At 53.4% G+C, this 56,881-nt stretch carries 53 protein-coding genes (1 of these 53 cut by a window edge); 35 read left to right on the forward strand and 18 right to left on the reverse strand.

What is annotated here, in order from left to right; translation table 11 throughout:
• Positions 1 to 753 precede the first annotated feature (753 nt).
• Entirely contained in the window at positions 754 to 1,425 is a 672-nt protein-coding gene (locus TRICHSKD4_RS27830) for a GntR family transcriptional regulator (RefSeq protein ID WP_009465656.1), read from the forward strand.
• A gap of 42 nt (positions 1,426 to 1,467) precedes the next feature.
• Here the strand turns inward: TRICHSKD4_RS27830 and TRICHSKD4_RS01710 are convergent, their stop codons facing one another.
• On the reverse strand, positions 1,468 to 2,505 hold the full coding sequence (locus TRICHSKD4_RS01710; protein ID WP_009465657.1) for a substrate-binding domain-containing protein: 1,038 nt from the start codon (positions 2,503 to 2,505) through the stop codon (positions 1,468 to 1,470).
• 240 nt (positions 2,506 to 2,745) lie between these two features.
• On the opposite strand from TRICHSKD4_RS01710, the gene TRICHSKD4_RS01715 reads away from it, so the two are divergent.
• From TRICHSKD4_RS01715 to TRICHSKD4_RS01790, 16 genes are all read left to right on the forward strand, one after another.
• Positions 2,746 to 4,116 (forward strand): ABC transporter substrate-binding protein, encoded by a 1,371-nt coding sequence (locus TRICHSKD4_RS01715; protein WP_009465658.1) that lies wholly within the window; start codon positions 2,746 to 2,748, stop codon positions 4,114 to 4,116.
• Positions 4,117 to 4,258: 142 nt separating this feature from the next.
• Positions 4,259 to 5,500 carry a carbohydrate ABC transporter permease gene (locus TRICHSKD4_RS01720; RefSeq protein WP_009465659.1) on the forward strand — a complete coding sequence of 414 codons (1,242 nt, stop codon included), beginning with the start codon at positions 4,259 to 4,261 and terminating at the stop codon, positions 5,498 to 5,500.
• Complete coding sequence (locus TRICHSKD4_RS01725; RefSeq protein ID WP_009465660.1) at positions 5,500 to 6,648, forward strand: carbohydrate ABC transporter permease; 1,149 nt, start codon at positions 5,500 to 5,502, stop codon at positions 6,646 to 6,648. The genes TRICHSKD4_RS01720 and TRICHSKD4_RS01725 overlap by 1 nt, the downstream gene beginning before the upstream one ends.
• A 33-nt stretch (positions 6,649 to 6,681) precedes the next feature.
• Positions 6,682 to 7,773: an ABC transporter ATP-binding protein gene (locus TRICHSKD4_RS01730; protein ID WP_009465661.1), complete on the forward strand. Its 1,092-nt coding sequence runs from the start codon at positions 6,682 to 6,684 to the stop codon at positions 7,771 to 7,773.
• A gap of 322 nt (positions 7,774 to 8,095) precedes the next feature.
• Positions 8,096 to 8,884, forward strand: coding sequence for a DeoR/GlpR family DNA-binding transcription regulator (locus TRICHSKD4_RS01735; RefSeq protein ID WP_009465662.1), 789 nt, complete (start codon positions 8,096 to 8,098; stop codon positions 8,882 to 8,884).
• On the forward strand, positions 8,881 to 9,954 hold the full coding sequence (locus tag TRICHSKD4_RS01740) for an ABC transporter ATP-binding protein (RefSeq protein WP_009465663.1): 1,074 nt from the start codon (positions 8,881 to 8,883) through the stop codon (positions 9,952 to 9,954). The genes TRICHSKD4_RS01735 and TRICHSKD4_RS01740 overlap by 4 nt, the downstream gene beginning before the upstream one ends.
• Before the next feature lie 68 nt (positions 9,955 to 10,022).
• Positions 10,023 to 11,306 carry an ABC transporter substrate-binding protein gene (locus TRICHSKD4_RS01745; protein WP_009465664.1) on the forward strand — a complete coding sequence of 428 codons (1,284 nt, stop codon included), beginning with the start codon at positions 10,023 to 10,025 and terminating at the stop codon, positions 11,304 to 11,306.
• Positions 11,307 to 11,368: 62 nt separating this feature from the next.
• Entirely contained in the window at positions 11,369 to 12,256 is an 888-nt protein-coding gene (locus tag TRICHSKD4_RS01750; protein WP_009465665.1) for a carbohydrate ABC transporter permease, read from the forward strand.
• A complete protein-coding gene (locus TRICHSKD4_RS01755) occupies positions 12,253 to 13,074 on the forward strand; it encodes a carbohydrate ABC transporter permease (RefSeq protein WP_009465666.1) in 822 nt (273 codons plus the stop codon). The genes TRICHSKD4_RS01750 and TRICHSKD4_RS01755 overlap by 4 nt, the downstream gene beginning before the upstream one ends.
• A 352-nt stretch (positions 13,075 to 13,426) precedes the next feature.
• A complete protein-coding gene (locus tag TRICHSKD4_RS01760) occupies positions 13,427 to 15,163 on the forward strand; it encodes an extracellular solute-binding protein (protein ID WP_009465667.1) in 1,737 nt (578 codons plus the stop codon).
• Between the two features lie 113 nt (positions 15,164 to 15,276).
• Complete coding sequence (locus TRICHSKD4_RS01765) at positions 15,277 to 16,344, forward strand: ABC transporter ATP-binding protein (protein ID WP_009465668.1); 1,068 nt, start codon at positions 15,277 to 15,279, stop codon at positions 16,342 to 16,344.
• Between the two features lie 11 nt (positions 16,345 to 16,355).
• Positions 16,356 to 17,435: an ABC transporter ATP-binding protein gene (locus tag TRICHSKD4_RS01770; protein WP_009465669.1), complete on the forward strand. Its 1,080-nt coding sequence runs from the start codon at positions 16,356 to 16,358 to the stop codon at positions 17,433 to 17,435.
• Positions 17,432 to 18,295, forward strand: a complete 864-nt coding sequence (locus tag TRICHSKD4_RS01775; RefSeq protein ID WP_009465670.1) for a carbohydrate ABC transporter permease — start codon at positions 17,432 to 17,434, stop codon at positions 18,293 to 18,295. Before TRICHSKD4_RS01770 ends, TRICHSKD4_RS01775 begins: the two co-directional genes overlap by 4 nt.
• Complete coding sequence (locus TRICHSKD4_RS01780) at positions 18,292 to 19,095, forward strand: carbohydrate ABC transporter permease (RefSeq protein WP_009465671.1); 804 nt, start codon at positions 18,292 to 18,294, stop codon at positions 19,093 to 19,095. Before TRICHSKD4_RS01775 ends, TRICHSKD4_RS01780 begins: the two co-directional genes overlap by 4 nt.
• Positions 19,096 to 19,105: 10 nt before the next feature.
• Positions 19,106 to 19,429, forward strand: a complete 324-nt coding sequence (locus TRICHSKD4_RS01785; protein ID WP_009465672.1) for a DUF2160 domain-containing protein — start codon at positions 19,106 to 19,108, stop codon at positions 19,427 to 19,429.
• Positions 19,430 to 19,606: 177 nt separating this feature from the next.
• Complete coding sequence (locus TRICHSKD4_RS01790; RefSeq protein WP_009465673.1) at positions 19,607 to 20,503, forward strand: sugar kinase; 897 nt, start codon at positions 19,607 to 19,609, stop codon at positions 20,501 to 20,503.
• A gap of 65 nt (positions 20,504 to 20,568) precedes the next feature.
• Here TRICHSKD4_RS01790 and TRICHSKD4_RS01795 read toward each other — a convergent pair whose 3' ends face one another.
• Positions 20,569 to 20,952 carry a helix-turn-helix domain-containing protein gene (locus tag TRICHSKD4_RS01795; protein WP_040615970.1) on the reverse strand — a complete coding sequence of 128 codons (384 nt, stop codon included), beginning with the start codon at positions 20,950 to 20,952 and terminating at the stop codon, positions 20,569 to 20,571.
• Between the two features lie 147 nt (positions 20,953 to 21,099).
• Between TRICHSKD4_RS01795 and TRICHSKD4_RS01800 the strand changes: the two genes are divergently transcribed.
• From TRICHSKD4_RS01800 to TRICHSKD4_RS01810, 3 genes are read left to right on the forward strand one after another with little or no spacing between them, the layout of a single operon-like run.
• Positions 21,100 to 21,684 carry an NAD(P)H-dependent oxidoreductase gene (locus TRICHSKD4_RS01800; RefSeq protein WP_009465675.1) on the forward strand — a complete coding sequence of 195 codons (585 nt, stop codon included), beginning with the start codon at positions 21,100 to 21,102 and terminating at the stop codon, positions 21,682 to 21,684.
• A gap of 11 nt (positions 21,685 to 21,695) precedes the next feature.
• Positions 21,696 to 22,421 (forward strand): glutathione S-transferase family protein, encoded by a 726-nt coding sequence (locus TRICHSKD4_RS01805; RefSeq protein ID WP_009465676.1) that lies wholly within the window; start codon positions 21,696 to 21,698, stop codon positions 22,419 to 22,421.
• A 23-nt stretch (positions 22,422 to 22,444) separates the two neighbouring features.
• Positions 22,445 to 23,206 carry a DsbA family oxidoreductase gene (locus TRICHSKD4_RS01810; protein ID WP_009465677.1) on the forward strand — a complete coding sequence of 254 codons (762 nt, stop codon included), beginning with the start codon at positions 22,445 to 22,447 and terminating at the stop codon, positions 23,204 to 23,206.
• Between the two features lie 3 nt (positions 23,207 to 23,209).
• Here TRICHSKD4_RS01810 and TRICHSKD4_RS01815 read toward each other — a convergent pair whose 3' ends face one another.
• The 8 genes from TRICHSKD4_RS01815 to TRICHSKD4_RS01850 all read right to left on the reverse strand — a co-directional run bounded on the left by TRICHSKD4_RS01815 (position 23,210) and on the right by TRICHSKD4_RS01850 (position 32,766).
• A complete protein-coding gene (locus tag TRICHSKD4_RS01815) occupies positions 23,210 to 25,123 on the reverse strand; it encodes a beta-galactosidase (RefSeq protein WP_009465678.1) in 1,914 nt (637 codons plus the stop codon).
• A gap of 123 nt (positions 25,124 to 25,246) precedes the next feature.
• A complete protein-coding gene (locus TRICHSKD4_RS01820; protein WP_009465679.1) occupies positions 25,247 to 25,858 on the reverse strand; it encodes a 2-dehydro-3-deoxy-6-phosphogalactonate aldolase in 612 nt (203 codons plus the stop codon).
• Complete coding sequence (locus tag TRICHSKD4_RS01825) at positions 25,855 to 26,766, reverse strand: 2-dehydro-3-deoxygalactonokinase (protein ID WP_009465680.1); 912 nt, start codon at positions 26,764 to 26,766, stop codon at positions 25,855 to 25,857. Before TRICHSKD4_RS01825 ends, TRICHSKD4_RS01820 begins: the two co-directional genes overlap by 4 nt.
• Positions 26,763 to 27,527 carry an SDR family NAD(P)-dependent oxidoreductase gene (locus TRICHSKD4_RS01830; protein ID WP_009465681.1) on the reverse strand — a complete coding sequence of 255 codons (765 nt, stop codon included), beginning with the start codon at positions 27,525 to 27,527 and terminating at the stop codon, positions 26,763 to 26,765. Before TRICHSKD4_RS01830 ends, TRICHSKD4_RS01825 begins: the two co-directional genes overlap by 4 nt.
• Positions 27,524 to 29,611 (reverse strand): alpha-galactosidase, encoded by a 2,088-nt coding sequence (locus TRICHSKD4_RS01835; RefSeq protein ID WP_009465682.1) that lies wholly within the window; start codon positions 29,609 to 29,611, stop codon positions 27,524 to 27,526. The genes TRICHSKD4_RS01830 and TRICHSKD4_RS01835 overlap by 4 nt, the downstream gene beginning before the upstream one ends.
• Positions 29,608 to 30,456 (reverse strand): carbohydrate ABC transporter permease, encoded by an 849-nt coding sequence (locus tag TRICHSKD4_RS01840; RefSeq protein WP_009465683.1) that lies wholly within the window; start codon positions 30,454 to 30,456, stop codon positions 29,608 to 29,610. The genes TRICHSKD4_RS01835 and TRICHSKD4_RS01840 overlap by 4 nt, the downstream gene beginning before the upstream one ends.
• A gap of 3 nt (positions 30,457 to 30,459) precedes the next feature.
• Entirely contained in the window at positions 30,460 to 31,380 is a 921-nt protein-coding gene (locus tag TRICHSKD4_RS01845; protein WP_009465684.1) for a carbohydrate ABC transporter permease, read from the reverse strand.
• A gap of 126 nt (positions 31,381 to 31,506) precedes the next feature.
• A complete protein-coding gene (locus TRICHSKD4_RS01850) occupies positions 31,507 to 32,766 on the reverse strand; it encodes an ABC transporter substrate-binding protein (protein ID WP_009465685.1) in 1,260 nt (419 codons plus the stop codon).
• A 118-nt stretch (positions 32,767 to 32,884) separates the two neighbouring features.
• Here TRICHSKD4_RS01850 and TRICHSKD4_RS01855 point away from each other — a divergent pair, with 118 nt between their 5' ends.
• The 3 genes from TRICHSKD4_RS01855 (at position 32,885) to hemA (ending at position 36,363) form a co-directional block, all read left to right on the forward strand.
• Positions 32,885 to 33,664 (forward strand): IclR family transcriptional regulator, encoded by a 780-nt coding sequence (locus TRICHSKD4_RS01855; protein ID WP_009465686.1) that lies wholly within the window; start codon positions 32,885 to 32,887, stop codon positions 33,662 to 33,664.
• Between the two features lie 16 nt (positions 33,665 to 33,680).
• Positions 33,681 to 34,742 (forward strand): ABC transporter ATP-binding protein, encoded by a 1,062-nt coding sequence (locus TRICHSKD4_RS01860; RefSeq protein WP_040616004.1) that lies wholly within the window; start codon positions 33,681 to 33,683, stop codon positions 34,740 to 34,742.
• Between the two features lie 403 nt (positions 34,743 to 35,145).
• The gene (gene hemA / locus TRICHSKD4_RS01865) at positions 35,146 to 36,363 is read left to right on the forward strand and encodes a 5-aminolevulinate synthase (protein ID WP_040616006.1); all 1,218 of its coding nucleotides are present in this window, start codon (positions 35,146 to 35,148) and stop codon (positions 36,361 to 36,363) included.
• Between the two features lie 80 nt (positions 36,364 to 36,443).
• On the opposite strand, the gene TRICHSKD4_RS01870 is transcribed toward hemA, so the two are convergent.
• Entirely contained in the window at positions 36,444 to 37,544 is a 1,101-nt protein-coding gene (locus TRICHSKD4_RS01870) for a DUF563 domain-containing protein (protein WP_009465689.1), read from the reverse strand.
• A gap of 22 nt (positions 37,545 to 37,566) precedes the next feature.
• Here TRICHSKD4_RS01870 and idi point away from each other — a divergent pair, with 22 nt between their 5' ends.
• From idi to TRICHSKD4_RS01920, 11 genes are all read left to right on the forward strand, one after another.
• Entirely contained in the window at positions 37,567 to 38,103 is a 537-nt protein-coding gene (gene idi, locus TRICHSKD4_RS01875; protein WP_009465690.1) for an isopentenyl-diphosphate delta-isomerase, read from the forward strand.
• A gap of 268 nt (positions 38,104 to 38,371) precedes the next feature.
• Positions 38,372 to 39,721 carry an IS5 family transposase gene (locus TRICHSKD4_RS01880; RefSeq protein ID WP_009465529.1) on the forward strand — a complete coding sequence of 450 codons (1,350 nt, stop codon included), beginning with the start codon at positions 38,372 to 38,374 and terminating at the stop codon, positions 39,719 to 39,721.
• Positions 39,722 to 39,804: 83 nt separating this feature from the next.
• Positions 39,805 to 41,064 carry a sodium:proton antiporter gene (locus TRICHSKD4_RS01885; RefSeq protein WP_009465692.1) on the forward strand — a complete coding sequence of 420 codons (1,260 nt, stop codon included), beginning with the start codon at positions 39,805 to 39,807 and terminating at the stop codon, positions 41,062 to 41,064.
• A 51-nt stretch (positions 41,065 to 41,115) separates the two neighbouring features.
• Positions 41,116 to 42,726, forward strand: coding sequence for a glutamate synthase-related protein (locus TRICHSKD4_RS01890; protein ID WP_009465693.1), 1,611 nt, complete (start codon positions 41,116 to 41,118; stop codon positions 42,724 to 42,726).
• Between the two features lie 20 nt (positions 42,727 to 42,746).
• Positions 42,747 to 44,723 carry a thiamine pyrophosphate-dependent enzyme gene (locus tag TRICHSKD4_RS01895; protein WP_009465694.1) on the forward strand — a complete coding sequence of 659 codons (1,977 nt, stop codon included), beginning with the start codon at positions 42,747 to 42,749 and terminating at the stop codon, positions 44,721 to 44,723.
• Between the two features lie 61 nt (positions 44,724 to 44,784).
• Positions 44,785 to 45,018, forward strand: a complete 234-nt coding sequence (locus TRICHSKD4_RS01900) for a hypothetical protein (RefSeq protein WP_009465695.1) — start codon at positions 44,785 to 44,787, stop codon at positions 45,016 to 45,018.
• Positions 45,015 to 45,176, forward strand: a complete 162-nt coding sequence (locus TRICHSKD4_RS30520) for a hypothetical protein (protein ID WP_009465696.1) — start codon at positions 45,015 to 45,017, stop codon at positions 45,174 to 45,176. The genes TRICHSKD4_RS01900 and TRICHSKD4_RS30520 overlap by 4 nt, the downstream gene beginning before the upstream one ends.
• Entirely contained in the window at positions 45,173 to 46,246 is a 1,074-nt protein-coding gene (locus TRICHSKD4_RS01905) for a Rieske 2Fe-2S domain-containing protein (RefSeq protein ID WP_009465697.1), read from the forward strand. Before TRICHSKD4_RS30520 ends, TRICHSKD4_RS01905 begins: the two co-directional genes overlap by 4 nt.
• Entirely contained in the window at positions 46,243 to 47,007 is a 765-nt protein-coding gene (locus TRICHSKD4_RS01910) for a hypothetical protein (protein ID WP_009465698.1), read from the forward strand. The genes TRICHSKD4_RS01905 and TRICHSKD4_RS01910 overlap by 4 nt, the downstream gene beginning before the upstream one ends.
• On the forward strand, positions 47,004 to 47,246 hold the full coding sequence (locus TRICHSKD4_RS01915) for a hypothetical protein (RefSeq protein WP_009465699.1): 243 nt from the start codon (positions 47,004 to 47,006) through the stop codon (positions 47,244 to 47,246). Before TRICHSKD4_RS01910 ends, TRICHSKD4_RS01915 begins: the two co-directional genes overlap by 4 nt.
• Before the next feature lie 86 nt (positions 47,247 to 47,332).
• Positions 47,333 to 48,595 (forward strand): glycerate kinase, encoded by a 1,263-nt coding sequence (locus TRICHSKD4_RS01920; protein ID WP_009465700.1) that lies wholly within the window; start codon positions 47,333 to 47,335, stop codon positions 48,593 to 48,595.
• 10 nt (positions 48,596 to 48,605) lie between these two features.
• On the opposite strand, the gene TRICHSKD4_RS01925 is transcribed toward TRICHSKD4_RS01920, so the two are convergent.
• From TRICHSKD4_RS01925 to TRICHSKD4_RS01955, 7 genes are all read right to left on the reverse strand, one after another.
• Positions 48,606 to 49,922, reverse strand: a complete 1,317-nt coding sequence (locus TRICHSKD4_RS01925; protein WP_009465701.1) for a TRAP transporter large permease — start codon at positions 49,920 to 49,922, stop codon at positions 48,606 to 48,608.
• A gap of 24 nt (positions 49,923 to 49,946) precedes the next feature.
• Complete coding sequence (locus TRICHSKD4_RS01930; RefSeq protein WP_009465702.1) at positions 49,947 to 50,450, reverse strand: TRAP transporter small permease; 504 nt, start codon at positions 50,448 to 50,450, stop codon at positions 49,947 to 49,949.
• A 14-nt stretch (positions 50,451 to 50,464) separates the two neighbouring features.
• Complete coding sequence (locus TRICHSKD4_RS01935) at positions 50,465 to 51,499, reverse strand: TRAP transporter substrate-binding protein (protein ID WP_009465703.1); 1,035 nt, start codon at positions 51,497 to 51,499, stop codon at positions 50,465 to 50,467.
• 185 nt (positions 51,500 to 51,684) lie between these two features.
• Positions 51,685 to 53,220, reverse strand: coding sequence for a class I adenylate-forming enzyme family protein (locus tag TRICHSKD4_RS01940; RefSeq protein ID WP_009465704.1), 1,536 nt, complete (start codon positions 53,218 to 53,220; stop codon positions 51,685 to 51,687).
• A complete protein-coding gene (locus tag TRICHSKD4_RS01945; RefSeq protein WP_009465705.1) occupies positions 53,217 to 54,491 on the reverse strand; it encodes an acyl-CoA dehydrogenase family protein in 1,275 nt (424 codons plus the stop codon). Before TRICHSKD4_RS01945 ends, TRICHSKD4_RS01940 begins: the two co-directional genes overlap by 4 nt.
• Positions 54,478 to 55,281, reverse strand: a complete 804-nt coding sequence (locus TRICHSKD4_RS01950) for an alpha/beta fold hydrolase (protein ID WP_009465706.1) — start codon at positions 55,279 to 55,281, stop codon at positions 54,478 to 54,480. The genes TRICHSKD4_RS01945 and TRICHSKD4_RS01950 overlap by 14 nt, the downstream gene beginning before the upstream one ends.
• Positions 55,278 to 56,324, reverse strand: coding sequence for a M29 family peptidase (locus TRICHSKD4_RS01955; RefSeq protein WP_009465707.1), 1,047 nt, complete (start codon positions 56,322 to 56,324; stop codon positions 55,278 to 55,280). The genes TRICHSKD4_RS01950 and TRICHSKD4_RS01955 overlap by 4 nt, the downstream gene beginning before the upstream one ends.
• 152 nt (positions 56,325 to 56,476) lie before the next feature.
• Between TRICHSKD4_RS01955 and TRICHSKD4_RS01960 the strand changes: the two genes are divergently transcribed.
• On the forward strand, positions 56,477 to 56,881 hold the 5' portion of the coding sequence (locus TRICHSKD4_RS01960; protein WP_009465708.1) for a MarR family winged helix-turn-helix transcriptional regulator. Its footprint extends 72 nt past the window's final position; 405 of the gene's 477 nt are visible here — the first part of the coding sequence; its start codon is at positions 56,477 to 56,479; its stop codon lies beyond the right edge, outside the window.

Here is a 56,881-nt window from a genome sequence, read left to right on the forward strand (position 1 = left end):
GCTTCGATCTAAGTGGGTTTGGTGCATGCGGGGTCAGCTACTTTACTGCAACTTTTGAGAGATGAAAAAAAATATACTATTATTTGGTGCTTACATGGGTATAATTACTGTATCAAGTATATAATACGCCTTTCTTGTAATGCATACTTTAGTAAAAATAGTTTTATTTATGAATGGCTTAAAAAGTATTTTTTGTATCTAAAAAATTGTTTAATCTTTATTTTCTCATTACACGTTCTGCTTTTGGCTTTTCTATAATGGTCCTATGAGTTTCTTTCCCCGGCGAAGTTTTTGTGGTTTTTATGAATCGCGAACAGGTAATCAAATAGATTGCTGAAATTACGCACCTTTTTCCGATCATTTCGGAGGGGGAGGAGATGGGGAGCGAAAAGATGATGTTTGGATGAACACCGCTGATTGAGAATTCTTAAACCATGTGTAGTAAAATGCTATCCTAAGCGGTTGTTCTGCTATCATTGGTTTTCTTAGCTGATGTATACACGTGGTTGAGGGGTTTCGTGGCCGGTACTGTTTGCAGTGCGAAAACAGTGCGCCGTAGCCTCGGTCGTCATTCCAATGTTTGAGTGTTCAAACCAGACAGAATGGCTCAAAATAAGCGTTTGTGTTTACAATTCGCCGCCTTCATCAGGTTGTCGTGGGTTTGCAGGAGGAAGGCAAGCCGTTGGTGAATGGGAGCAATTGGAATGGCATGCACGCGTGTGAGAATACAACCTGGGAAGAGTTGGCATTAAAATGCCTCAAAAAATAAAACTTAAGCGTGTAAATTACGCATATGATCGCTTGAAGGCTGATATTCTTGCCAGCGTTATGGCGCCGGGGTACCAAGCGCCTGAGCCAGAGATCGCGGACCTTTTAGGGATGAGCCGAACACCCGTGCGTGAAGCGCTCATCCGGCTCCAGACGGAAGGAATGCTAGACCTCGTGCCTCGACGGGGGGCCCTGGTCAAAGGCTTGTCATCCGCTGATGTGCGGGAGATTCACGAAGTTTTGGCAGGGCTTGAGAGTGAGCTTTGCATAAACTTGGCCATGCGTGGTTTTTCTCTTGCGGAAATTGATGCCTGTAATGAGCTTATGGCAGAAATGTCACAGGCTGAAGAAGCTGCTGACTTTACGCGGTGGCTGGAGAAAGATCTGGAGCTTCGCACGAAGCTGTTTGAGCTCCATGGTAACGGACGTCTAGAGCGTACCTCACGCTTGATGCTTGATCAGCTATATCGAGGTCGTCTGGCCTTGCTGAACGAAGTCGGGAAAGTTGATGTTTCACACGAAGAACTCAAAACCGTGTTGGCGGCGGTTTACGCTGGTGACGGTTTACGGGCAGGCCAATTGGCAGCTTCCTACCGAAAGCAAGCTTGTGATGTTTTGATTGAAAGGCTCGAAGAAGCCGATCTTCTGTATGTTTAGAATTGCCTGAGTGGTTATCGAGTTGTCATCTCGGCAGACAATCTAGCCACGGTTCTGTAGGGCGGGGCCGGTTGATTGCCCCAAGATCAGGTCAGCTTCCATCATATGTGTGACATGGCGATCATTGCTTTCTTGGTCAATGATGTCCGTAATCAAAATTTCCGCTGCCCGTTGCCCGGCTTCTCCAACGGAAGAGCGAATGCAGGTAAAATGAGGAGATTCGCCGCTATTGGGCAGGAATGAGATGACGTCGTCATGGGTGATGATGGAGACGTCATTGCCAACTTGCAATCCATTCGACTTTACAGCCGTTTCTGCCCCAATGGCCAAGGTGATGGATGACGTTAAAAACGCTGTTGGTGGATTGGAGCTTCTTAGAAGGTTCAAAGCGAACTCGGTTCCGAGTGGTTCTGTCATCTCGCTGCTGTGCATCAGCGTGGGATCTATCTCACAGCCTGCCTTTGTTAACGCGTTGATATAGCCCTCTTTTCGTCGGATTGCGAACTCCATCTCTTCATTGCCGTTCAGAAAGCCTATGCGCCTGTGCCCAAGGTCAAGCAGGAACTGCGTTGCGCGTTCAAAGGCTCTGCGATTGTTGATGTCGACCCAGGATGTTTCGGCTTCTGCGCCAGTTATGCGGCCGTGCATCAAAAAGGGGATATTTAACTTCTTGAGCAGTTTGTGCCGCGTTTCCTGTCGGCGAGGAGCATGAACGATGATGCCGTCAACTTTCTTTCGGTTTGCGATTTCCCGATAGATTGCCTCTTCATCATCATTGGCGACAACGCTAATCATCATGTCGTAGCCATATTGGGCGTAGGTCAGTCCTGCGCCTGCGATGAACTCCATGAAAATCGGATTGAGCATCTCATTGGGTGATCGTGGCAGGACATGGCCGATAGACATCGTTTTGCCGGTCGCCAGGCGTTGGGCTTGTTGATTGGGGGCGTAGCCAAGATCCCGGGCCATATCGACCACACGTTGTCTGGTTTTTGCGCTGACTTCCGGATATCCGTTAAGGGCGCGACTCACCGTCGTTTGCGATAGGTTCAGCCGGTTTGAAAGTTCCTTCAAATTCATCCTGCTGCCCTCATTTTTCAAAACGCTTTGAGAATTGCTGGGCAGTCAGTGAGCCGCCAATACCTCAGAATAACTCTCGATATTTCAGTTTGGCAAGTTTCCCGGTTAAGAGTCTCTTGACGTAGCGATCCAAAGCGGTTTGAATAAAGTATCGAAGGGGAGTTCACTCCCTTGGCATGTGCTGCTTGATCGGCTGGCCAAGGGTGTGCGACAGTCTCTTTACAATCTGGGAGGATTGACATGAAACATCTTCATATGACTGGTGTCGCGGGCCTTGCTCTGGCCGTGGCATTTGGAACTGCGGTGTCCGCATCTGCGGCAGATTTGATTTTTAAGCCAGGCGAAGGCGCATTCAGCTGGGATAGCTACCAGGAATGGGCGGCGAAGGCTCCGGACCTGAAAGGGCAGACTGTCACGATCGCTGGCCCTTGGCTTCAGCCGGAAGACGGGTATTTCCGCAGCGCTCTTGCCTACTTCACCGAAGCGACAGGTGCAGAGGTCATCTACACAGGATCTGATTCTTTTGAACAGCAGATCGTCATTGATGCCGAAGCTGGTGCTGCTCCAAACATTGCCGTGTTCCCTCAGCCCGGCTTGGCTTCCGATATGGCTGCGCGTGGCTTGTTGACGCCGTTGCCTTCTGATCTGGGTCCGTGGGTGGCAAACAACTATGGAGCCGGTCAAAGCTGGGTGGATCTTGGAACCTATGCTGACAAGGATGGTCAAGATCAGCTCTACGGCTTCTTCTACAACGTCAATGTCAAAAGCCTCGTCTGGTACTCGCCGGAAAACTTCGAGGATGCTGGCTACGAAGTTCCAGCGTCCATGGGAGAGCTGAAAGCGTTGACCGAGCAGATTGTTGCTGACGGTGAAACGCCTTGGTGTATTGGTCTTGGATCAGGCGCGGCCACGGGCTGGCCGGCGACTGACTGGGTTGAAGATCTCATGCTGCGTACACAGCCAGCTGATGTCTATGACCAGTGGGTCTCCAACGAAATGCCTTTTGACGACCCGCGTGTGATTGGCGCAATTGAAGAGTTTGGCTGGTTTGCTCGTGATGATGCCAAAGTGGCAGGTGGTGCGAGCGCCGTTGCATCCACAGACTTCCGCGATAGCCCGAAAGGTCTCTTTTCTTCGCCGCCTCAGTGCTACATGCACCGTCAAGCTTCCTTTGTACCGGCCTTCTTCCCTGAAGATGTCGAGTTTGGTGCAGATGTAGATTTCTTCTACTTCCCGTCCTACGCTGAGAAGGACCTTGGTAATCCGGTTCTGGGTGGTGGCACATTGATGGCGATCACCAAGGCGTCGGATGCAACCAATGAACTCATGGAGTTCTTCACACTGCCGATCGCCCACGAAGTGATGATGGCGCAAACGGGTTTCCTGACGCCGCACAAGGGTGTCAATCTCGAAGCTTACATGAACGACACTCTGCGCGGGCAGGGTGAGATTCTGGTGAACGCCACCACATTCCGCTTCGACGGCTCAGACCTTATGCCAGGTGGCGTTGGTGCAGGCACATTCTGGACCGGTATGGTGGACTACACTGGTGGCAAGGACGCTACCGCGGTTGCTGGTGAAATCCAGAAGAGCTGGGACGCTCTAAAGTAAGAGCCCAGATAGTGGTCGGCGTTGGCGCCAACCACCTTTTCCTGAAGTGAACGATTTTATCTTGAATCCCTGTTCCCGCCATTTGTTCGAGAGCTGACGGCAGCGCTGTTCGGCAATTACATCAAGAAGGGGAGGACGGGTCATGTTAGCGGACAATCCGGCACTCATGGGGCTATTGACCATCGTCATCGGCGTTGGTGCATGCCTTGGTTACTTCTATTTTTCAAATGTCATCCTCGACACGTTCATCTTTCCCGCCAAAGGAAAGAACGCGGGCAAAAACATCAATCGGGCTAATATGGTTCGCCCATGGTTGTTCTTGTTCCCAGCCCTGTTCGGATTGACCCTGTATCTGGTTTACCCGGTGTTTGAGACACTGCGGCTCTCCTTGACGGACCGGTCTCAGGACGGAGCATTCGTGGGGCTGGCAAACTACAGTCAAATGATGAGCGAGGCGAAATTCTGGGAAGCAGTTCGCAACAATCTGCTCTGGCTGATTGTTGTTCCTGCGGCTTCTACGGCCTTTGGTCTCTTGGTTGCCCAGCTTACGGATCGCATCAAGTGGGGCAATATTGCCAAGTCCTTGATCTTCATGCCAATGGCTATTTCCTTTGTTGGCGCATCAGTGATTTTCAAATTGATCTACGACACACGTCCGGTAGATCAGGCACAGATTGGGGTTTTAAACGCAGTCTGGCTGCAATTCGACGGTGGAGGTGGTTCGTTCATTTTCCTCAAGTTGCTGCCGACAGTGTTGCTCTTGGCCTTTATGGCTGCGGTTGCCTATGTGATCTGGAGTTCCATTCAGGCCGTTACATCCAGTCGGGCAGACCGCTCTTTTTGGACCTTGTTCTTACGGCTTGTGGTCGTGATTGGCGGGCTTTGGCTTCTGTGGGTTTCTGTCGGTGGATTGACGGGTATCTGGGGTGTTGAATTGCCCTATGGCAAGCCCCAAACTTGGCTCACTTTGACCGGTTGGAACAACTTCTTCCTGATGGTTGTCTTGATCTGGATTCAAACCGGTTTTGCCATGGTGATCCTGTCTGCGGCCTTGCGAGGTATTCCTGAGGAAACGGTCGAGGCCGCGATTATCGATGGGGCCAACCCGTTTCAGGTCTTCTTCAAGATCAAGGTGCCGCAAATCATGGGGACCATTGTTGTGGTCTGGACCACGATCACTCTCACCGTTTTGAAGGTCTTCGACATCGTGTTTGCGATGACCAATGGTCAGTGGGAGACGCAAGTACTTGCCAACTACATGTATGACAAACTGTTTCGGGCAAATGACTGGGGTGTGGGATCGGCTAGTGCGATTATCATCATGCTCATGGTTACGCCGATCCTTGTTTGGAACGTCTACAATGCCCGCAAGGAGATGCGCTGATGGATCGGATTGCAGGACAAAAGTCTGGCCTGACCTGGGCCGTTCACATCTCCGTTGTTGCTCTGGTAGCGCTCTGGCTATTCCCCACAGTGGGGTTGTTCGTGTCATCGTTCAGAACGGCGGACCAGATTTCCTCGTCAGGTTGGTGGGGTGCTCTTTTTGCTTCGGAACAAAATGAAGTTTATCGGGCCCTTGATCCGGATGACCATAGAGTTGCCGATGGTGACATGTATGTCGTCAAAGGAAACATCTTTGACGGAACGCCGCGCGCCATTCGCGCGTGGGGTGTGTCGTCTCGGGATATCTCTGCTTTCCAGCCTGGAGACACAGCCGAGATGAAGGGCGGTGAAACCCTGACACTCGAAGCTGATGGCAGCTATGTCTGGCGGGGGAATGACAAGCAGATCTCCGGTCGTGGTCAGCGCATATTCGTAACCTCGGAAGTACCTCCAGACTTCACGCTTTCCAATTATGAAACGATCCTCTTTTCTGGAAGCGGTCAGGACAACATGGCGCGGGCTTTCTTCAACACGCTTACCGTAACCATTCCCGCCACCATCATCCCAATCGTTATCGCTGCTTTCGCGGCCTATGCATTGGCCTGGATGGAATTTCCCGGACGGGCGCTGTTGATTGCCTTTGTCGTGGCGCTCTTGGTGGTTCCCCTGCAATTGGCACTCATTCCGTTGCTGCGGCTGCATTTGGGGATCGGTATTGGCAAAGGGTATCTGGGGGTTTGGTTGGCTCATACAGCCTTTGGAATGCCGCTCGCCGTCTATCTCCTACGCAATTACATGGTGGGTCTGCCGCGCGACATTATCGAAAATGCCAAAGTGGATGGCGCAACGGACTTTCAGATCTTTACGAAGATCATCCTGCCGTTGAGTTTCCCGGCTCTGGCCTCCTTTGCGATCTTCCAGTTCCTTTGGACCTGGAATGACCTTCTTGTCGCGAAAGTGTTTCTGATCGATGCGACCGGGTCAACAACCGTCATGACAAACCAGATTGTCGAGTTGCTCGGCACACGGGGTGGAAATTGGGAGATTTTGGCAACAGCTGCCTTTGTCTCGATCGCCTTGCCGCTGGTCGTCTTTTTCACCCTTCAACGTTATCTGGTGCGTGGTCTGTTGGCCGGGTCCGTCAAATAACATGACCTTGTTTTCTTGTAAGGAGCAGCCGGTATGACCTCTTTGTCTTTGAAGGATGTCAGCAAGTCCTACGGCTCAGTGGAAGTTCTTCGCAACATTGATCTGGAAATCCAGGAAGGTGAGCTGATTGTTTTTGTCGGCCCATCCGGGTGTGGCAAGTCCACCTTGTTGCGGATGATTGCTGGTCTGGAAACCATCACCGGCGGAACGCTGGATATTGACGGTCAGGTCGTGAATGACGTCTCTTCGGCGCAGCGCGGCATTGCCATGGTGTTTCAGTCCTACGCGCTTTATCCGCATATGACTGTCTATGATAATATGGCCTTTGCTCTGAAGTTGGCGGGCAAGTCGGCAGCCGAAATCGACAAGGCCGTGCGTTCGGCAGCTGAAACATTGCAGCTTGCGCACTTGCTGGATCGTCTGCCAAAGGCTCTGTCCGGCGGTCAGCGTCAGCGGGTTGCCATTGGCCGCTCTATTGTGCGCGATCCGAAGGTGTTCCTTTTCGACGAGCCGCTTTCCAATCTGGATGCAGCGCTCCGTGTAGCAACTCGGATCGAGATTGCCCAGCTCAAGGAAAGCATGCCCCAAAGCACCATGATCTACGTCACGCATGATCAGGTGGAAGCCATGACATTGGCGAGCCGGATTGTGGTTTTGCACGGCGGAAACATTGAGCAGGTCGGTGCCCCGCTTGAGCTTTATGAGCGTCCCGCCAATACATTCGTTGCTCAGTTCATAGGCTCACCTGCCATGAATATGGTGGATGCGACTGTAACTGAAACGGGCGAGCAAACGTCTGTGCGGATGCCGGATGGGGGACACGCGACGGTTCCAATTGCATCCAAGGACAGCGATCTCAACAAGCCGGTCAAATTGGGGGTTCGCCCGGAAGATCTTAGCATCACTGACAGCGATGACTATCTCGTGTCGGCGAAGCTTTCGATTGTCGAGGCCCTTGGAGAAACAACCGTTCTCTATTTCGATCCGCGCGAAGGGGATGACGCGTTTATTGCCAAGCTGCCTGGGATTCACAAGGCAGAAAAAGGTCGGGAACTGCGCCTTGTTGCGCCTGCCGATAAGCTGCATTTGTTTGACGAGAACGGCGTTTCGTTCCTGTATCGGTAATTTGGCCTGGATAACATGGATGGACGGGGGGCTGTTGCAGCTCGCCCTTTTAGTTGAGCGCCGCGGCGTTTTCTTTGTGTTCATGTGTGCGGAACACCAGACTTCAGTGGTCAGTATATTTGTACTACCTGATCTGTTGAATTGGTGATTCCGCTAGCACGTATTGTCATACCATGTTCATATGAGCGTTCAAAAACGTTCATATGAACATACTAGAAAACTCTGTATGAGTTGGCTGCAAGGCAATTCGTCGACCGGCGCCGTGAAAACAAACGTTAGGCGACGGGATTAGTGCAGCCGACCCCATAAGGTTGGATGCGCAATGCTTGGTCAGATCGACATTTCAAAACGGCAAGCAGAGATTGCTGATCTTGTTCAGAAAAACGGATTTGCTTCCGTTGATGAACTGGCGGAACGATTTGACGTAACGACACAGACTATTCGCCGCGATGTCAATGGTCTTTGTGAGTTCGGTATATTGCGCCGCACCCATGGTGGTGTCGAGCCGCCTGCGACGACGACCAATATTCATTACAGCACCCGCCAGATTCTCAGTTTGAATGAAAAACGGACCATCGCTGACCTCGTCGCGCATGATGTCCAAAATGGCCAATCACTGGCGTTCTCTATAGGTACGACGCCAGAGATTGTGATGCAGGCGCTTTCCAACCATGAAAGCCTTTCCATTTTTACCAACAATCTGAACGTCGCTTTCACGGCGTCGGGCAATCCAAGTTTTCAAGTCACAATTGCAGGTGGCCGTTTACGACACGGAGACCGTGATGTTTTGGGCGGTGTGGCTCAGGAGTTTTTTGCCCGTTACAAGTTCGACATCGGCATCTTCGGCGTTGCCGGTGTGGATGAGGATGGCACTTTGCTCGATTTCCACGAGGATGAAGTAGCTGCTCGCCAGGCAATCCTTGCCAATTGCCGTCAGTCCTTCCTTGTTCTTGATCATACGAAATTTGGTCGTCCTGCCCATGTTCGCGGGGGGCATATCACAGATGTTTCCGCGGTGTATTCTGAAAAAACGTTACCGGCAGACATTGCGGATCTGATTGTTCCGTCTCGGACGCGGATGGTGACGCCGAATGGCGAGGTGAAGATATGACCGATCAACTATCGGTGCCGCTCGCTGGAAAAGCCATCCAACTCACCGCTGTGTCCAAAATATGGGGTGATACAAGGGCGGTCGATCAAATTTCTGTCGAGGTGCCAGAAGGCTCTTTTACAGCTCTACTTGGTCCGTCAGGATGCGGTAAATCGACTACCTTGCGCATGATTGCAGGCCTTGAAACGGTCAATGGGGGCTCGATTGAAATCGATGGTCGAAATGTGACGACCAAACCCTCGGCGCAACGAGACCTGTCGATGGTTTTTCAGTCCTACGCCCTATTTCCGCATTTGAGTGTTGCCGAAAACATACTCTTTGGTTTGAAGGTTCGACGGGTTGCAAGGGTCGAGCGTCTGGAAAGACTGAAGCGTGTTACCGGCCTTCTCGGTTTGGCAGAATTGCTTGACCGAAAACCGTCTCAACTGTCAGGCGGGCAGCAACAGCGTGTGGCGCTTGGACGGGCTATCATCGGCGAAAAGCCTGTTTGCTTGATGGACGAGCCGCTTTCCAATCTTGATGCAAAATTGCGCCACGAAATGCGCCTTGAAATCCGAGCGCTTCAGCAAAAGCTCGGTTTTACAATGGTTTATGTAACGCATGATCAGGTCGAGGCCATCACAATGGCCGATCAGGTCGTTTTGATGAACGGTGGCAAAATTGAGCAGGCTGCAGCACCGCGGGAACTTTATGAGCGACCTGCGTCTCCATTTGCTGCTCGGTTTATTGGAACACCGCCGATGAACCTGTTCTCGGCACATGCTTTTGGAGCATTGGGGCAGGCGGAGACGTTGCAATTGGGCTTGCGGCCAGAAAATGCCTTTCTGGACGACAAGGGCTCAATCCTCCTTGATGTCAGGGCCGTGGAATATCTGGGAGCTGATGTTCTCGTTGACGGCGTGTTGGGAGACGCTGCTTTTCAGGTTCGTCTGCCTTCAACCAACAGCACTCGCCCGGGCGAAACCATCCGCCTTGGGTTCAATCTCGAAAATTTACACGTTTTTGACCGGACGTCCGGCAAACGCCGAGATGATCTGACACACGAAATTGGAGTGCATTTGCATTCCTGATCACCTGTGCTGGCCAGCTCAGACCACCCGCCAACCGGCGGAGACTTTAACAAGGGAAGTCTATCGTTATGTTGAAATCCACATTGTTGAAGGCTGTTGCTGCCACAGCCCTCTCGTTTAGCACATGGGCATCTGCCCATGCTGTAGATCTCCAGTTCTATTTCCCGGTTGCTGTTGGTGGCAAGGCGGCCGACACAATCCAGGAACTCACCGCTGACTATGTTGCGGCCAATCCAGAGGTGAACATTGATGCTGTTTATGCTGGCTCCTATCAGGACACTGTAGCAAAGGCGATCACTGCTTCTCGTGGCGGTAACCCACCACAGCTATCCGTGATCCTTTCCGTCGACATGTACACACTCATCGACGAAGATCTGATTATCCCGTTTGATGACTATCTGACATCAGATGAAGACAAGGCTTGGGTTGAAGGTTTCTACCCGGCATTCATGGAAAACAGCCAAACCGGAGGCAAGACCTACGGTATCCCGTTCCAGCGCTCCACGCCTGTGCTTTACTGGAACAAGGAAGCTTTCAAAGAGGCAGGACTTGATCCCGATGTAGCCCCAGCCAATTGGGACGAGATGGTCGAGTTCGGTAAAATGCTTACCAAAAAGGATGCGGATGGCAAGGTTAGCCAGTGGGGTGTGCGCATTCCTTCTTCGGGTTTCCCGTATTGGCTGTTTCAGGGGCTTACCACTCAGAACGATGTAATTCTCGCTAACTCCGAGGGTAACAAAACAAACTTCGATGACCCTAAGGTCGTTGAAGCGCTTCAGTTCCTTGTCGACCTTAGCCAGAAACACGAAGTAATGGCTCCTGGCATCATCGAGTGGGGAGCGACACCAAAAGCCTTCTTCGAAGGTCAGACTGCGATGATGTGGACATCCACTGGCAATCTCACAAACGTGCGGAACAACGCACCGTTTGAATTTGGTGTTGCCATGCTGCCTGCAAACAAACGACGTGGTGCGCCAACAGGTGGCGGTAATTTCTACCTGTTCAAAGGGGCATCTGAGGAACAGACCCAAGCTGCTGTTGATTTCGTTCAGTGGATTACGGCTCCAGAACAGGCCGCAAAGTGGAGCATTGCGACTGGCTATGTTGCTCCACGCCCAGCCACTTGGGACACGGAAACAATGAAAGCCTATACGGCTGATTTTGCTCCAGCTCTTGTTGCTCGCGACCAGCTTGAGTTCGCAGTTGCCGAACTGTCCACCTACCAGAACCAGCGTGTGACAGGTGTCTTCAATGACGCGCTGGCAGCTGCAATCACTGGCCAGAAAACGCCTGAAGAAGCGCTCAAGGAAGCACAGGCGCAAGCTGACGCCGTCCTTGAAGAATATCGCTAAGACTGTTTACGGGCGGCGTTTGGTCGCCGCCCGCTTCTTTCTAAAAACACACGGATCGTGCCATGCGTTCACTGAAGATAAAACGGGACTGGGTCCACGGCTGGTTGTTGCTGCTGCCGGCCATGGTATTTCTGTTTGCCTTCACGCATATCCCAGCGATCATGACGTTTATCAATAGTTTTTACTCCACCCCACGGGGACGCCGGTCAGCCAAATTTATCGGGCTCGACAACTATGAGCGCATGATGAGCGATCCGGTGTTCTGGAAGGTGCTTTGGAATAACCTCTGGTTTGCAATTGGCACTATCCCCGTATCCATTGCGCTGGCCATTGTCATGGCTCTTTGGGTCAACGAAAGGCTTGCAGGCCGTGGGTTTGTACGGATGGCGTATTTCACTCCAACGGTGTTGCCACTGATTGCGGTCGCAAACATTTGGTTGTTTTTCTATACACCTGGCTTTGGATTGTTTGACCAGATTACGGGGTCTTTGTTTGGATGGTCTGCCTCAAATTATCTTGGTGATCCGGCAACTGCTTTGAATGCAATCATCATTGTGACGGTCTGGAAAGAGGCGGGCTTTTTCATGATTTTCTATCTGGCAGCTCTTCAGGCAATCCCCGTGTCACTTAAGGAAGCTGCTCAGATAGAAGGGGCAGGGCGCTGGACGATTTTCTGGCGCATTACGTTTCCGCTCCTTATGCCAACAACCTTGTTCGTTTGCATAAACGCTGTGATCAATTCGTTTCGCCTCGTCGATCATATTTTTATTCTCACCGATGGTGGCCCGGACAATGCGTCGGCCTTGCTGCTGTTTTATATTTTCGAGGTCGCTTTCCGGTTTTGGGAGACCGCGTATGGCGCAACTTTGACTGTGGCTCTCTTAGCTTTGCTTTCGCTTTTGGCGATCGGGCAGTTTTTCCTCTTTGACCGCAAGGTGCATTACAAATGACGCGGGCCTCCGACCTCTTCGATCGCGGATTGAACACTGCCGCCGCGTGGGTGCTGGCTCTGCTGTGGATTCTGCCGCTCGCCTATGCCATTTGGACGGCCATTCATCCAGCTGCTTACGAGGCGCGCTTTGTACTGACAGCGCCTCTTACGCTTGAGAATTTTGCAAAGGCTTGGGAAGCAGCACCGTTTGCCCGTTATTTTCTCAATACGTTCATCTTGGTCACGTTCATTCTCGCCTGTCAGTTTTTTCTCTGTACACTCGCGGCATATGCCTTTGCGCGCTTTGAGTTTCCAGGGCGTGGCTTTCTGTTCGCGCTCGTTCTCCTTCAGCTTCTCGTGATGCCGGATATCCTGATTGTCGAGAACTACAAGACCATGCGTTTGTTGGATCTTGTTGATACGATTCCTGCCATTGCCCTGCCGTATGTGGCTTCTGGTTTCGGGATTTTCTTATTGCGCCAAACCTTCATGACCATTCCGCGAGAGCTGGACGAGGCGGCGCGGATTGAGGGGGCTTCCTTTCTGGGTGTCTTGTGGCGGGTGTATATCCCGCTCGCGAAACCGACCTATCTGGCCTATGGTCTGGTTTCCGTGAGCCACCACTGGAACAATTTTCTCTGGCCTCTCATTGTCACCAATTCGGTTGAAACACGGCCAGTGACAGTCGGGTTGAGCATATTTTCGGCTATTGATAGTGGAGTGGAATGGTCGGTAATTAATGCGGCTACTCTCATGACGTCAGGGCCACTGCTCATTGCGTTTCTTTTATTCCAGCGCCAATTTGTCCAGAGCTTCATGAGAGCCGGAATTAAGTAACACCGGTGGTCAATCGGATTTCTTTCCGTTAGTCTTCCATCCCATAAGTTACATGAGCATATTAGCCTTTCGTTTAGGCGCGGTTCCGTGCGTCTGGAGACGTGGAATCGCGTCTAGACCGTTGACCAATTGGTAAAATAACCCGGGTATTGGTGCCGAATTTTATAAGAGCGAGAATTCCGTAGGGTAATTTATCTATCTGTTTTGATTAATTAATTTATATGGTTTTCGTCGTTGATATTTTCGGAATTTGAAATAATGATGATTGAACATTGTAATTTCTGTTGACCTTCATTTTGTTTCGTCTGATATGCGTTTCGCTTGCGTACCTGCGATATATCGGGAGGATATAATGAAGCACAGGTTTCTAGGCGCCGTCGCTGCAGCGGCGCTTTTGGCAACGTCCAGCGGCGCTTTCGCCGATATGGATGCCGCCAAAAAGTGGATCGATCAGGAATTCCAGCCATCAACCCTGTCCAAGGATGAACAGCTTCAAGAGATGGAGTGGTTCATCAAGGCGGCCGAACCGTTCAACGGCATGGAGATCAACGTCCTGTCGGAAACGATCCCGACCCACGAGTATGAATCCAAGACCCTGACCAAGGCTTTTGAGGAAATTACCGGGATAAAGGTGAACCATCAGCTTCTTGGTGAAGGGGAGGTTGTGCAGGCTGTTCAGACGCAGATGCAAACTAACCGGAACCTTTATGATGCGTATGTTAACGATTCCGATCTGATCGGTACGCACTCACGCCTGCAATTGGCCGTGAACCTCTCCGACTTCATGGGTGGTGCAGGTAAAGACGTCACAAACCCGGCGCTTGATCTGGAAGATTTCATTGGTCGGTCTTTCACTACTGGCCCGGATGGCGATCTGTATCAGTTGCCAGATCAGCAATTCGCCAACCTATACTGGTTCCGTAAGGATTGGTTCGACCGCCCGGATCTGCAAGAGCAGTTCAAGGCGAAATACGGCTATGACCTCGGTGTTCCGGTCAACTGGTCTGCATATGAAGACATTGCCGAGTTCTTCACAAATGATGTGAAGGAAATCGACGGCGTTCGTGTCTATGGCCACATGGACTACGGCAAGCGCGCACCTGACCTTGGTTGGCGTATGACCGATGCGTGGCTCTCCATGGCGGGTGCTGGTTCCAAGGGTCTACCGAATGGCCGCCCGATTGACGAGTGGGGCATTCGCATGGACGAGGGTTCTTGTAATCCGGTCGGTGCATCCGTCACGCGCGGTGGTGCCACCAACGGTCCAGCCGCTGTTTACGCGATCCGTAAATGGGACGAATGGCTGCGCCAATATGCGCCTCCAGGTGCTGCAGACTATGACTTCTATCAGTCGCTTCCAGCCCTGAGCCAGGGCAACGTTGCTCAGCAGATTTTCTGGTACACGGCGTTTACCGCTTCCATGGTCGCGTCTCAGGCTGACGGCAACAACACGGTTGATGCTGAAGGAAAGCCGTTGTGGCGGATGGCGCCGTCACCAAAGGGGCCATACTGGGAAGAAGGGCAAAAGCTCGGCTATCAGGATGCAGGCTCTTGGACCATTTTGAGGTCCACGCCTGAAGATCGGGCGAAGGCTGCTTGGCTCTATGCTCAGTTCGTTGTCTCCAAGACTGTTGACGTGAAGAAGAGCCACGTGGGTTTGACCTTCATTCGGGACAGCACCGTGCGTCACCAGAGCTTCACGGATCGCGCTGGCGATCTTGGCGGACTTGTGGAGTTCTACCGCTCTCCGGACCGCGTGATGTGGACTCCGACGGGCGTCAACGTGCCGGATTATCCGAAACTTGCTCAGTTGTGGTGGCAGCAAATCGGTGACGTCAACTCGGGTGCGTTTACTCCGCAAGAAGCGATGGACCGTCTGGCCTCCGAAATGGATCAGGTGATGTCGCGCATGGAGCGGGCGGACAAGGCAAACAACACCTATGGTGGCTGTGGTCCGCGGTTGAACGAGCCGAAGGATGCTGCTGAATGGCTCGGCAAAGGTGGTGCCAAGGCGAAACTCGACAACGAGAAGCCTCAGGGCGTGACGGTCAAATACGAAGACCTGGTTGCTCGTTGGTCCGCTAACTAACTTCCTGAAAACTCCCAGACCCTCGGGGTGCAACATGCACTCCGGGGGACCCTTTGAAGACCCTGGTCAACTGCTTTACCGGCTGGCCGGACCGTCTAACTAGTGGCTGTCAGATGACACTTGAATTGATCAATGTATCCAAACGGGTAGGCGTGGAGCAGCACATCTATCCAACGGATTTGAAGCTGGAGCCCGGCGGGATCAATATCCTACTCGGAACGACACTTTCCGGCAAAACCACCCTTATGCAGATGATGGCTGGGCTTGACCCGCTCACAACAGGCTCTTTGCAGTTCAACGGGCAGGATGTGACAAAGACGCCGGTGCAAAAGCGCAATGTGTCGATGGTCTATCAGCAGTTCATCAACTATCCGAATTTCAACGTCTTCGAGAACATCGCCTCCCCGCTGAGGGTTGCAGGCGTTGCAGAAGACGAAATCAAACGCCGAGTTGGCGAAATGGCTGAGCTGATGAAGCTTTCGCCCATGCTCAACCGGCGTCCAACTGAGCTTTCCGGTGGCCAACAACAGCGCACGGCGATGGCGCGCGCGCTCGTCAAGGATGCGGATCTCGTTTTGTTGGACGAACCTCTGGCGAACCTTGATTTTAAACTTCGTGAGGAGTTGCGCGATGAGCTGCCGCGCCTTTTCGCCGATCGAAACTGTGTGGTTGTTTATGCAACCACGGAACCCGTTGAGGCACTCCTGTTTGGTGGTCATACAGCAACGCTTCACGAGGGGTGTGTGACGCAGTTTGGCCCGACCGGTGAGGTTTATCGAAATCCCAAAGACCTAATCAGCGCTGAGGTCTTTTCAGAGCCGCCGATCAATCATGCCAATGTGATCAAGGCCGGCCAAACCATAACGCTGGAAAATGGCGTGAGCTGGACTGCTGAAGGCATCGCCACAGGGCTTGCGGATGGTGCGTATATCTTGGGGCTACGGCCGCACCACGTGATGCCTCAGCAATCTGGAAAACAGCCTGTTGAGGTGTCCGGTGAAGTACTGGTCACAGAGCTCAGCGGGTCGGAAAGCGTCATCCATTTCACCGTTGGAGACCGTACCTGGGTCTCCCAATCTCACGGTATTCATCCGGTTGAAGTCGGGGCGCATGAAACGCTCCATGCAGATGTGTCGGAGGCATTTTACTTCGATGGGTCCGGCAACCGGATCACAGGTTAGGGAGGCGCAAAGTGGCTAAGATTACACTTCAGGGCCTGCGGCACAGCTACATGCCCAATCCGGCTGAGCCGTCAGACTATGCCCTCCAACAACTTGATGTTGATTGGGAAGACGGCGGTGCTTATGCGCTTCTGGGGCCATCCGGTTGCGGCAAGACCACCCTCTTGAACATCATCTCCGGGCTTTTGACACCAAGCCATGGTCAAGTCCTGTTTGACGGCGAGGATGTTACCCAATTGCCGCCGGACCAGCGGCATATTGCGCAGGTGTTCCAGTTCCCGGTCGTTTACGACACGATGACCGTTTACGACAACCTGGCGTTCCCTCTGCGCAATCGCGGTGTTCCCGAAGCCGAAGTTGATCCGCGCGTTCGCGAGATTGCGGAGATGATCGACCTGACTGATATGCTGGATAATCGGGCGTCTGGCCTGACTGCGGACGGAAAGCAGAAGATATCCCTGGGCCGCGGATTGGTGCGCACTGATGTAAATGTCATCATGTTCGATGAACCGCTGACGGTGATTGATCCGCACTTGAAGTGGCAGCTGCGATCCAAGCTGAAAGAGCTGCACCAGCGCGTCAAAACAACCATGATTTACGTCACCCACGACCAGACCGAGGCGCTGACCTTTGCTGATAAGGTCGTGGTGATGAAGGACGGGCAAGTCGTTCAGATCGGAACGCCAGTCGAATTGTTCGAGCGCCCGCAACATACATTCGTCGGACACTTTATCGGCTCGCCGGGCATGAATGTGCTGCCGTGTGAAGTAAAGGGCGGCAAGGCGTTCTATCAAGATATCGAGATCGACAGTTGGAACGCAGGTGAAGCGTCTGACGCAGCTGGCTTGGAACTGGGTGTTCGTCCGGAGTTCGTCAGCTTGTCGGAGAGTGGTGTGCCGGTTGAGATCGCCAAGGTGTCCGATGCTGGCCGGTTCCAGATTGTTGATGCGCGCCGCTCGGATCAAAGCATCAAGCTGTTGGTGCCGGAAGGAACCCTTATCCCTGAAAAACATGCCCATTTGAGCTTTGCGGCGGATCATACGCAGGTCTATCGCGACGGCTGGTTGGTACGCGGAGGGCAAAGCGTATGAACAAGATAGAAAACCAGAAGGCCTGGTTCTTCGTTCTACCGGTTCTGCTATTGGTGGCCTTCAATGCCATCGTGCCGCTGATGACGGTGGTGAACTATTCTATTCAGGAAACGTTTGGTGACAACACGTTCTTCTGGGCAGGTGTCATGTGGTTTGAGGATGTTCTGCATTCAGAACGTTTTCATGCAGCGCTTGGCCGCCAGATGATCTTCACCTTCTCGATCCTTGCGATTGAAATTCCGCTGGGTGTCGCGATCGCACTCACCATGCCGCGCAAGGGGTTCTGGGTGCCGGTGTGCCTTGTTTTGATGGCGCTGCCGCTGCTCATTCCCTACAACGTTGTTGGGGCAATGTGGAACATCTTCGCGCTGCCCGATATCGGGCTGTTGGGGCGGACGCTGAATGCCATCGGCTTTGACTACAACTTCACCCGGCAACCGGGAGATGCGTGGTTCACCTTGATCCTGATGGATGTCTGGCACTGGACGTCTCTGGTTGTGCTGCTCGCCTATGCGGGTCTGGTCTCTATTCCAGATGCTTATTATCAGGCTGCAAAGATTGACGGGGCAAAGCCTTTTGCGATCTTCCGCTATATCCAGCTGCCGAAAATGAAACGTGTGCTCACCATCGCTGTTCTGCTGCGGTTCATGGACAGCTTCATGATCTACACCGAGCCCTTCGTTCTGACCGGAGGTGGTCCGGGCAACTCCACAACCCTGTTGTCGATTGACCTTGTGAAGGTCGCTCTTGGTCAGTTCGACCTTGGGCCGGCAGCGGCCATGTCACTGATCTACTTCCTGATCATCCTTTTGATGAGCTGGGTGTTCTACACAGTCATGATGCGTAACGAGGCCCAATGATGAAAAACACAAGCCGCTTCGTTCCGGCCCTTTATATCCTGTTCTTGCTTTTGCCGATCTATTGGCTGGTGAACATGTCGTTCAAGACCACCAACGAGATCCTCGGGAGCTTCACGCTCTGGCCGCAGGAATTCACCTTTGAGAACTACATCACGATCTTTACTGATCCGACGTGGTACATGGGCTATGTCAATTCGCTGGCTTATGTGTCGATCAACACGGCACTGTCTGTTGCCGTCGCTCTGCCTGCAGCCTATGCGTTCTCGCGCTATCGCTTCTTGGGTGACAAGCATCTGTTCTTCTGGCTTTTGACCAATCGGATGGCGCCGCCTGCGGTCTTCGCGTTGCCGTTCTTTCAGCTCTATTCTGCTGTTGGTTTGTTCGACACCTATTGGGCTGTCGCGTTGGCGCACACGCTGTTCAACATTCCGCTCGCGGTCTGGATTTTGGAAGGTTTCATGTCCGGTGTGCCGAAAGAACTGGATGAGACGGCCTATGTGGACGGGTATTCCTTCCCGCGTTTCTTCATCAAGATCTTCATCCCGACCATTGCTGCTGGCATTGGTGTCGCTGCGTTCTTTTGCTTCATGTTCTCCTGGGTAGAGCTGCTGCTTGCAAAGACATTGACGGCTGTTGATGCCAAGCCAATTGCAGCAACCATGACACGCACAGCAAGTACATCCGGTTATGAGTTGGGACTTCTGGCGGCAGCCGGAACGCTAACGATCATTCCAGGTGCTTTCGTGATCTATTTCGTTCGCAACTACATAGCCCGGGGCTTCGCCCTTGGCCGGGTTTAGGGAGCGCGCCATGCAAGAAGTTGTCCTATTCAGCGCAGAATGGTGGCAGGAGCCCTTAGGTTCTTGGATGGCGTGGACGCGCGCGACGATTGCCTTCTTCCTGTTCATCGTGACCGCGATTGCCACGATGGGGGTATGGGAATACTTCTCACCGGGTGGCGGACCACGCCACGGCATACTGGGTCTGGATACCACACGCGGAGACCGGCTTTTTATCTCTCTTCTCGGTAGCGCCTTTATCTTTCTGGCGTGGCTGGGTCTGATGGGAACACCGCTCTGGGCACCGCTTGGAATTGCGATCCTCTATATGATCGCCGTATTCAGGTGGGCCTGACCCATCATCGGTGAAAGGCGGCTCTGAGCCGCCTTTTTTGTTTCATCTCAGTATCTTGTACTTTGAGTTCACTTTGTCATGTTAGCCCTTGGTACGAAATATTTGCACTGGATTTAAATCGATTAAAATGCAAATTTGACCGCTGGTATTTTTCCAGGTTGGAGAGGGAGTGGTCTATTGGCATCCAGATTCGTTGCAGTTGGTGAGGCCATGGTGGAAATGTCACCAACTGCCGAGGGCACTTATCGCATGGGTTTTGCTGGCGATACGTTGAACACGGCTTGGTATGCTCGAAAGTTTCTCCCGAAAGACTGGAGCGTCTCTTATTGCACTGCTGTTGGCGAAGATCGGGTGTCAGACAAGATGGTGGAGTTCCTTGGCAGCTCTGGTCTAGACACTCATTTCGTTGAGCGGCGGACCGACAGTACCGTTGGTCTCTATATGATCCAGCTTGAAAATGGCGAGCGCAGTTTTGCTTATTGGCGCTCCGACAGCGCGGCGCGCAGGCTGGCTGCTAACTCTGATCGTTTGGCAAAGGCGTTTGAGGGTGCCGGACTTGTTTATCTGAGCGGTATTACTTTGGCGATTTTGCCGGAGGGAGATCGGCGACAACTGCAGTCTGCGCTGCAGACGGCACGCTCGAAAGGCGTTCGTGTGGCCTTTGACCCCAATTTGCGCCCACGCCTTTGGGCGGACCGAGACACGATGTGCAGGACCGTTATGGCCTTTGCGTCTTGTTGTGACTTTCTGATGCCCTCCTTCGAGGATGAAGAGGCCTATTTCGAAGATGCATCGCCCTCAGCATCAGTAGAGCGCTATCATGCAGCCGGCGCAGAGCGCGTTATTGTAAAGAATGGCCCGGAAGATGTTGTTTGCGCAGGGCCTGAGGGTGTGATGGCTTACACCCCGGACCCGGTGCTGGACGTTGTGGATACGACTGCTGCAGGTGACAGCTTTAATGCGGCGTTCTTAAGCAGTTACTTGATCGATAGTGATCTGGATAAGGCTGTAGCCGCTGGCGCGAAACTGGCAGCAAAAGTGATTGGAAAACGCGGTGCGTTGGTCGATCTGTAGAGTGAATTTGATTGAAAAGTTAGGCTTTTGCTGGAGTTGCCTGCTTCTTCACGCGCCCGCCCCTATCAGGGTGCTGATGGCAGGTTTTCCGACCAGCACCGCAAGGCATCCAGAAATCCAACTGCCGTGCTTCCAAACTCCGTGATTTGATACTCAACAGAAATCGGCGACGTATCAAGTACGGTTCTGGAGACCAAACCTTGCGCTTCGAGCTGTTTCAGGCGCTCGGTAATAATTTTTTTGCTTGCACCTGGGATCAATCGAGCCAGTTCGTTGAAACGCACAGGCTCGTCTTTGAGATGCCACAGGATGGACCCGGTCCACTTTCCGCCTAAAATCCGCATTCCACGTTCAATCGGGCACGGTGCATCGCATGCCAATGCGGCTGCTATTTGATAGTTTTTGTCCATTTTTAAACGGGTTGTCACAACGCGGCCTGTCAATCTCATTGGCACCTTCGAGGCGAATTCAACTCAATAGAATATAGGTTACTAAAAGTAAACTGGTTGCAATTTTATACCTAATTCCTCATGTCAGGTTTCGAAGCGTTTTTGACTTCGTTGCACACACCCAAAACGAACCGAGCCTGAACCACCATGCCGAATATTCTGATTATCAATGGTCACCAACCCTATCCGTTTTCCGAAGGACGTCTGAATCGGTCCTACGTTGATCGTGCGAAATCCTTCTTTGAAGTGCGCGGAGACCGTGTTCGAGTCACCGAGGTCGCAAAAGGATATGACATTGAAGCCGAAGTGGAAAACCACCAGTGGGCAGATGTTGTCTTCGTGCAATTCCCGGTGAACTGGATGGGCACGCCATGGTCCTTGAAGAAGTACCAAGATGAGGTCTTTACGGCGGGAATGGATGGTCGCTTATGTCAAGGAGATGGCCGAACTGCGGAAAATCCAAAGACCAACTACGGAACTGGTGGAGCTCTTGAGGGCACCAAATACATGCTCTCAGTCACTTTCAATGCGCCGAAAAAAGCCTTTGACGACGAGGCTGAGTGGTTTTTCCGCGGTGCTTCCGTGGACGACCTGTTGTTCCCATTTCACCAGAACATGCGTTTTTTTGGCGTAGATCAGTTGCCGACTTTTGCGGCTTTCGACGTCATGAAAAACCCGGAAATCGAGGCGGACTTTGAGCGCTTTGATACCCATCTGCAGCAAGCGCTTTGATTGGAACCGTTATGACCAAGCAAGACATTCACCTTTATACCGCCGCAACCATGAACGGTTACAAGCCGGTCCTCTTTTTGGAAGAGGCGAATGTGCCTTATGAGCTTACGTTCATTGATTTTTCCAAGAAGGAGCAAAAGGCACCGGAGTATGTGAAGCTCAATCCAAATGGCCGCATCCCGACCATTGTTGATCGCAGCAACGACGATTTTGCAGTCTTCGAAAGCGGTGCCATCCTTTGGTACCTTGCGGAAAAATACGGGAAGTTTTTGCCGGAAGACCCAAAGGAAAAGTCGGAAACTCTCCAGTGGCTCATGTTTCAAATGGGTGGCGTCGGGCCCATGATGGGGCAGGCAATGTATTTTCAGCGCATTGCTGCGCCGAACGGCCATGATGAGCCATTTTCAATCAAACGGTATGTGGATGAGACACGCCGTCTTTTGGAAGTGCTCAACACGCGCCTTTCCGGGCGGGAGTGGTTGGCGGCTGACCAATACACTATTGCTGACATGGCAACCTTCCCCTGGGCACGTGCCTATCCTTGGGCGAAGATTGACATTGACGAACTGGAGCACCTGCAGGCCTGGTTTGAGCGGATTGATGCAAGGCCTGCGGTGCAAAAAGCTCTGACAATTCCGAAGGCGCAACCGGTGTTTTGGGGGCTGGCGGACGAGAGCGAATTCCTGAAGGAAAACGCTGCGCGATTTGCCAGCGACGTCAAACATTCCAAAAATTGAGTGGACAGGGTGGTTTTCCAAAAATGAAGCGTCTACCAGATGCCTTCTTGTTGCGTAGGATCACCCGCACTGCCAAATACCAAAAAAGCAAGGATGTCATGACCGAGACCGTCACTGAAGACGCCAGCGATTATCTGGAGATTGACATCGTTTCAGATGTCGTCTGCCCGTGGTGCATCATCGCCTTCAAGCAGCTTGAAAAGGCTTTGCATGAAACAAAAACTCCGGCGGTGCTGAAATGGCACCCGTTTGAGCTAAATCCGCAAATGGCGGAAGAAGGGGAGAACCTGCGGGAGCATCTGGCGGCTAAATATGGCACAACGCCCGAACAATCCGTTCAAGCGCGGGAAAAGCTGACAGCCCTTGGTGCCGAATTGGGCTTTGAGTTCAACTACGCAGACGACATGCGGATGGTGAACACGTTCCGTGCCCACCAACTGTTGCATTGGGCCGTTCCTCAAGGCAAAGAACACCCGCTGAAAATGGCTTTGTTTGAAGCCTTTTTCGGGCGTCGGGAAAATCTTAATGACCCTGAGGTTTTGGCATCCATCGCGCAGAGCGTTGGATTGGACCGGGATGCGGCGTTGGAGGTGTTGAAGGATCAACGCTTTGCAGAAGACGTGCGGGAGGCTGAAGCTTTCTGGACTTCAAATGGCATTCAGGGTGTCCCGGCGATTGTCTTTGATCGTAGGCACTTGATTACCGGCGCGCAGGGCGTGGAGACCTATGTTAGCATCCTGCGTCAGTTGAACGGCGAAGAAGCGGCCCCTCAGCCGGTCAGCTGAGACTTAAAAGGTGTCCGCTAGGGCTTGTTGGAAGACACCTGCGGGTTCCAGCGGGCCTATCGGTGTTTGGACGCGTTCGGCTGAATAGTTGAACCAAAAGCGGGTTGTTTCTGTTTCGCGAATTCGAACCCCGTCCGGGAGGGTGTGGATCTCGAGCCCTGCTTCAAGAGCAAGTCTGGACACAAAACGGTCCAGACCCACGTCATCAAGCAGTGCGCCGAGATAGATCAAATTCTCAGATTGCAGGGCAACGGGCCTTTGATCGCTCAGGCGAAGCAGACACTCGGCAGCGCCTTCTAATTCTTCGAAATACCCGAGGACTGCACCGCCCCCTTCCAAGGGCAGAGACATGTCAGGCCTGAGACTTTCAACGCGAGACACCGTCACATCTAGCTCGAGAATGCCGGGCGGGAGAGGAACAGAGATCTCAAAATCTTTCCCTCGCGCACCTGTGCGCGGTCCCAGAACGATAGTTGCGGAGGTGTCTACAAAGGCGCGTTTCAAGCTCTCTGGCAGATGTAGCAGGCCGGGCGCGAAGACGAGCTGGCGACCTGAGAAGTCGCGGGTTGTCGCAGGCAGAATATCGATATTCAGGCCAAGTTTGCGCAAGGCGCGATAGGTGTTGAATACGATCTCGAAATAGCTCAGCCCCTGCCCATGGGGCTGGACGGTCCAGGAAAAGTCTGCGTCATAGTCAAAGATCAACGCAACATCTGCTTTCGGAATGGAAACGTCATGTGCGGCTTCCAACTCATCGCGGACTTGTCTTACCTCTTCCAGCGCAGGAGCGTCTGCGTTGTCAGGCCGGAGCAGACCAGCATGCATTTGCTCTTGTGCAAAGGGGGCTTGTCGCCAGCGGAAATAGCTGACCACTTCAGCGCCATGGGCGAACGCTTCCCAAGTCCACAAACGCACCATTCCGGGTAAGGGTATTGGATTGAATGGTGCCCAGTTCACCGGCCCCGGCTGTTGCTCCATGACCCACCAGCGGCCCTTTCCAACAGCGCGATAAAGGTCGTGGTGAAAGGCTTGAAAGTCCGGGTCGCCTTGGCGGGCATAAGCTCTTTGCTGGTCCGAAGTAGCTCCGACGCGGTCTTCCAGAAATCCCATGGGATAGGAGTCCCAAGTGGCGATGTCGAGGTCTTCACCGACCTTGAAATGGTCGAAATCGGTGATCCGACCCATGAAGTTGTGGCTGACTGGTGCTGACGAATGAGCCCTGATGATATCCACCTGCCGCTTGTTGAAACGGGCAACTTGATCAGAGGTGAAGCGGCGGAAAGCAAGGGAGTGCGCGGGGTTTGGTTCTGTGACCGTTAGGTTCGGCAAATCGATTTCGTCGAACGCGGCATAGTCCATGGACCAGAACACATTGCCCCAAGCGGCATTCAGCGCCTCAATCGTGCCGTAGCGGTTTTTCAACCAGATCCGGAACGCATCGCGAGCGGCATTTGAGTAGGAGAGCGTTGTGTCATGGCAGCCATATTCGTTGTCGGCTTGCCAAGCTGCAACATGAGCGTTTTGGCCGTAGCGCTCGGCCAGAAGGTGGACCATCCGATCACACTCTTCTGCGTAGCCTTCATGGGAAAAACAATAGTGTCGGCGGGAGCCGAACTTGCGTGGTTGTCCGTTCATGTCGACAGCCAGCATGTCCGGGTATTTGGTAATCATCCAACGGGGCGGTGTTGCGGTTGGCGTGCCCAAAACGACTTTCAGTCCGGCCTCACCGAGAACACTAATAGCGCGATCAAGCCAATCAAAGCGAAGGTTGCCGGGTTTTGGCTCGAGACGTGACCACGCAAACTCACCAATTCGCACCCATGTCAGCCCTGCATCCACCATCCGCCGCGCGTCGGCTTCCCACATTTCTTCGGGCCAGTGTTCCGGATAATAGCAGGTGCCAAGCGTGCGCTTCATGAGGTGTCCTTTAAAGGAGAACGCGGTTTTCCAATTGTTCCGAGTTGCAGTCTATCGCTGACGGCGCTTCTCCAAGGGTGCAGGTTCGAGCATCAAAGAGGGTTGGGGCCGCACTTTAGGTGCTTATCCGTTCATGACTGCATCGTAAGCTGCAACGATTTTGGATGCGCGTGCGGCAACCTCGCTAACCGTGTATCCCGGTTTATAAAGTGCAGACCCGATGCCGAAGCCTGAGACGCCTGCTTTCGCCCAGTCTGCGAAGTTCTCCGGTCCGGCACCGCCGACAGCGTAAGTTTGTGTGCCGGTTGGAAGAACTGCGCGTACTGCTTTTAGCCCCTCCGGTCCGATGAGGTTTCCGGGAAAGAACTTCAGTCCATCAGCGCCTGCACGCAGAGAGCTGAAACACTCTGTCGGGGTCATGACACCTGGATAGGAGGCCATGCCTTCGGCCTTCGTGGCAGCTATGACTTCTGGATTGCAGTCCGGAGAGACCACCAAAGTCCCACCGGCGCTTTTGACGGCTTTGACGTTTTCAAGCGTGAGAACAGTGCCTGCACCAATTCGAGCACGGCTTTCTAAGGCGTCTGCCATGGCTTTGATGCTGACGAGCGGTTCTGGCGAGTTCAGCGGAACTTCAATCGTCGTAATGCCAGCATCAAGCAGCGCTTCGCCAATCGGCACAGCCTCATGCGGCTGTATGCCTCTCAAAATCGCGATAATTTTACGCTCGATCATGTGCGTTCCTGCAATTGCTTCCGGGCGATCTGCAGACCCCGGAGTGTTGTTGTGCTGGCATCGATCAAACGGCTTTCGCGGCCAAGAACCTGAAGGGCATCCCGGTAAGCTGTCGCGATTTTATCGGCGCCAAGAATGGCAACTTCTCCGGTGAGGCCTTGGGTTAAAACGGCTGCGACTTCACTTCCAATGAGAAGCCCTGACAAACGCCCGCGAGCTTCACTTGCCGTTTGTCCAGCAACAAGTCCGGCTGCGCGAATTCCAAAAAGGCCAGCGGTCAATTCTATAGGATGAGCGGAGGCTTCTCTGACAGCCTCTGAAAAGGCTTCCGGACTTCCGTCATTGCTCTCAACCGAATATCGCAATACGGACTGGTTGCTCAAAAGCGCAAACAGCTCTCCGGTCATGAAAGTGCGAAACGCGGTGATCGTGCCGTCTTGAAGACTCGCCCATTTGGTATGTGTGCCGGGTAGACAGAGCATTCCGCTGAACTGTGGTTCCTCGGCAAGAAATCCTGCGATTTGGGTTTCTTCACCGCGCATCACGTCGGGAGGTGACAGCTGTTTTACACCGGGCAGAATATAGGCTTCAAGCCGACTGTCGTTTGTGCGCACTTTGGTTGAATTGGAAATGCCAGGCGGTGGGCAAGGTGTTTCCAGATATGGCGCTTCCGCCCATCCTTGCCGCGCACCAGCCATGCCGCAAATGATAACCGGGGTCGATATTTCTTCAGGCAGATGAGCGCCGATGAGGTCAAGCAGGGCTGCTTCAAAATCGGCTTGTGCGAGTTGGCCCATGCCTTTGTCAGAGGTTTTGTGGTCCAGAACTGTGTTGTCAGCATCCAGCAGCCAAGCGCGCAGGCTTGACGTGCCCCAATCAACCGCAACCCAGTCCACTTTATTATTCATCCAGTCACCACCACTCCGCCGTCGACCACAAGGGCCTGTCCTGTCATCATGCGGCTGGTGTTCGAGGCGAGAAACAGCACCGGACCAGCCATGTCCTCTGGCTGGATTTCCTCCTTCAGACACTGGCGGTCAATATGCGTGGCCAGACTTTCCGGCGTCACCCACATATCCTTTTGTTTCTGGGTCAGAACCCAACCGGGCGCGAGGGCGTTTACGCGAATTTTGTCCGGTCCGAATTCACGCGCAAGGCTGCGGGTGAGGCCATTGATCCCGGAGTTTGCGGTCGTATAGGCAGGATAGCCAGCATTGCCCATCATGTAGGAAATGGACGAGAAGTTGATGATCGAGCCTCCGCCACTTGTCCGCATGCCGGACACCACGTGCTGGCATGCGAAGAAGTAGGGCTTCAGGTTGATGGATTGCGACCGATCCCAAAACTCCTCTGTGACTTCTTCGGTCCGGTGGCGTTTGTCATTGGCTGCATTGTTGACCAAAACGGTCACTGGGCCGTGGGCTTTTGCTGCTTGATCGATGGCCGATTTCAGCGCCGGAATATCGGAGATGTCACAGGGAAGAAAGAGGGGTCGTGCGCCATGTTCTTTCCCCATTTCATCACAAAACTCTGAGGCATCTGACCGTTGAACAAAGGCCACTTTTGCACCTTGCGCCAGAAAGGCGCTTGTCAGCGCAGCGCCGATGCCCGAACCTCCGCCCGTAATGAAAACGGAGGCGTCTTTCAGATCGGGGTAGTGTGCTGTCATTGGCTTGGTCTTTCGATCCGGTGCCCCTCAAGAACCCAGATGGTTCCGGGGAATTGCCATGGAAGAGTGAGCCCACGGGCCATCAAAACTTGCCCTGAGGCCGTAATAGGCCCTGCTTTCAAAGCAGGTTGTCCGCGAGATAGATTGGATATGTCTGAGCGGTTGGTCAGCTCAATGTGATAAGTGGTATCTGGCTTCAGTCCGGTAAGCCGCAAGGGCAAAGGAAGCGCCTGCCGGGATGTTTCTGTCTGAGCGGAAAAGATGACAAAACCGGATTGGTCCTCGGACCTATGTAGTTCAGCCGTTATAGCAGGGTCGTCGGCGTCGAGGCGCAGAATATCGGCATTCATCAGCCAGTCCCGATTTGCTTTCCACCAAGTGGTAACGGTCTGCAGTGATGCAGCTTCAGCCTCGTCCAATTCACGCGGGTCCATTTCAAATCCCATGTGGCGCTGGGCAGCTGTCCACGCGCGCAGGCCTATCGAAAGAACCCGTCCGGACGTGTGGCAGGTGCGCGGGCCGACGTGGCTGCCGGTGACGCAGGCTGGTAAAAAAAGAGCTGCATCATGCTGAATGCGCTGACGCTCCAGAGCATCATTGCTGTCGGACAACCAGACACGCTGTGTTCGCTCCAAAATGCCTAAATCGATCCGACCTCCACCAGAGGAACAGCTCTCAATTTCGACATTTGGAAAGGCGGTTCTCAGCTGGTCAATCAGTTGATACGTTCCAGCTGCCTGTGCCGCATCGACAACGGGCAAAACGCGATTGTGGTCCCATTTGATGTAAGATATTGCGTTGTTGGACAGAAGGTCCGAAATACGCTCATAAAGGTATGCGCGCACTTCCTTTTGCGACATGTCCAGAACAAGCTGCTGGCGGCCACGGATTTGATCGGTTTCCCCAAGAATCCAGTCCGGATGTGTGCGGAAAAGGTTACTGTCTTCGTTGACCATTTCGGGTTCAAACCAGAGACCAAATTCCATGCTCAGGCTTTGAATATGGTCGATGAGCGGTTTTAACCCGTCCGGATATTTGCGTTCATCGATCCACCACTCGCCAAGGCCGGAGGTGTCATCATCGCGCCTGCCGAACCAGCCGTCATCGAGCACAAATCGTTCCGCTCCTAATGCGGCGGCTTGTGATGCAATTTCTTTTAGCTCATCAAGGTCATGGTCGAAATAGACCGCTTCCCAACAGTTGTAATGCACAGGCCTGGTTTTACGCGCAAATCGCGTTTTCTGTCTCAGGTGTTTTTGGAAGCGAATGGCGGCTCCATTCAAGCCTTTATCGGAATAGGTTGCGTAGAGCGGCGCTGTTTGAAAGTGCGTTCCGGATGGGTAGCTCGCTCTGGCATGACCGAACTGAATCTGCCGCCGACTGTCCGCGAGTTCCTCAGCCACCATTTTGTGCCCGCCAGACCAGCCATAGTGAAAGGCAAATACCTCACCGGTCGTGTTTTTCGCGCCGGGTGTGGTGACCAAGAGGCCGGGAAAATGAGCATGGTCTGTCCGCCCGGTCCGATTGTCTCGCATCCGTGCGCCGGGGGTGAATTCGGTTTCGTGTGCTTGAAGCTCCGAACACCAATGGCCGGAAAACTCGATCAAGCGATTTGTTCGGGTTGGCACTGGAAAGACGGGTGCTGCCAGCCAGTCGAGGTGGATAGGGTTGTTGCTTTCAAGACTGGTTTCAGCCTTGATCAGGGATGTGACCGGATCCAGCGAGATATGGAAAGCGAGGCGTAAGTCATGTGTTTGGTCTTCATAGATCAGCGCAAGCGCTTCATCTGTCTGCTGGTCGCTCTTGAAAATAAAGCTCGGGCGAAGATTTTGGCCAACTTGGGTTCGCCCAACCAGTCCGACATGTCCGGGAAAGGTCCGGTTGGCTTCAGGGCAGAGGGAAAGCGGTGGATTTTCATCCAGCATGCCGCCGGTCACGTCAAAGACCGCCAGTTCTGCCAAGCTTTCGAGAGGTTCTTCGGTGGGAAGTGCCGGGCCCCAATAGACAATTTCCGGCAACCGTCCGGCCGTTGCACTTAAAACCAGACTTTGCCTGCCATCTTTCAGATGCCAGGTTTTGATCATTTTACGGCCCCTAGCGTCAGTCCGGCAATGAAGTGTTTTTGCATCAGGAAAAACATGGCAACGGGGGGAAGCGCGGCGACTATCGAGCCCGCGCTCATTAGGTGATACGCGGCGCGGTACTGTGCATTAAAAGACGTGATACCAGCTGTGACAGGTTGGCTTTCAACGCCTTGGGTAAGCACAACAGCCCAGAAATAGTCGTTCCAGATAAAGGTGAATATGAGCACCGAAAGGGCGGCAATCGCCGGTTTCATGAGCGGCAGGACGATATACCAGAAGATCCGCCACTCTGAGACACCTTCCACCCGGGCTGCTTCAATCAACTCAAAGGGCAGTGCACGTATGAAATTCCGCATGAACAAGGTGCAAAAGCCGGTTTGAAAGGCAATGTGGAAGAGCACCAGACCGGGAATTGTGTTGTACAAACCCATGTTTAGTGTCAGTTCGCGCACTGGAACCATCAGGATCTGGAAGGGTACGAAGTTTCCGGCAACAAACATGAAGAAAATCCAGATATTCGAGCGGAATTTGTAGATGCCGAGGGCAAAGCCGGTCATCGTTGACAGGGCAACCGCGCCAAGAACTGTCGGGACTGTGATGAACACGGAGTTCAGCAAGTATCGCGGCATGTCAGAGGCGGTGAACACCAAAGCGTAGTTGGTGAAGCCTTCAAACGAAGAAGGCAGGCCCCAGTAGTTTGCGTTTGTGAAATCCGCTGCCGGTTTGACGGAAAAGACAGCAACGCCGATCAATGGCAGAAGCCAGAGGATCAAGGCGAAGGGCAGCAAGGCCTGATAGGAGATTTGCCAAGTGCGCGACGTGCGTTCAATAGGTGTCGGGAACATGGGTTAGCGCGCCTTCTCTTCACGATACATGGACCAGAGGAAGTAGGCGATAAACATCAGCATGATGAGAAAGAGGACAACGGCAATGGCTGCGCCATAGCCCATGCGGAAACCATATTCCGAAAGCGCCACTTCGAACATGTAAAAGCTGAGAACCCGGCTGGCACCGAATGGACCGCCATTGGTCATGATCGATATAAGGTCGAAGGACCGCAGGGCGCCAATGATGGTGACGACGAATGCAATGAATGTCGCTGGGCGAAGCTGAGGCAGGATAATGTACCAGAGCATTTTTCCCCCTTTCGCGCCATCAAGTCGGCCGGCTTCAATCTGCTCCGGATCAACGGCATTCAGGCCGGTGAGGTACAAGATCATGCAATAAGCTGTTTGCGGCCAAAGACCGGCGATGATGATGCCTGTGGTGACATAGTTTTCGTCGCCCAACACATTGATCGGCCCCAGCCCGAACTGAGCAAGGACGATGTTCAAAAGGCCAAAGGTTGGATCATAGAACCAGGTGAAAACCAGCCCGACCACGACTTGTGAAATGACAAACGGAAAGAAGAAGAGGGATTTATAAAGCCTGATGCCTGTAACCGTTTGATTGAGAAACAGTGCGATAAACAGCCCTGCCGGGATCGCGAGCAAATAGAGAACCAGCCAGATCAGGTTGTTCTTCAAGGACGTGTAAAAGGCATCGTCCCAATAGAGCTCTTCGTAATTGTAAAGCCCGACATATTCGCGTGTGCCCAATCCGTCCCATTCGTAAAAGGAAATGTTGAAGGACTGGAAAATTGGAAAAATCACATAAACCAGAAAGAACAAAACGCCGGGAGCCAAAAAGAGCCAAGGCGCGAGTTTCTGCTGGTTCTTGTGCCACCAGCTTTCAGCTTTGGTGTCATGTGAGGTCGATATGTCGGCCATGGCCGTCTCCGCCAATCTGCGCAAGTCGGAAAAGTTAGGCTGCTAAAAAAGGTTTTGAGCCGGAGTAAGTGAAGGAACGGTGAGAGTGGAGCGCCATAACGCTCCACTCAAATTGGTTGACCGTCCTTACTTGTAGATACGGCCGCGTGCGCGTTCCAGACGCTTCAGGATTTTGTCCAAATTGTCTGGCTTGACCATGAACTCTTGCAGGCCTTCCATGGCGACCTTAGCCATTTCAGCTGGTGCGTCACGGTCAAAGAACTGTGCGACCCCGCCTGGAGAGTTGGTGGACAGCATGGCGAAGCCTTCTTCAAGGAACTTGTCCTTGTCGACGGAAGACTTGGCATTGACCGGCAGCTGACCAAGGTTCTTGCCATCGTTGATCCAGGTCTGAACATCAGCAGACACAACATAACGCAGGAACTCGCGGGCTGCTTCCTTGTTGGAGGCATTTGCCGGAATGTGGAATGTGTCCGTCGGCGCATCTTCAGCCAACTCTACATTTGGATTGATGGCCGGAAACTGGTAGAAGTCCAGTTGGTCGTCGGAAAGGCCAGCTTCACGAAGCGGGGCAACGGCGAAATTCCCCATCAAGTAGGCTGCAGCGTCGCCCTTGACCATAAAGGGCAGAGCTTCCTGCCAGCTATAGGCTGTGTGGTTGTCGATGAACGCACCCATGTCAATCAAGTCACGCCAGTTTGCAAAAGTTGCCCGAACTTCGTCGCTCTCCCAAGATGCCTGTCCAGTCAGGAGTTGCATGTGGAAGTCAAAGCCATTGGTGCGCATGTTCAGGTAGTCGAACCAACCACCAGCGGTCCAAAGATATTTGGTGCCGATTGTATAGCACTTCTTGCCTGCATCGATGATTTTCTGGCAGTTGGCTTTTTCTTCTTCAAAGGTCTTTGGCTCTGAAAGACCCAGATCGGCGAAGATGTCTTTGCGGTAATAAACGCCCCACTGATAGTAGGTGTAGGGAACACCCCATTGTTTGCCGTCAATCGTGAGTGCACCTTTGGTCGAGGCAAGGTTTTCGGCGATCTCAGGCTCTGCCCAAAGATCGGATACATCTTCAAACAATCCTGCCTCAACATATGGCCGCATCCGGTTCGCAGCATACCAAGTGGCGACATCTGGCGTGTCGGCGGTCAGGAAGTTGCGGATCTGGGTCTTGTATGCTTCCCGGTCAATGATTGTCGTCTTGATGTTCAAATCAGGATGCAGCTCCTGAAAGTCACCAATCATCTTTTCCATCGTCGCCCGTGGTGCGGGGTTGGATGTGTCTAGGAAAATGGTCAGATCCCCATTCAGGCCTTCGGCCAAAACAGATCCTGACATCAGTGCTGATAGTCCAATGGCAGCTGCCGTCGTCTTCAACATGGAACGCATAGTATCCTCCCTGTGGTTCCATTATGTGAAACTTAGTTTTGTATATTGATACTCTGCGTTCGTCACGTTAGGTTGTCAAGAACTTCCGCTGAGACAGAGCGGAGCATGGGAGGAGAGAATGGAGCACTGGGTTGCTGGCGATGGAACCGTCGGCAAGGCCTTTGCAGTGTTGGATCGGGTTGCTTCATTTGGGCGGCCTGTTCGGTTTGGCGAGTTGCTTGATGGCAGCCCGTTCCCGAAAGCGACGCTTTATCGGTTGGTCCAAACGCTCACCGGCGAAGGGGCGCTTCATTATGACGAGGAACGCCAAACCTACAGCGTTGGCTTGAGGCTTGTTGGTCTGGCGCACTCGGCCTGGGCGCAGAGTTCCCTTGCGCCGATTGCTCGGCCAGCCGTTGATGCGCTTTCTCTTGAATGTGGTGAAACCGTTCACCTGGCCCAACTGGATGGTGGGCAAGTGCTCTATGTCGACAAGCGGAACGCGCTCAAGCCGATTGAGATGTATTCCCAAGCTGGCAAGGTGGGGCCGGCCTATTGCACTGGTGTCGGCAAGGCGATGTTGGCTTTTCTTCCTGATGAGCAGATGGTCAGTGTGGTTGAGAAGCAGGCCTTTTACCGCTTTACCTCAACCACTCTTGCAAATGCGAATGCGCTGAAGGCTGAACTCACAGTCATAAGATCTGATGGGGTTGCCTACGACCGCGAAGAACATGAGCCGGGCATCATTTGTATAGCTGCCCCGGTCTTGTCCCGTCGGGGAATGCCGATTGGGGCCCTGTCTATTACAACATCCACGCAGCGCCACACTCTGGATGATCTCGAAATTTTCCGTCAACCGCTATTGAGCGCGGCAACCACAATCGCCGATGCCGCTGAAGCATGGCAATTCCCCGCTTGAACAATCAGGAGCCAGCATGTCCGGAGTGAAATTATCAAAGGCGATCAAGAAATACGGTGATGTTCAGGTCATCCATGGGGTCGATCTTGATATCGAAGATGGCGAGTTCTGCGTGTTTGTTGGTCCATCTGGATGCGGGAAATCAACCTTGCTTCGGATGATCGCCGGACTGGAAGAAACGTCAGGCGGGAAGATCGAGATCGGTGCTCGGGATGTCACCTCGATGGATCCAGCCAAGCGGGGTGTTGCCATGGTGTTTCAGACCTACGCGCTCTATCCGCACATGACGGTGGCAGAAAACATGGGTTTTGGCCTCAAAATGAACGGTCATCCCAAAAGTGAAATTCAGGCGAAGGTGCAAGAAGCCAGTCGAATCTTGAAGCTGGACGAGTATCTGAAGAGGAAGCCGAAAGCTCTTTCTGGTGGTCAAAGACAGCGAGTTGCCATTGGCAGGGCTATTGTTCGCGGGCCGGAAGTGTTCTTGTTTGACGAGCCTCTTTCAAACCTCGATGCAGAGCTCAGGGTGGACATGCGTGTTGAGATTGCCCGGCTTCACAAGGAGATTGGCGTGACCACGATTTATGTGACGCATGATCAGGTCGAGGCGATGACATTGGCCGACAAGATCGTGGTCTTGCGTGCGGGGCGGATCGAGCAGGTCGGTCCGCCGATGGAGCTTTACGCCAATCCGGCGAACAAGTTTGTGGCGGGGTTTATTGGCTCGCCAAGTATGAATTTCATGGAAGCGCAAGTGAAAGATGGAGCCGTTGTGGTTCCAGCTTTGGCGAATGCGCGCATCGAGGCTGATGTTGCTCTGCCGGGCAATGGCGCAAAAGTGTTGGTGGGTGTCCGCCCACAGCACTTTGATCTGAAGCCGGGACAGTCTGGTGCGACCATTGATCTGTCAGAACAGCTCGGCAACGTGGCCTATGACTATATTGTCTGTCCGTCGGGTGAGCGCATCATCGTTGAGACCAAGGGTGAAGATGCTTTGCCATCTGGCACGCCGGTCGATCTAACAGTCCAGCCGGATAAGGCCTTTTTCTTCGATGCCGATACAGAGCAGCGGCTGAAATAGCCGCTTTTGCTCAACTGTTTGTGTGATGCGGCGATATCGCGCACAAGCTGACTATCGGCATTGATACGGGCGGGAAACAGCGGCCTAGTGGCGCAAAATTCGAGGGTGTTATTGGGTCCGTCAATGAATTCAATTAGCTAACGCTGGTTTCCCGATGGTGCGTTTTGTGCGAAGAAAATCTCGGGGTTTGATCTGGATCTAAACTCACATATGAAATTTACTATACGTTTGGAAGCTCCTGCTTTAATTGGCTTCTAGAATTTGGTATGACCTACCTTAGAAAAGGTCTAAGGCAAGCAGGATGCGCATGCTGCCACGATGAGCTTGAGGGGCTTGCTCACCAGTGGTCGCCGACGAAATCAGCCGGATTGAATTTCCGGGCGGAGAGGAAAAGGACGATCCGATGGATCTTAATGCCTATTTTGAAGAGCGATTGTCTCAGCTTCATGAAAATGGCAACTATCGGGTGTTTGCAGATCTGGAACGTCAGGCAGGGAACTTTCCCCGCGCGACGCGCTATCGTGAAGATGGCACGACTCAAGATGTGGCGGTCTGGTGTTCAAATGACTATCTGGGCATGGGGCAGCACGACAAAGTCGTTGGCGCGATGCAAAGTGTACTGGACAAGTGCGGCGCCGGAGCAGGCGGAACGCGCAACATTTCCGGAACCAATCATTACCATGTGCTTCTCGAGCAGGAACTTTCGGACCTGCACGCAAAGGAAGCTGCTCTGATCTTCACATCGGGTTATGTCTCGAACTGGGCGGCACTTGGAACACTCGCATCGCAAGTGCCGGGCATAATCGTCTATTCCGATGCTCTTAATCACGCTTCCATGATTGAAGGAATTCGTCATGCTCGCTGTGAAAAGCGCATTTTCAAGCACAATGATGTGACCGATCTTGAGCGCTTGATGGCGGCTGATGATCCGGCTGCGCCGAAAATGGTTGCCTTTGAAAGCGTCTATTCCATGGACGGTGATATCGCGCCAATCAAGGAGATTTGCGACGTAGCTGATCGCTTCAATGCGATCACCTATCTGGACGAAGTTCACGCTGTCGGTATGTATGGTCCTCGTGGCGGTGGTGTCGCCGAGCGTGAAGGCCTTATGGATCGGGTGACGATCATTGAGGGAACACTGGGCAAGGCCTTTGGTGTTATGGGTGGATACATCACCGGCACCAAGAATATAGTCGACTTTGTTCGCTCTTTCGCAAGCGGGTTCATTTTCACAACAGCCCTGCCGCCAGCGCTGGCTGCTGGTGCTGCCGCCTCCATTCGGCATTTGAAAGAAAGCTCCGAAGAACGAGATGCGCATAAAGCTGCTGTTGCCCGTGTGCGTGCGGAACTCGATAGGCGTTCAATTCCACACATGGAAAACCCAAGTCACATCGTGCCTGTGATGGTGGGGGATGCCAAAAAGTGCAAATGGATCTCTGATATCCTGCTGGACACCTATGGCATTTACGTCCAGCCGATCAACTATCCAACCGTTCCGGTGGGTGCAGAGCGATTGCGGTTTACGCCAACTCCGTTCCACACTGAGGACGATATTCGTAACCTTGCGGAAGCTTTATGTGATCTCTGGTCCCAGTGCGCGCTTGCAAGGGCAGTTGCCTAACCAGGCTGGTCTGCGATCCTGATTTTGTAAAAGGCGTTGATCGCGATCAGCGCCTTTTTGCATGATCAGGTTTGATGGTGTTAGCTGATCGCTGCGTCGGCAATGCGCTCTAGCCGTTCTTGTAGATCGTTGATGTCGACGATTGTGCTGGCAGTAAAAGCGCGGCCAATCGGGTCTTTGGTGAGTGCGGCTTCGTAGTGAAACCCGAGTGCTTTTGAGATCATGTAGTAATGGGGCGAGCCCATGCTGGGGCTGAACAGTTCGAGCAGATGGCCCTTTTGTTCTGCCCGATAAACAATATTGGTGAGCGCGGCGCCGTGTGCGCCAACGACAGCTGGCGCACCAAAAAACGTCTCGATTTGCTCTTTCAGTGACAAGGTTCCTGGGTCAAGGACCTTGAAACCGAATTTCTTTGCCAATTGAGACACTTCATCTTGGTTGCGGTAGACACGTCCGTTTGCTGCATTGCCTTGACGTAGGGCAAATACAGGGGCGCCTTGTTTAGGTGCTATCTTGTTCGTGAACTGTTTGGCGACCCATTCAATGGTGTGGCGCTGGTAATCAGCAGGGCACGGCACAAAGGCTTTGCCAACCTCGATAACTGCCTTGTTTCCCTGAACGATAACCTGCCTGTCCTCAAATACGCCAAGGTCCTGTGCCTGGCGAAAGAAAGGTGTTTCCGCTGCTTTTTGATTGATGAGCAGCGGTACCTCCTTATTCAGACCCGCGATCTCGACGACGTAGAGCTTGCTCATAATCCGATTGATAAAATGGAAGTAATTGTCACCATGAAGATGGTGTAAAAGAATGGCGCTCGGGAGCTTTTGGGTGCTGCGTCCAAGATGATTGAAAAATCTCGGGTTTCTCTCCCGATCAGGTTTATCGCTGGTGCCCCAGATAACTTTGCCCTTGTTGAAGAGCAGGCCAAATTTTGGATCTACAGTGCAAGGCGCGTTTGTTTCGTAAAGCGATTCTTGTTCCGGTTGGTCATTCCAGTTTTCCAGCCAAAGCCGCGCTTCGGTGGACATGTTTTCAGGAACCGGCAAGCTCTCTTTGTCGAATAGCTTGTGATAAATGCTTGTCAGGCAATCGTTAAACTGGGCAGACGGCCAGCACGTATCGATGGTGCCTTGAAATGCCTTTCTTGCCTGATGATATCGAGCTCGGAGTGGATATGACATCTTTATTGAAACGATCGGCTTTATGAATACCAAAGTGCCCGAAGGCGTTATCACAATTCCGGCAATTGCAGAAGATGGAACCTTGTATCCCGTCGAAAAACTCAAGGCTCACGTAGATGCCTTGTTTCATCTCGCTGTTTCTGTTTTCGTTTTTGATGGGGACCATCTTCTTATCCAGCAACGGGCAGCGGACAAATATCATTGTGGCGGCCAGTGGGCGAATACCTGCTGCACGCATCCACATTGGGGCGAAAACCTGCAGGATTGCGCTGAACGTAGATTGCAGGAAGAGCTTGGCTTTTCATTGCCGCTCACTGAAATGCGGGTGGAGGAATATTTTGCTGCCGTCGATGGCGGCCTTCATGAACATGAGCGTGTCACCCTGTATAGAGGGCAAGCTGACAAAGCGTTCTTGAAGGTGAGGCCAAATCAGGCCGAAGTTTCTCAAACACGATGGATTACTGCAGAAGAGCTAAAGCGGGAGATGGCTCACAGTCCCGAAGCGTTTACACCTTGGTTCCATATCTATTTGGATCGCTTCCCAACCTTGGTTCTGTGATGATGCTGTCAAATAACGGTAAGTGCCGTTGATGTTATCGAAAGTTTGCCGTTTCTTGTGTTCAGAGTCCCGTAGGGATATGTATAAGTTTCATTGTTCTTAGTTCTGATTCCGCAATGTCTCGACTGGCTTGTCCGGTGATCAGGGCTTCATTGGTTCGCGCTGAAAAACCCCTTAACTGATTGAAGAGTATGGATACCCATTGGGTTTTGGATGTGTGAATATGCCGGTTAGTTGATCCGAAGCACGCATTTTCTGGCATATTCTCATGAGACCTTCAAAACGCAACAAACGGTGTGGCGATCTGTTCAAGGAACGCCTGGCCGCAATCATCGATATGAACCATTCGTTGGTGCGGCTGTCTGGTCTGATGCCTTGGGATGAATTTGATGCGGAGTTCGGCAGGCATTATCGCCCCTTGGGACGACCGGCCAAACCAACGCGTCTGATGGCCGGGCTGCACTTTCTCAAGCACATGTACGATCTTTCCGATGAAGAGACGGTTGAGCGTTGGGTTGAAAACCCCTACTGGCAGTCTTTCTGCGGTTTTGAGTTTTTCCAGCACCAATTCCCCATTGATCCCTCAACCATGACCCGCTGGCGCAAACGGATTGGTCCTGAGGGAATGGAAAAGCTTCTTTCTGCTACGGTAGGTGTTGCGATTGAGAGCGGGACGATCAAGAAGAGCAGCCTTGAGCGGGTCTTGGTTGATACGACCGTTCAACCCAAAGCCATTGCCCATCCCACCGATAGCCGTCTTTATCACAAGGCCTTGCAGCTTCTGGTGCGCCAGGCCAAGAGGGCCGGCATCATCTTGCGTCGCAGCCATACCAGAGTTGCCAAAAAGGCGGCCTTGATGGCGGGCCGTTATGCCCATGCCAAACAGTTCAAGCGGATGCGCCGGGAACTCAAAAAGCTGAAGACCTATCTGGGCCGGGTCTATCGCGACATCTCCCGCAAGATCGCAGGCAACGAAGGTCTTGAGCACCGGTTCTCCCGTCTGCTGGGACTGGTGGAGCGGCTTCTGGCCCAGACCCCCAAGGACAAAAACAAGATTTATTCCATGCATGCGCCGGAAGTGGCCTGTATTGCCAAGGGCAAGGCGCGAACACCTTACGAGTTCGGGGCCAAGGTTGGCATTGCCACGACCAATCGGGAAGGATTGGTTCTTGCGGCGAGGGCTTTTGAGGGCAATCCCTATGATGGGCACACCTTGAATGACACCATCAGTCAGGCTGAGAAAGTCTGCGGCACCAAAGCTGAGCGTGTCTATGTGGACCGTGGCTATCGGGGGCATGATTATGAGGGCGACGCCAAGGTCATGATCTCCGGCCAGAAGCGCGGGCTGACGGCACAGATGAAGCGTGAGCTGAAACGACGATCAGCGATCGAGGCCACCATCGGCCACATGAAAACAGATGGACGACTTGACCGGAACTTCCTCAATGGCAAAAATGGCGATGCCATCAACGCCCTGCTGGCCGCAGCCGGTCATAACCTGCGTCTGATCCTCAATGCACTGATCATTTTGCTGCTCTGGATCACAAACCCCATCCCCAAACCGGTCAAATCGAATATTTGCGTATTGCTTCGGCCACGCGCAACATCAATGGCTTAGACGTTGTTCAGGGCGGACTCATTGGGTTGCGGTGGCAATCGCCTTATACTACGCGCTGCTGTAAGGGCAGCTCGGGAGCGGAAATGGCTACTGGCTTGTTGTTGTTGGCGTTTTTTACGGTCAGTTATACGCTGATCGCCAAACGACTATCTGCCACCGTTATTACAGCCCCAATGGTTTTCCTGGGTTTTGGGGTGCTCATTTCCGTTAGCGGATTGATGCCCACGGATGATGCTGAGGGTCTGTTGCACATCGTTGCAGAACTGGCCCTCATCATTCTTCTATTTTTGGATGCTGCGCAAATCGACCTGAAGTCTCTTCGGACCAATTACATTTGGCCATTGAGAATGTTGCTCATCGGATTGCCGCTCTCTGTGCTGTTGGGCACCTTGGCATTTTGGCCCATTCTTGGGGGAGAGCTTCCATTGGTGGCGATTGCGCTTCTTGCGGCGATTTTGGCCCCCACTGATGCTGCACTTGGTCAGGCTGTTGTTACGAATGAGGCAGTTCCAGGTAGAGTGCGGCGCGGATTGATTGTTGAAAGCGGTCTCAATGACGGATTGGCTCTTCCGGTTATCTTGCTGTTCGCCAGTTTGAGTGCGAGCGCCATGCAGGAAGAGGGGGCAAACTGGTTGCTTTTCGGAGTAAGCCAGATTGTGCTTGGTCCCCTTGTTGGCGGAATTGTGGGCTGGATTGCCGGGCAGATGTTCCTTGCAGCTAAACGCCGCAAACTCACATCTCAACACATTGAGGGAATAGGTGCGATTGCACTGGCCTGTGCGTGCTACTTGCTGGCAGATCTTGTGGGTGGCAACGGCTTTATCTCTGCTTTTGTTGCCGGGCTCATGTTCGGAAATACGGTGAAGGGTCAGTGTCCGTTCATTTATGAGTTTACCGAAGAAGAAGGTCAGATGCTGACATGGAGTGCCTTCTTCTTAATCGGGTTGGCTCTTGTGCCACATGCTGTTCAGCACCTTGACCTGACAACGCTTGGCCTCATCTGCATCAGCTTGTTTGTTGTGCGCCCCTTGGCGATCTGGATCTCGCTCATCGGCACGAAATCATTGCCGGAAACGCGATTGTTCTTCGGCTGGTTTGGGCCTCGTGGTCTAGCAACCGCACTGTTTGCCTTGTTGATCGTTGAGCAGATCGACCCGGAACTCGGTGAGACAATCCTTAACTTTGCAGTCAATGCGGTGTGGATCAGTGTCGTGCTTCACGGTGTGAGCGCCGTGCCGGGCGCCCATTGGTATGCGGCGCGGATTAACACCCGCTCCAACCCAGCCGAATTGATTGATCTACCAGCTATGAAGCCGGACGAGCCTCAGGCTGTCTCTGAATAGGCGCGCGTTAAAACACCTGGTCCCATGTGGCTCGGTATGAGGGAGAAATAGATGACGCCACAATCCTTAGCCAAACTAAGCTCATTGCATGATCGGAAACCGCAATATGCCTTGGTTGGCGAGGTTGATCTTGTCGTGGTCCGGTTTGATGAAGAGGTGTCGGTTTTTTACGGACGGTGCCTTCACCGCGGCGCATTGATGTCTGATGGATTTGTTAAAGACAACAACCTGATCTGCGGTGTGTACTACTGGGACTATCGGGTCGATACTGGCGTTTCAGAATACAACAACGCAGAGGTTCTGCCCAAATTTCAGTCATGGATTGAAGGTGATGACGTTTTAGTTGATGCCGACGAGATTGCAGCGTGGGCAGAAGCAAATCCGCAACCCTTCGATCGTGACGCTTATCTTGGGCTTTATGCCGATACAAGCCATGGTACGGAAGAAGAGCCATACACTGGCTTGATCCAAAGGTATGCGCGCGAGGGATTGTCGAAAACAGGGCATCACGGTGTAGTCGATGCCATGGGGGTGCCGCGTGGCCAGTTACCGGACTGGGATGACATTCAGATTCTGACTGCGCAGCTTCATCGCATGCCGCTGCTGGATGACGAGGCTGTCGGGACCGAAATTGTCATTGGCCCGAACGCCAAAAAACCTTTGAAACTGGCAATCCCGCTGATGGTTTCGGACATGAGCTACGGGGCCTTGTCGGAACCTGCAAAGCTCGCGCTCGCCCGTGGTGCAGAGCTTGCCGGAACCGGGATATGTTCGGGCGAAGGCGGTATGTTGCCTGAAGAGCAGGAAGCCAATTCCCGATATTTCTATGAACTTGCATCCGGTCGCTTCGGATTTGAATGGGACAAGCTGGCGAAGGTTCAAGCCTTTCACTTTAAAGGTGGGCAGGGTGCGAAAACCGGAACTGGTGGGCATCTTCCCGGCAACAAGGTGAAAGGCAAGATTGCTCAAGTTCGTGGCTTGAACCAAGGCGAGGCTGCGATCTCGCCATCCCGTTTTCCTGATTGGGCTGACATTTCTCAAATCAGGGAATTTGCAGATGAAGTGCGCAGTCGAACTGGCGGCATTCCGGTCGGCTACAAGCTGTCCGCGCAGCATGTCGAAAAAGATATAGATGCGGCTCTGGAAGTGGGCGTTGACTATATCATTCTCGATGGTCGTGGTGGCGGTACGGGCGCTGCGCCGATTATCTTTCGAGATAACATATCTGTTCCGACCATTCCGGCTTTGGCTCGCGCTCGGCGCCACCTGGATAGTTTGGGGCGGAAAGATGTGACCCTTGTGATTACCGGAGGTTTGCGTAAGCCCGCTGACTTCATAAAGGCTCTGGCACTTGGCGCGGATGCTATCGCTCTTTCCAACTCCGCTATGCAGGCAATTGGCTGTCTTGCAATGCGCGCCTGCCATACGAACAACTGCCCGGTTGGAATTGCCAGCCAGAAACCGCATTTGGTCAACCGGTTGGTCGTTGAAAAGTCTGCCCGTCAACTAACAAACTTTTTTGAGGCATCTGTAGAACTCATGCAGGTGATGGCTCGCGCCTGCGGACACCGTCACTTGTCTGACTTCAATTTGGACGATCTTACGACCTGGAAGAAGGACATTTCAGAGCTGTCTGGTGTCCCATTCGGCGGGTTGGCTTAAGGGCAGGTGGAGACATTTTCATGACCACGCAGAATGTTGAATGGATCTCGGTTGGCCGGGTCGAGGATTTGCCGGAAGGGCGAGTGAAAACGGTTACGGCCCGCACGACCTCTATTTGCCTGTCACATTTTGACGGCCAATGGGCGGCGATGGACAACAAATGCCCTCACCAGGGCGGGCCTCTCGGGGAAGGGTCTATCGAAAAGGGGGAAGGCGGTAAGTGCTGGATCCGCTGTCCATGGCATGGGTGGGATTTTGACCCTCTCACAGGTGCGCCTCCCGGTGGCCATGAGGATACCGGCCAGACGCTCTATCCGGTTAAAGTTGAGGCGGGCGAGATCTTTATCGGTCTTGAACCTGAACCTGCCCGTGAGCGCACTGTGACTGATGTCATGGCCGAAACGATGGTCAACTGGGGTGTGAAGCGGGTGTTTGGAATGGTTGGTCATTCCAATCTCGGATTGGCGGAAGCTCTTCGGACGCAAACCATCAAAGGTACACTTGGCTATGTTGGCATTCGCCATGAAGGGGCTGCTTCTTTTGCGGCATCTGCCTACGGCAAATTAACCGGTAAACCGGCTGCGTGCCTGGCAATTGCGGGGCCGGGGGCAACCAACCTTCTAACCGGCCTTTGGGATGCCAAGGTCGATCGGGCCCCCGTCCTTGCTCTGACGGGTCAGGTTCAGACCCAGGTTTTCGGGCCAGGGGCCTTCCAGGATATCGACTTGAAATCTGCGTTTCAGGCAGTGTCGAAGTTTTCTCAGCCTGTTCTGTCGTCTTCGGACCACGGGGAGCTGATGTCGCTGGCGCTCAAAAACGCGATTGTTCAACGGGACGTCGCCCACCTTATTTTTCCCGATGATGTGCAAACGGTTCCAAGCGAGGCAAAAGCCAAGGGTCCTGAAGGGCGCATGGGCGGGAATGTCGTCGTGCCCAATGCCAATGATGTTTCATCAGCTGCAAAAATGCTGAACAGTGCCAAACGTCCGATCATTGTCCTTGGTTATGGTGCAATTGAAGCACGCGATAAGGTGATTGCGCTTGCCGAAAAGATCGGCGCACCTGTGCTGACGACATTCAAGGGCAAGGGGCTGATTTCAGACACCCATCCAAATGCTGCGGGTGTGTTGGGCCGGTCGGGGACACCGATTGCCAGCTGGTTCATGAACGAATCCGATTTGATTCTGTCACTTGGGTCCTCCTTTGCCAATCACACCGGAATTGAACCCTCAAAGCCGATCATTCAGGTCGACTTTGAGCAAATGCAGCTTGGTAAGTTTCATCCGGTCACGCTGCCAGTCTGGGGTGAAATTGGGGCGTTTTGCGATGCGATTGCGCCAACAGTGTCGAGAGACCCGGACGCACCGGATCAGATTACTGAACTGGTGGAGCGCTGGGAAATCTGGCGTAAGGAAAAAGAGGCTCGACTCGCCGAGGATCATGGCTCTGGTGTTCATTCTGCCTCTGTTTTCAAGGTCTTGACTGAACTCGCGCCAGAAGATGCGATTATCCCGGTGGATGTTGGCAACAACACCTACTCCTTCGGGCGCTATTTTGAGCCAAAGGGGCAGCGTATCTTGATGTCCGGCTATCTCGGTTCCATCGGTTTCAGCTTTCCTGCTGCTCTCGGAGCATGGTGCGCGACACAGGACTTTGCAGATTACAAAGGCCGAAAAGTAATCTCCATTTCAGGCGATGGAGGCTTTGGGCAATATGCGATGGAGTTCAACACCGCGGTCAAATACGGGATGAACATCACGCATATCCTTTTAAATAACAGCCAGCTTGGCAAGATCTCGAAAGAGCAAAAGGCAGGCGAGTGGCCAGTGTGGGAAACAAACCTTACCAACCCATCTTTCGCAGCTTTTGCCCGACTATGCGGTGGACATGGCACACGTGTAACAGAGGCGGGGCAGCTGCATGATGCGATTGCAGAAGCCCTTGCCCATGACGGCCCGTCGCTGGTGGAGATCATAACGGACCCCGAACTCGTTTAAGTCCAAGCGAGGCGGATGATATCAGTGCCGGTATTTCTGAGTGGTACGAAAAGGAAAGACAATGACGACAGCCATGCTTTTGGTGATGTGGGTTCAGTATTACCTTTATGTCGGAGCAGGTGTTGCGCTTGTCTTTCTGCTTTTCGGAATGGACCGGATCGACGCGTCAGCTCATGGAAGCTATGCGTTCCGTCCGCTTTTGATCCCTGGAATTTGTCTGTTATGGCCGTTGGTTCTTTATCGCTGGTTGCAGCTGGAGCGCGCCCAAAGTTCAGAAGAGGGGAAAGCAAAATGAAGCGGCCTCATCGAACAGTTCACGCCCGTCTCTGGCTCGTTCTGGCATGGGCGCTTCCAGTTGTGTTTCTTGGGGTAATGGCCTTGAAACAGACCGCGCCCAATAATCGGCCAGCGGTACTTCTGGAAGCACCTTCAGACACTGGAGGGCAACAATGAGCGTTAAATACAATCCGGTGATCTGGAACCGGAACAAATATATCTATGATGCGTTTCTTTTGATTGCTGTTGCGCTCTACCTATACATTTATTTACGAGTTGCACCGGGTTTTCAGGATGTCACGAGGCCTCTTGACGGCGCAATCTTGCGGATGCGCGCCTTTGGCAGCTGTGCGTTTTTGATGCTTACAGTGATCCTGTGCATTGGACCGCTGGCCCGGTTGGACCGACGTTTTTTGCCGCTTCTTTATAACCGCCGGCACTTTGGAGTGCTGACTGCTGCTATTGCTGCGGTTCATGCAAACTATGTCCTTGGTTGGTATTTCGCATTCAGCCCGACCAACTCTTACGAAGCCCTTTTGTCATCCAATACCAGCTATGGACAGGTTCTCGGGTTCCCGTTTGAAGCTCTTGGTATTTTTGCGCTTCTCGTTCTGTTTGTGCTGGCCGCAACCAGTCACGATTTTTGGCTGAGTTTTCTTGGTGCCCCCCTTTGGAAGGGGCTGCACATGATGATTTACGCTGCCTACGCAGCTGTTGTGCTTCATGTTGCACTTGGAGCTTTGCAAGGCCGAAGTGATCTGCTCATGACGTCCATGGTTGCCATGAGTGTGCTGGCTGTTTGCGGTCTCCATTTTGTCGCCGGACGACAGGAACTTGCTGCTGATCAAGATGAAGAAGAGCGGGCTTCCGATGTTGCTCCAGAGGCTGAGGGTTGGGTCGTGGTTGGCCCGTTGGAAGAGATTGCCAACAACCGGGCGAAGATCGTGTCCGTGCCCGGACATGACCGGGTGGCGGTTTGGCGATACAAGGGCAAGCTTTCTGCGCTGAGCAATGCTTGCCAACACCAGAATGGTCCGTTGGGGGAAGGGCGCATTATTGACGGTCTCGTGACCTGCCCATGGCATGGCTACCAGTACAGACCTGAGGATGGATGTTCTCCTGCCCCGTTTACAGAACGAATTTCGACCTACCGGCTGAAACTTATTGAGGGTGTGATCTATCTTGATCCCAAGCCCTTTGCGCCGGGAACACCTGTTGAACCTGTCTTGATTGGAGATGCAGCATGAGCGAGTCCAAACACCGCCATGAGGCACCCATTTTTGTTGGCTACCTGAACTCCATTCCCAAACCTCTGGCAACGTTCCTCCTTGTGTTTGCGGTTTGCTTTTCAGCAGGAATGGGCGTCGCAGCATTTGGTTTGTCCTCCGTGCAGCCAGACCCGGGAGATGGCGCTTTTCGTTGGGGAAACCGATTTGAACAAACCGGCTATCTGGAGATGCGCCCTTATCCTGTTTTCCGTGTCGCCGGGGAAAACGGCGAGCCGGATCGCACGTACATGGTGTCCGGGCAAGGCAAACGTGGTGTGTTTCGGCAAGCCGAGAAGTACAAGGGCCAAGCGGTTACGCTGCGGGGCGTTCCTCTTCGGCGCGGCGATCTGACAATGGTTCAGGTTGGCCGCGTTCGCCCGAGCGAGGACGGTGCAGTTGTGACGCCGTCGAACGAGGTGACATCACTGGGAAAGTGGCGCCTGACCGGTGAAATCTGTGATGGCAAATGCTACGCGGGGGCGATGCGCCCTGGGCGTGGTCTTGCGCACAAGGCATGTGCGGATTTTTGCCTGACGGGCGGTGTTCCGCCGGTTTTTGTCAGTTCAGGAGATGTTTCCGGGCGCAACTTCTTTCTCCTGACGGACAAGGATGGCGAGCTGTTGGGTGAGGAGCTCAAGGACCTTCTGGCGCTCTATATTGAGGTGGAAGGCGAGGTTGAGCAGCTGGATGATCTCCTTGTTTTCAAGGCCGATCTTGATACTGCGAGGGTCATTCGATGAGTGCTTCTCATGTCCGTTCCCCAAAAGGTTTGCTTGTAACCGTCGTCGTGACAGCGGTTCTGTTGGTTGCCAGCTATTACGTTTTTACAGGGGCGAATGATCTTGCTCGGGAATATGCTCGTGGCACTCTCTTGACCGATCTGCGCTTTGTGGTCGGCCTATTGGCGGTCTATCTCTTTCTCACGATAGCTGATCGCATTGTTTCATTTGTTCAAGGCAAGTTTCAAAAGGAAGGTTGATTCCGGTGAAGCTCGGCTTGACACATTGCCCGCCTTGTTGAAGCTTGCGGCCTTCCATGACCTCTGATTTTTAGGGGGAGGCTGCTTTGCTCGCCCAACCGACAGATTTCCTACGGTCCCTTTTTGATCGTGCAGTTGAAGTTGCCGATCCGATGAAAAGTTTGGCGGGGGCTTTGCCGGAAAAACCTCAAGGCCGCGCCGTTGTTATTGGTGCTGGAAAGGCGTCTGCCCGGATGGCTGAAGCGCTGGAAGCGACTTGGGGTCCGTGTGAAGGACTGGTGATCACGCGTTATGGCTATGGACGCCCTTGCCAAGGAATTGAAATTGTCGAGGCGGCCCATCCTGTTCCCGATGAAGCAGGTGTTCTTGCGACGCGCCGCATGCTGGATCTTGTTGCCGGGCTTGGAGCGGACGACACTGTGATTGCCTTGATTTCTGGTGGTGCATCTTCTCTTTTGATCTCTCCAGCTGGTGATATCACCCTTGCCGAGAAACAAGCGGTCAACAGCTCTCTTCTGGCCTCGGGCGCGCCGATCAGTCAGATGAATGTTGTGCGAAAGCACCTTAGCCGTGTGAAGGGGGGGCAGCTCGCCGCAGCCGCATACCCTGCGCGCATGCTGGCGCTGCTTATATCTGATATCCCCGGTGATGATCCGGCCATGATTGGCTCTGGCCCGACCGTTGGCGACAATTCCACCGTGCAGGATGCGCTGGATGTGATGTCCAAGTGGAACATTGAAACACCGGCTTCAGTCGCTGCGGCGCTTGAAGCTGGAAGCGGTGTATTGCCGCCTGACGACGACATGCTCTCAAGAGTGTCAAACGTCATTTTTGCAGCGCCGTCCCAATCGCTGGACGCAGCTGCTGAGGTGGCCCGCGCCGAAGGAGTTCAAGTTGAAATTTTGGGTGATGCACTGGAAGGGGAGGCCCGTGATGTGGCCATTGCCCATGCAGAGCTTGCCAAACAACGCCTTGGTGAGATGGCTGAGGGCGATGTACCTTTGGTGTTGCTGTCAGGCGGCGAACTGACGGTTACCCGAACGGGCAATGGTGTCGGCGGGCCAAATGCTGAATATGCACTTGCTCTCGCAATCGCGCTGGAAGGAGCGCTGGGGATTTATGCCATTGCCTGCGACACAGATGGTGTTGACGGGGCTGCGGAAGTTGCCGGTGCCGTGATCGATCCGGACACTTTGAATAAGGCGAAAGATGTTGGGCTCGAGCCGGAAACCGCGCTCGTGTCAAATGACGCTCACACGTTCTTTGAAAAGGTCGGATCGCAAGTGGTTCCCGGCCCGACCCTGACGAACGTCAATGATTTCCGCGCCATTCTGGTTCGCAAGTACTAGGGTCCTGGCCCTATTGACCCATCAAGTTAGGCAGCAATGTTGTGATCCAGGGGATAGCGACAAGCAATGCAAGGCGAACAATGTCCGCAATCCAGAACGGTGTTACGCCCTTGAAGATTGTCGCTGTTGAGACGTCAGGCATGACACCGCGCAGAACGAACACATTCAGTCCAACTGGCGGTGTGATCAAGCTGATCTCGGTGACCACCACGACCACGATGCCGAACCAGATTAACACCATCTCCGGTGGAACGCCGGGGAAAATGAGTTCGGAAATCATCGGGTAGAAGACCGGGACGGTCAGCAAGATCATGGACAGGCTTTCCAGGATACAGCCCAAGACCAGATAAACCGCGATCACAAACATCAACACCATGAAGGGTGAAAACCCTGCCTGACGGACCCAGTCTGTCAGAATGGTTGGCAAGTCGGCGATGTTGATGAAGTTCGAGAACATCAGTGCGCCGATCAACACCGAGAAGATCATTGCGGTGGTTCTCACACTCTGGGTGAGGATCTCCAGCAAGCTTTGCCAGGTGAGTTTGCCGCGTATCAGCGTGAACAAGAAGGCTCCGCTGGCTCCAATTCCTGCCGCTTCCGTTGGTGTGAAGATGCCGCCGTAAATGCCGCCCATTACCAGCAGGAACAAGAGCAAAACCCCCCAGACACCGCGAAGGGCAATCAATCGCTCGCTCCATGAGAGACGTTCGCCGGGAGGACCAGCTTCCGGGTTCAGCCAAGTGGTTGCGCGTACAGCTGCGAGATAAAGCACAATGCCCAAAATACCGGGAAGAACACCGGCCATGAACAGCATGCCGATATTCTGCTCGGTCATGATGCCGTAGAGAACGAGAATAACGCTTGGCGGGATGAGAATGCCCAGCGTTCCACCTGCTGCAATTGATCCTGCTGCAAGGCTGTCGGAATAGCCGAATTTGCGCATGGAGGGCATGGAAACCCGTGCCATTGTTGCAGCGGTTGCAAGGCTGGAGCCGCAGACCGCGCTGAAACCGCCACAGGCAACAACGGTAGCCATGGCGAGGCCGCCACGACGATGACCGAGAAAAGCGTTCGCAGCCGAATAGAGCTCGTGGGACAGGCCGGCCTTGGTCACAAAGTTGCCCATCAAAATGAACAAAGGCACGACAGAGAGTGTGTAGGCGAGCCCTGTCTCATAGGTCACAGAGGCAATCATTGCCATGGCAGCATGCCAGTTCACCATGTAGGCAAAGCCACAGGTTCCAACCAGCCCCATGGCAAAGGCAATCGGGACGCGCAACAGGATCAGCGCAAGCAATATGGCAAAGCCAATTATGGATTCCAGCACGTTGAAACCTCGAAGACGCGGGGGCTAGAGAGCGGATGAGTGGGTTTTGCGACCGGCAAAAGCACACGCTGCCAAATAGACCAGTGACATGGCACTGATCGCGGTGGATAGGCTCATGATGATCGTGACCGGAGCAACCGGTAGCAGGAGCACTGCGGTTTGATCACCATAGTCCAACTGTTCCATGGCCTTTAGCCACAGGCGATAGCTCAGGAAGCACAACATCACCGCACATAGGAGATGGATCAAGCCGTCGCGAAACTGCCGCAAGGGTTTAGGCAAAGCGAAATCCATTAGATCGACCGAAACATGTTCACCAGCCGCTGTGACCAGCGGGAGGCCTGCAAAGATGAGCGTCGCCATCATGAGCTCGGTTATCTCAAAAGCGCCCGGCAGTGGGGCGTTAAAGATGTACCGGCCCCAGACATCAATGAAGGTGAGGCCCATCATCGCGAACAACAGGGTGGCTGCGGCGATTTGAAGAATTTGGGACGCCTTGCGGGCGCCCCAGTTGCTTTGGATTGACACGCTGGGTCTCTGGATCAGTTGGAGCCGGACGCGTTGGCGATTTCAGCGCGCAAGTCGTTCATCACCGCTGCACCATCAAGGCCTTTTTCCTTGACTGCATCGACCCAAGCAGCCTCAACGGCGCTGGTTCTTTCCTTGATCTCCGCCACCAATTCATCAGAAGCGTTGATCAGAGCAATTCCGCTTTCTTCCATTGCTGTATGTCCCACGCCGTCTGCATCATCCCAGCCCTTGCCGGCAATGCGGGAGAAGTTTTCACCGGACACGCTCATGATTGCGGCCTGGTCTTCGGCAGAGAGCTTGTCAAAGGTCCGCGGGTTCATCACGAGAAAGAAGCTGGTGTTATAGAGACCGCCCGGGATAAGTGTCCCGTGTTTTACCAGCCCTGTCAGCTTGAATGACTTGATGGATTCTTGCGGGAAGAAGACACCGTCCGCAACACCGGCAGACATCAATTCATAGGACTGCGGGGCGGGTTTCAAAAGGGCTGTTGCGCCAATGGACTTGGCCACATCATTGACCACACCACCGCCAACGCGGATTTTCAGACCTTCCAGATCGGCCAGTTTTTCTATTGGACGGGAGGAGTTGAAGATATGGCCTGGACCGTGGGTGAACAGGCTGAGAAGTTTGACGCCGCGATGTTCGTTGAACTGCGCGAAGTGCTTTTCGTGGATGCGCCAGTAAGCCACCGAAGTTGCCGTTGCGCTGTCACCGAGGAACGGCATTTCGACAGCTTTGGTCATCACGAAACGACCGGGCTGATACCCGTGAACGCCATAGGAGACATCTGCCAAACCGTCTTTTGCGATGTCGAAATGTGCCGGCGGTTTGCCGAGTGGTTTCGGCAGGATCTTGATTTTGACATTACCGCCCGTTGCCTTCTCGACTTCTTGTGTCCACGGCACAATCATGTCGGCAACAATGGGATGTGAAGGCGGCAACCAGGACGACAGGTTCAATGTTGTTTCAGCAGAGGCCGCGCCGCCCCAAAGGGTTGTTGCAGCAACAAATGCGCCAAGGCTGGCGGACATAAACTTCTTGATCACGGTCTTTCCTCCCAGCCGTTTCCATCCTCCTGCAAACGGCATGTCCTCTTGTTTGTACCGAGCAGCTGCTCCGTGTCTTTTGACTGTCCAGACCAGAACTCCTCGCTTCCAGTCTAGTCGCATCCTTAATTCGGTACATGAAAAATCTATACATAGACCGACTGGTCAGTCAATATATCTAAGCGTCAAACGAATGACTGATCTCGTGTTGTCTCAAGAAGCTGCCTGACAGCAAATTTCTGTACCTTTCCCATGGCGTTGGAAGGCAATTGGTCCAGTATGACGACATCTTTTGGATGCTTGAAACGGGCAAGCCGATCGTCAAAATGTTTGAGGATGTCGGTTTTTGTCACCGTGTATCCCGGCAGGAGCGATACGACCGCAACCGGGACTTGCACCCAACGCTTATCATCGCGGCCAACAACAGTTGCCTGCGCAAGTCCGGAGATTTCATTCAAAACAAGCTCAAGTTCTGCCGGATAGATGTTCTCACCACCTGAAATAATGACGTCTTTCTTTCTGTCATTGATATAAAAGAAGCCGTTGGCATCTCGATAGCCAACGTCACCAGTGTAAAACCAACCTTCCCTCAGACTGCGTTTGCTCTCCGTTTCGTTGTTCCAGTAGCCGCGCATGAGGTTTGGCCCCTTGATCAGGATTTCGCCGGACTGGTTGTCCGCAATATCCGTTCCGTGATCATCCACCACACGCGCTTCACAGTGGAGGGCAGGCTTTCCGGTCGAGCCTAGTTGGCTGACGGCGTCCTCGGACTTCAGATAGATCGCAATCGGGCAGGTCTCTGTTGAGCCGTAGACTTGCAGAACCGGGACTTTTCTGTCGTGGAAGGCCTGTACTAGCCCTGTTGGAACGACCGAGGAGCCGGTGGAAACGGACTTCAGACTGGAGAGGTCCGCCGCTGACCAATCTGGATGTGAAATCAGGGCTTGCAAGGTGGCCGGGACCAAAACCGTCAGGGTTGGGCGAGCATCCTCGATTGCCTTAAGGGTATCTGACGGATTGAACTTGCGGTGCAGTTCAACAGTTGCTCCGCAGTAAAGGGCCGGTGTGGTCTGGATGTTTAATCCGCCGACATGAAACATGGGCAAGACAGTCAGAACCGTGTCCTTCGCCGTCATGTCGTGCATGTGCAGGCTGTTGAGGGCATTCCACTGGATTGCCTTTTGTGTCAGCACAGCCCCTTTGGGATGCCCTGTTGTTCCAGACGTATAAACCAGCAGAACCGGAGCATCATCTGCTCCGTGCGCGGGGGCAGGTGCCTTCGGTAGACCCGTCTGGCTTGAGGACAGGCTGAGCCAGTCGTCTGCCGAAAAATCAGCGGCAAGAAATTGGCAATCCGGCAGGCTTTCTTTCAAGCCTTCAGCGTGCTCTTTGAAGTGGGCTTCGCATACACAAAGGCGCGGGCTTGCATCTTGAAGGATGTAAAGGTGCTCTGGTGCGGCGAGCCGCCAGTTGAGCGGCAGAAAGAGCGCTCTCAACCGTGCGCAGGCGAAAAACAGGATCAGAAAGTCCGGGCTGTTGTGGCCAAGGAACGCAACCCGCTCCCCCTCTTTGATCTGATGCCGGTGTTTGAGAATTGCTGCGCAAGTCTTTATCCGGTTCGACAACTCGGCATAGGACATTGCCGAGCCTTCAAAGGCGAGGGCGGTCTTTTGAGGGGTAAAGCTCGCGTGTTTTTCGATCCAGCTTGCGAGGTCGTTCATTCGTCGCTTTCACCGCGTTCGTAGAGGGCCTCGCGGCCAATTCGGTCAAGACAGAGCTCTGCCGTCCAAGGAAGCATCAGCGAGCCGCATCGGCTGTCGCGATAAAGCCGCTCAAGCGGCAGTGACTTGAGCATGGATTGCCCCCCGCAGGTGCGGATTGCCAACTGGCATAACTCGTTTGCGTTTTCCATAACCGTGTATTGAGCTGCCCAGGCACGTAGCATCTGGTCTTTGGTTGGGTTAGGCCCCGCCTCGCTGATCACTTGGAACCACAGCGCCTTTGTTTGCTCCAGCATGATGCGCATATCAGCCACCGCATGCTGCTTGGTTGGATACATGCGCCGTTTGACCGGTGGAGTTCCGGGCACCTCGCCGCGCAGATATTGCACGGTGAAATCATATGCAGCCTGGGCGATGCCCATATAAGTGGGCGATAGGGTGAGGAACATGTGCGGCCAAGTGGCGGCGGCCTCAAAGTAGACCCCTTTGGGCATCAGGGCAGCATCGTCAGGAACAAAAACATCTTTGAAAACGAGATTGCGGGAGACGGTGCCTCGCATGCCAAGCGGGTCCCAGTCACCGTAAACTTCGACACCTTCGGCGTTCGCAGGAACAGCCACATACATGGTGTCGCGGCGGCTCAGATTTTCCGTTTTTTCCGTGCAGAGCACGCCATAATAATCGGCAGAACCAGACAGCGAAGCAAAGATCTTTTTTCCGTTGATCAACCATCCACCGTCTACGCGCGTTGCCAATGTGCCAAAAGGTTTGGTGCCTGCAGCTGCAGTTCCGCCTTCGGAAAAGGGCTGGGCATATATCGCACCCTCTTTCACGATGCGCTCATAATGAACCGCGCGGCGGTTCTCATGTTCCGAGCGTTGCGCCGGTTCCATGGAAAGATCATCGGCAAGCGCGCCGGTCCATAAACAGGAACAGACATGCATGTTCCATGTCAGGGATGTTGTTCCGCAAAATCGACCTATTTCAGCGGCCGTCAGCATGTAGGTCTTGTAGTCTGCCCCGGCGCCACCGTTTTCTTTGGGAACGCAAATGCCGAGAAGGCCATTGGCGTGCATGTCCCGATAGTTCTCCATCGGGAAGACCGCATCTCGGTCCCATTTGTGCGCGCGTGGGGCAAGTGTGTCTTGCCCGAATTGTCTCGCCAACGCTGTCAGTTCGGCTTGTTGATCGGTAAGCCGGAAGGCAGTCGGATCAAAAATTGGTTCAGGTGTTGCGGCAGGAGACGGAGCAGTGTGTTCAGCAAGAGACATGAGTGTCACCCTTTTCATGGTCCGCGAGAAAGCCTGACAAGGCGGAGTTAAAAGTGTCCGGGGCCTCAAGATTGGCGAGATGGCCGAGGCCGTCCATGCAATGAAACTGTGCATTGGGGATTTTGGAGGCCATCCGCTCCATCATGGCAGCTGGTGCTTGTGTGTCCGCGCTCCCTGCCAAAAGCAATGTTGGTACTTGGATGTTCGGCAGATTGTCTTTGCGGTCAAATGTGACCAGGCATTCCATCATGGTGCGATAGGTGTCCGGAAGGACTGCGCTCATGCAGGCATGGGCAAGTTCCAGTCCCTTTTTGTTTGCTTCCGGTCCGGTCAGTTCAGGTACGAGCGTTGTTGCCACGTCCGCCATCGTTCGCCCGCTCTCCAGCGGTTTCATGCGCGCTGCAATGAATGCGCGCTGAAACTCTCCGTCTGGTCGCCCAAAAGCCGGGCTTGTAGCGGACAGCGTGAGCGTCTTCAGTCTATTGGAATTGTTTGCAACAAATTCCTGCGCAATCATGCCCCCGATGGAATGGCCGACAAGATGGAAGGTGTCGATTTGCTGTTCGTCAACGAACCTCAGAAGCGCTGCCGAAAGGCAGGCAAAGTTGACGCTTTTCAAAGGTGGAGAGGTTCCATAGCCGGGGAGGTCTAAGGCAATTGCCCGGTAATCTGCACCAAGCTCTGCCAGCTGAGGCGCCCAGCTGCGCGCACCGCCACCAATTCCATGCAGGAAGATAACCGCTGGTCCTTGCCCGCTTTCGGTGAAGGATAAATGCCCGCGGTCGCTCATGCGAGCTCTCCAAGGAGCTTTCCGCCTTCGATGACATTGGTGCCATCAAGCGCAATGGTGCAATGGCCAACCGGCAGGTCAAAGTGGCCGAGCGTGTAGCGCTTGGCGAATTCATTGGCTCCGGTTGAATAGAGAAAATTGCCCGGATATGCGCGAAGCTCAGTCCCGTTGGTGTCCCGTTCATCATACATCGTCAGCGCTTCGTAGCGCGCTGCCGGGTTCATGCCCCAGCCTACATGTGAGGTGGCGTAGGCTGCCGGGTCATTCCACGCGGCAAAGTATCTTTTGATCAGCTCCGCATCTGTGCCTTTGCCTGTAATGTCGACAACGAAGTCGTTTTCGATGGTCAAAGTCACGGGGTATTGCAGGTATCGTTTGAAGGTCAGGTTGATATCGCCAGCATCCAAAACAAGGCGGCCGTTGACCGTTCCGGCACCTGGAAAACTCACAACAACACCGCCCGGCCAGTGAGCAACCGTACCGGGACGATCACAGTAGCCCCAGACACCTGCGGTTGGTGCGTTGGTCAAGTCTACCTCTAGGTCTGTCCCAGCTTCCGAGTGAACCGTCATCGTGGACGCCGCACGGAGCATTTTGACTGCTGCCTTAACCTTCGGCGTGAGTGCCGGGTCTGGTAGCAACCGTTCAAGCGCCTCGGGGTGTTCATTACTAACCATGAACAGCCGGGCACCATCGGAAATGATCTCAGGCAGTTCGGGCGCGTGCAGCATGCCTTCAACGGTCAGATCCACAACCATCGAACTTGCCTTGAGAGCAGAAATGGCGGACTTGTGACCGCGCATAGCGTCGCTGGCACCGGTAGAGCGGACTGGAACGGCTACACTTTGAGGAGGCGTTGGCAAAATCACGTGAAAAGGTTTTGCGCCGAGCCGGAGTAAAGCCAGTTCTGTAAGATGAACATTCAGCTGGCGGGACTGGGTTTCAGACAGAATTGCAACTTCTTCGCCGCGTTGCACCTTGCAAAACGACAGCGCTTTTTCGAACACGTCGATCCATTTCGCTTCTATGCGATCTGCCAGCATTATGCCTCCCCCGGCAACCGAAGTACTGGGTGTCAGTATTTCGATTGATTGTAACAATCATTCATGTGTTACGTAATCATGGAAATTAAATTATATCAATAGGAATATAAAATCTGTAATCTGCCAAATGTTGTAGGCTTCGGTGTGGGGGAATGATGGCCAGAAAAGGAACTGATGAAAGGCCAGAAAACGAGGGTGAAACTTCTTTTGTTTCCAATTACCTGTCCGCGCTTTTGGCTCAAGCCAGCTATTTGTTCAGTTCGCAATTCCACACTCATTTAAAGAGGTTTGGCATTTCGGTGCCGACATGGCGTGTTCTGGCCATTCTGTCTGATGGGCAAGGTAAGCCGATTGGAGAGATTGCCAGAATTGGGCTTTATAACCAGCCAACGACCAGCAAGATTATTGATCGTTTGACGGCCGAAGGACTGGTTCAGCGACGGCAGGACGAGGCGGACAAGCGGAAGATGCTTGTCTTTATCACGTCAAAAGGTCAGGAGTTGGTTCGAACACTCATGGATGATGCGATTGAGCATGAAAAGCGCAGCCTTGAGGGC

The organism is Roseibium sp. TrichSKD4, from assembly GCF_000148725.1.
In the GTDB taxonomy this organism is placed as follows: domain Bacteria; phylum Pseudomonadota; class Alphaproteobacteria; order Rhizobiales; family Stappiaceae; genus Roseibium.

Bases quoted from the DNA above. Each gene is read 5' to 3' on its own strand.
- TRICHSKD4_RS27830 (WP_009465656.1), top strand. From the start codon at position 754: ATGCCTCAAAAAATAAAACTTAAGCGTGTAAATTACGCATATGATCGC.
- TRICHSKD4_RS01710 (WP_009465657.1), bottom strand. From the start codon at position 2,505: ATGAATTTGAAGGAACTTTCAAACCGGCTGAACCTATCGCAAACGACG.
- TRICHSKD4_RS01715 (WP_009465658.1), top strand. From the start codon at position 2,746: ATGAAACATCTTCATATGACTGGTGTCGCGGGCCTTGCTCTGGCCGTG.
- TRICHSKD4_RS01720 (WP_009465659.1), top strand. From the start codon at position 4,259: ATGTTAGCGGACAATCCGGCACTCATGGGGCTATTGACCATCGTCATC.
- TRICHSKD4_RS01725 (WP_009465660.1), top strand. From the start codon at position 5,500: ATGGATCGGATTGCAGGACAAAAGTCTGGCCTGACCTGGGCCGTTCAC.
- TRICHSKD4_RS01730 (WP_009465661.1), top strand. From the start codon at position 6,682: ATGACCTCTTTGTCTTTGAAGGATGTCAGCAAGTCCTACGGCTCAGTG.
- TRICHSKD4_RS01735 (WP_009465662.1), top strand. From the start codon at position 8,096: ATGCTTGGTCAGATCGACATTTCAAAACGGCAAGCAGAGATTGCTGAT.
- TRICHSKD4_RS01740 (WP_009465663.1), top strand. From the start codon at position 8,881: ATGACCGATCAACTATCGGTGCCGCTCGCTGGAAAAGCCATCCAACTC.
- TRICHSKD4_RS01745 (WP_009465664.1), top strand. From the start codon at position 10,023: ATGTTGAAATCCACATTGTTGAAGGCTGTTGCTGCCACAGCCCTCTCG.
- TRICHSKD4_RS01750 (WP_009465665.1), top strand. From the start codon at position 11,369: ATGCGTTCACTGAAGATAAAACGGGACTGGGTCCACGGCTGGTTGTTG.
- TRICHSKD4_RS01755 (WP_009465666.1), top strand. From the start codon at position 12,253: ATGACGCGGGCCTCCGACCTCTTCGATCGCGGATTGAACACTGCCGCC.
- TRICHSKD4_RS01760 (WP_009465667.1), top strand. From the start codon at position 13,427: ATGAAGCACAGGTTTCTAGGCGCCGTCGCTGCAGCGGCGCTTTTGGCA.
- TRICHSKD4_RS01765 (WP_009465668.1), top strand. From the start codon at position 15,277: ATGACACTTGAATTGATCAATGTATCCAAACGGGTAGGCGTGGAGCAG.
- TRICHSKD4_RS01775 (WP_009465670.1), top strand. From the start codon at position 17,432: ATGAACAAGATAGAAAACCAGAAGGCCTGGTTCTTCGTTCTACCGGTT.
- TRICHSKD4_RS01780 (WP_009465671.1), top strand. From the start codon at position 18,292: ATGATGAAAAACACAAGCCGCTTCGTTCCGGCCCTTTATATCCTGTTC.
- TRICHSKD4_RS01785 (WP_009465672.1), top strand. From the start codon at position 19,106: ATGCAAGAAGTTGTCCTATTCAGCGCAGAATGGTGGCAGGAGCCCTTA.
- TRICHSKD4_RS01795 (WP_040615970.1), bottom strand. From the start codon at position 20,952: ATGAGATTGACAGGCCGCGTTGTGACAACCCGTTTAAAAATGGACAAA.
- TRICHSKD4_RS01800 (WP_009465675.1), top strand. From the start codon at position 21,100: ATGCCGAATATTCTGATTATCAATGGTCACCAACCCTATCCGTTTTCC.
- TRICHSKD4_RS01805 (WP_009465676.1), top strand. From the start codon at position 21,696: ATGACCAAGCAAGACATTCACCTTTATACCGCCGCAACCATGAACGGT.
- TRICHSKD4_RS01810 (WP_009465677.1), top strand. From the start codon at position 22,445: ATGAAGCGTCTACCAGATGCCTTCTTGTTGCGTAGGATCACCCGCACT.
- TRICHSKD4_RS01815 (WP_009465678.1), bottom strand. From the start codon at position 25,123: ATGAAGCGCACGCTTGGCACCTGCTATTATCCGGAACACTGGCCCGAA.
- TRICHSKD4_RS01820 (WP_009465679.1), bottom strand. From the start codon at position 25,858: ATGATCGAGCGTAAAATTATCGCGATTTTGAGAGGCATACAGCCGCAT.
- TRICHSKD4_RS01825 (WP_009465680.1), bottom strand. From the start codon at position 26,766: ATGAATAATAAAGTGGACTGGGTTGCGGTTGATTGGGGCACGTCAAGC.
- TRICHSKD4_RS01830 (WP_009465681.1), bottom strand. From the start codon at position 27,527: ATGACAGCACACTACCCCGATCTGAAAGACGCCTCCGTTTTCATTACG.
- TRICHSKD4_RS01835 (WP_009465682.1), bottom strand. From the start codon at position 29,611: ATGATCAAAACCTGGCATCTGAAAGATGGCAGGCAAAGTCTGGTTTTA.
- TRICHSKD4_RS01840 (WP_009465683.1), bottom strand. From the start codon at position 30,456: ATGTTCCCGACACCTATTGAACGCACGTCGCGCACTTGGCAAATCTCC.
- TRICHSKD4_RS01845 (WP_009465684.1), bottom strand. From the start codon at position 31,380: ATGGCCGACATATCGACCTCACATGACACCAAAGCTGAAAGCTGGTGG.
- TRICHSKD4_RS01850 (WP_009465685.1), bottom strand. From the start codon at position 32,766: ATGCGTTCCATGTTGAAGACGACGGCAGCTGCCATTGGACTATCAGCA.
- TRICHSKD4_RS01855 (WP_009465686.1), top strand. From the start codon at position 32,885: ATGGAGCACTGGGTTGCTGGCGATGGAACCGTCGGCAAGGCCTTTGCA.
- TRICHSKD4_RS01860 (WP_040616004.1), top strand. From the start codon at position 33,681: ATGTCCGGAGTGAAATTATCAAAGGCGATCAAGAAATACGGTGATGTT.
- hemA (WP_040616006.1), top strand. From the start codon at position 35,146: ATGGATCTTAATGCCTATTTTGAAGAGCGATTGTCTCAGCTTCATGAA.
- TRICHSKD4_RS01870 (WP_009465689.1), bottom strand. From the start codon at position 37,544: ATGTCATATCCACTCCGAGCTCGATATCATCAGGCAAGAAAGGCATTT.
- idi (WP_009465690.1), top strand. From the start codon at position 37,567: ATGAATACCAAAGTGCCCGAAGGCGTTATCACAATTCCGGCAATTGCA.
- TRICHSKD4_RS01880 (WP_009465529.1), top strand. From the start codon at position 38,372: ATGAGACCTTCAAAACGCAACAAACGGTGTGGCGATCTGTTCAAGGAA.
- TRICHSKD4_RS01885 (WP_009465692.1), top strand. From the start codon at position 39,805: ATGGCTACTGGCTTGTTGTTGTTGGCGTTTTTTACGGTCAGTTATACG.
- TRICHSKD4_RS01890 (WP_009465693.1), top strand. From the start codon at position 41,116: ATGACGCCACAATCCTTAGCCAAACTAAGCTCATTGCATGATCGGAAA.
- TRICHSKD4_RS01895 (WP_009465694.1), top strand. From the start codon at position 42,747: ATGACCACGCAGAATGTTGAATGGATCTCGGTTGGCCGGGTCGAGGAT.
- TRICHSKD4_RS01900 (WP_009465695.1), top strand. From the start codon at position 44,785: ATGACGACAGCCATGCTTTTGGTGATGTGGGTTCAGTATTACCTTTAT.
- TRICHSKD4_RS30520 (WP_009465696.1), top strand. From the start codon at position 45,015: ATGAAGCGGCCTCATCGAACAGTTCACGCCCGTCTCTGGCTCGTTCTG.
- TRICHSKD4_RS01905 (WP_009465697.1), top strand. From the start codon at position 45,173: ATGAGCGTTAAATACAATCCGGTGATCTGGAACCGGAACAAATATATC.
- TRICHSKD4_RS01910 (WP_009465698.1), top strand. From the start codon at position 46,243: ATGAGCGAGTCCAAACACCGCCATGAGGCACCCATTTTTGTTGGCTAC.
- TRICHSKD4_RS01915 (WP_009465699.1), top strand. From the start codon at position 47,004: ATGAGTGCTTCTCATGTCCGTTCCCCAAAAGGTTTGCTTGTAACCGTC.
- TRICHSKD4_RS01940 (WP_009465704.1), bottom strand. From the start codon at position 53,220: ATGAACGACCTCGCAAGCTGGATCGAAAAACACGCGAGCTTTACCCCT.
- TRICHSKD4_RS01945 (WP_009465705.1), bottom strand. From the start codon at position 54,491: ATGTCTCTTGCTGAACACACTGCTCCGTCTCCTGCCGCAACACCTGAA.
- TRICHSKD4_RS01950 (WP_009465706.1), bottom strand. From the start codon at position 55,281: ATGAGCGACCGCGGGCATTTATCCTTCACCGAAAGCGGGCAAGGACCA.
- TRICHSKD4_RS01955 (WP_009465707.1), bottom strand. From the start codon at position 56,324: ATGCTGGCAGATCGCATAGAAGCGAAATGGATCGACGTGTTCGAAAAA.